41 protein-coding genes (1 of these 41 cut by a window edge) are annotated in these 44,055 nt (G+C 44.4%); 23 read left to right on the top strand and 18 right to left on the bottom strand.

From position 1 onward, the window contains the following. A protein-coding gene (locus DFP77_RS04920) for a PIN domain-containing protein (protein ID WP_181858494.1) crosses the window boundary here: on the bottom strand, positions 1-256 show its start. The gene continues 851 nt to the left of window position 1, outside the view; 256 of the gene's 1,107 nt are visible here — the first part of the coding sequence; it begins with the start codon at positions 254-256; its stop codon lies beyond the left edge, outside the window. Between the two features lie 64 nt (positions 257-320). Next, positions 321-773 (bottom strand): GNAT family N-acetyltransferase, encoded by a 453-nt coding sequence (locus DFP77_RS04925; RefSeq protein ID WP_114411162.1) that lies wholly within the window; start codon positions 771-773, stop codon positions 321-323. A gap of 339 nt (positions 774-1,112) precedes the next feature. On the opposite strand from DFP77_RS04925, the gene DFP77_RS19525 reads away from it, so the two are divergent. Further along, positions 1,113-1,277 carry a hypothetical protein gene (locus tag DFP77_RS19525; protein ID WP_181858495.1) on the top strand — a complete coding sequence of 55 codons (165 nt, stop codon included), beginning with the start codon at positions 1,113-1,115 and terminating at the stop codon, positions 1,275-1,277. A 304-nt stretch (positions 1,278-1,581) separates the two neighbouring features. On the opposite strand, the gene xdhC is transcribed toward DFP77_RS19525, so the two are convergent. Genes xdhC through xdhA form a run of 3 tightly spaced genes read right to left on the bottom strand, consistent with a single transcriptional unit; the run spans position 1,582 to position 6,282 of the window. Next, the gene (xdhC, locus tag DFP77_RS04935) at positions 1,582-2,448 is read right to left on the bottom strand and encodes a xanthine dehydrogenase accessory protein XdhC (protein ID WP_114411164.1); all 867 of its coding nucleotides are present in this window, start codon (positions 2,446-2,448) and stop codon (positions 1,582-1,584) included. Beyond that, a complete protein-coding gene (gene xdhB / locus DFP77_RS04940; protein ID WP_114411165.1) occupies positions 2,445-4,790 on the bottom strand; it encodes a xanthine dehydrogenase molybdopterin binding subunit in 2,346 nt (781 codons plus the stop codon). The genes xdhC and xdhB overlap by 4 nt, the downstream gene beginning before the upstream one ends. After that, a complete protein-coding gene (gene xdhA / locus DFP77_RS04945; RefSeq protein WP_114411166.1) occupies positions 4,783-6,282 on the bottom strand; it encodes a xanthine dehydrogenase small subunit in 1,500 nt (499 codons plus the stop codon). The genes xdhB and xdhA overlap by 8 nt, the downstream gene beginning before the upstream one ends. 240 nt (positions 6,283-6,522) lie before the next feature. Here xdhA and DFP77_RS04950 point away from each other — a divergent pair, with 240 nt between their 5' ends. The 6 genes from DFP77_RS04950 to DFP77_RS04975 all read left to right on the top strand — a co-directional run bounded on the left by DFP77_RS04950 (position 6,523) and on the right by DFP77_RS04975 (position 11,373). Then, positions 6,523-6,831: a cupin domain-containing protein gene (locus tag DFP77_RS04950; protein WP_258861069.1), complete on the top strand. Its 309-nt coding sequence runs from the start codon at positions 6,523-6,525 to the stop codon at positions 6,829-6,831. A gap of 349 nt (positions 6,832-7,180) precedes the next feature. Beyond that, positions 7,181-8,176, top strand: coding sequence for an ABC transporter substrate-binding protein (locus DFP77_RS04955; protein WP_114411167.1), 996 nt, complete (start codon positions 7,181-7,183; stop codon positions 8,174-8,176). A 4-nt stretch (positions 8,177-8,180) separates the two neighbouring features. After that, entirely contained in the window at positions 8,181-8,984 is an 804-nt protein-coding gene (locus DFP77_RS04960) for an ABC transporter ATP-binding protein (protein ID WP_114411168.1), read from the top strand. Beyond that, a complete protein-coding gene (locus DFP77_RS04965) occupies positions 8,962-9,753 on the top strand; it encodes an ABC transporter permease (RefSeq protein WP_114411169.1) in 792 nt (263 codons plus the stop codon). Before DFP77_RS04960 ends, DFP77_RS04965 begins: the two co-directional genes overlap by 23 nt. Before the next feature lie 53 nt (positions 9,754-9,806). Beyond that, positions 9,807-10,283, top strand: a complete 477-nt coding sequence (locus DFP77_RS04970; protein ID WP_114411170.1) for a nucleoside deaminase — start codon at positions 9,807-9,809, stop codon at positions 10,281-10,283. Positions 10,284-10,386: 103 nt separating this feature from the next. Then, positions 10,387-11,373 (top strand): isopenicillin N synthase family dioxygenase, encoded by a 987-nt coding sequence (locus DFP77_RS04975; protein ID WP_114411171.1) that lies wholly within the window; start codon positions 10,387-10,389, stop codon positions 11,371-11,373. Positions 11,374-11,462: 89 nt separating this feature from the next. On the opposite strand, the gene uraD is transcribed toward DFP77_RS04975, so the two are convergent. Beyond that, positions 11,463-11,984 carry a 2-oxo-4-hydroxy-4-carboxy-5-ureidoimidazoline decarboxylase gene (gene uraD, locus DFP77_RS04980; protein ID WP_114411172.1) on the bottom strand — a complete coding sequence of 174 codons (522 nt, stop codon included), beginning with the start codon at positions 11,982-11,984 and terminating at the stop codon, positions 11,463-11,465. Between the two features lie 197 nt (positions 11,985-12,181). Here uraD and uraH point away from each other — a divergent pair, with 197 nt between their 5' ends. Further along, positions 12,182-12,547, top strand: coding sequence for a hydroxyisourate hydrolase (uraH, locus tag DFP77_RS04985; protein WP_114411173.1), 366 nt, complete (start codon positions 12,182-12,184; stop codon positions 12,545-12,547). Between the two features lie 294 nt (positions 12,548-12,841). After that, positions 12,842-14,020 (top strand): FAD-dependent urate hydroxylase HpxO, encoded by a 1,179-nt coding sequence (gene hpxO / locus DFP77_RS04990; RefSeq protein WP_114411174.1) that lies wholly within the window; start codon positions 12,842-12,844, stop codon positions 14,018-14,020. A gap of 42 nt (positions 14,021-14,062) precedes the next feature. Here hpxO and DFP77_RS04995 read toward each other — a convergent pair whose 3' ends face one another. Further along, positions 14,063-14,779: a FadR/GntR family transcriptional regulator gene (locus tag DFP77_RS04995; RefSeq protein WP_258861070.1), complete on the bottom strand. Its 717-nt coding sequence runs from the start codon at positions 14,777-14,779 to the stop codon at positions 14,063-14,065. 251 nt (positions 14,780-15,030) lie between these two features. Here DFP77_RS04995 and DFP77_RS05000 point away from each other — a divergent pair, with 251 nt between their 5' ends. The 11 genes from DFP77_RS05000 (at position 15,031) to DFP77_RS05050 (ending at position 27,269) form a co-directional block, all read left to right on the top strand. Then, complete coding sequence (locus tag DFP77_RS05000) at positions 15,031-16,164, top strand: mandelate racemase/muconate lactonizing enzyme family protein (protein WP_114411175.1); 1,134 nt, start codon at positions 15,031-15,033, stop codon at positions 16,162-16,164. 60 nt (positions 16,165-16,224) lie between these two features. Continuing rightward, complete coding sequence (locus tag DFP77_RS05005) at positions 16,225-17,220, top strand: TRAP transporter substrate-binding protein (RefSeq protein WP_114411176.1); 996 nt, start codon at positions 16,225-16,227, stop codon at positions 17,218-17,220. An 86-nt stretch (positions 17,221-17,306) separates the two neighbouring features. Continuing rightward, entirely contained in the window at positions 17,307-17,822 is a 516-nt protein-coding gene (locus DFP77_RS05010) for a TRAP transporter small permease (RefSeq protein ID WP_114411177.1), read from the top strand. After that, positions 17,822-19,102, top strand: a complete 1,281-nt coding sequence (locus tag DFP77_RS05015; protein ID WP_114411178.1) for a TRAP transporter large permease subunit — start codon at positions 17,822-17,824, stop codon at positions 19,100-19,102. The genes DFP77_RS05010 and DFP77_RS05015 overlap by 1 nt, the downstream gene beginning before the upstream one ends. Positions 19,103-19,229: 127 nt before the next feature. Further along, positions 19,230-20,150 carry an ArsR/SmtB family transcription factor gene (locus DFP77_RS05020; RefSeq protein ID WP_114411179.1) on the top strand — a complete coding sequence of 307 codons (921 nt, stop codon included), beginning with the start codon at positions 19,230-19,232 and terminating at the stop codon, positions 20,148-20,150. A gap of 301 nt (positions 20,151-20,451) precedes the next feature. Continuing rightward, positions 20,452-21,960 carry an arabinosylfuranosidase ArfA gene (arfA, locus tag DFP77_RS05025; protein ID WP_114411180.1) on the top strand — a complete coding sequence of 503 codons (1,509 nt, stop codon included), beginning with the start codon at positions 20,452-20,454 and terminating at the stop codon, positions 21,958-21,960. Positions 21,961-22,003: 43 nt separating this feature from the next. Next, a complete protein-coding gene (locus DFP77_RS05030; protein WP_114411181.1) occupies positions 22,004-23,104 on the top strand; it encodes an ABC transporter ATP-binding protein in 1,101 nt (366 codons plus the stop codon). A 1-nt stretch (position 23,105) separates the two neighbouring features. After that, on the top strand, positions 23,106-23,987 hold the full coding sequence (locus tag DFP77_RS05035) for a carbohydrate ABC transporter permease (RefSeq protein WP_114411182.1): 882 nt from the start codon (positions 23,106-23,108) through the stop codon (positions 23,985-23,987). Further along, positions 23,984-24,829: a carbohydrate ABC transporter permease gene (locus DFP77_RS05040; RefSeq protein WP_114411183.1), complete on the top strand. Its 846-nt coding sequence runs from the start codon at positions 23,984-23,986 to the stop codon at positions 24,827-24,829. Before DFP77_RS05035 ends, DFP77_RS05040 begins: the two co-directional genes overlap by 4 nt. A 77-nt stretch (positions 24,830-24,906) precedes the next feature. Then, a complete protein-coding gene (locus DFP77_RS05045) occupies positions 24,907-26,217 on the top strand; it encodes an extracellular solute-binding protein (protein WP_114411184.1) in 1,311 nt (436 codons plus the stop codon). Between the two features lie 68 nt (positions 26,218-26,285). Next, complete coding sequence (locus DFP77_RS05050) at positions 26,286-27,269, top strand: aldose epimerase family protein (RefSeq protein WP_114411185.1); 984 nt, start codon at positions 26,286-26,288, stop codon at positions 27,267-27,269. 99 nt (positions 27,270-27,368) lie between these two features. Here the strand turns inward: DFP77_RS05050 and DFP77_RS05055 are convergent, their stop codons facing one another. From DFP77_RS05055 to DFP77_RS05100, 10 genes are all read right to left on the bottom strand, one after another. After that, positions 27,369-28,451, bottom strand: coding sequence for an ABC transporter substrate-binding protein (locus DFP77_RS05055; protein ID WP_114411186.1), 1,083 nt, complete (start codon positions 28,449-28,451; stop codon positions 27,369-27,371). A gap of 141 nt (positions 28,452-28,592) precedes the next feature. Next, positions 28,593-30,560 (bottom strand): methyl-accepting chemotaxis protein, encoded by a 1,968-nt coding sequence (locus tag DFP77_RS05060; protein WP_114411187.1) that lies wholly within the window; start codon positions 30,558-30,560, stop codon positions 28,593-28,595. Between the two features lie 416 nt (positions 30,561-30,976). Beyond that, positions 30,977-31,207 carry a hypothetical protein gene (locus DFP77_RS05065; protein WP_114411188.1) on the bottom strand — a complete coding sequence of 77 codons (231 nt, stop codon included), beginning with the start codon at positions 31,205-31,207 and terminating at the stop codon, positions 30,977-30,979. A 73-nt stretch (positions 31,208-31,280) separates the two neighbouring features. Continuing rightward, positions 31,281-32,057, bottom strand: coding sequence for an electron transfer flavoprotein subunit beta (gene etfB, locus DFP77_RS05070; protein ID WP_114411189.1), 777 nt, complete (start codon positions 32,055-32,057; stop codon positions 31,281-31,283). Then, positions 32,047-33,345, bottom strand: a complete 1,299-nt coding sequence (etfA, locus tag DFP77_RS05075) for an electron transfer flavoprotein subunit alpha (RefSeq protein WP_114411190.1) — start codon at positions 33,343-33,345, stop codon at positions 32,047-32,049. Before etfA ends, etfB begins: the two co-directional genes overlap by 11 nt. Further along, on the bottom strand, positions 33,342-35,255 hold the full coding sequence (locus DFP77_RS05080; protein ID WP_114411191.1) for a (Fe-S)-binding protein: 1,914 nt from the start codon (positions 35,253-35,255) through the stop codon (positions 33,342-33,344). The genes etfA and DFP77_RS05080 overlap by 4 nt, the downstream gene beginning before the upstream one ends. A gap of 214 nt (positions 35,256-35,469) precedes the next feature. Continuing rightward, positions 35,470-37,536, bottom strand: coding sequence for an NADH:flavin oxidoreductase (locus tag DFP77_RS05085; RefSeq protein WP_114411192.1), 2,067 nt, complete (start codon positions 37,534-37,536; stop codon positions 35,470-35,472). A 98-nt stretch (positions 37,537-37,634) separates the two neighbouring features. Further along, positions 37,635-38,180 (bottom strand): DUF5943 domain-containing protein, encoded by a 546-nt coding sequence (locus DFP77_RS05090; protein ID WP_114411193.1) that lies wholly within the window; start codon positions 38,178-38,180, stop codon positions 37,635-37,637. Between the two features lie 78 nt (positions 38,181-38,258). After that, positions 38,259-39,236, bottom strand: coding sequence for a dipeptidase (locus DFP77_RS05095; RefSeq protein ID WP_114411194.1), 978 nt, complete (start codon positions 39,234-39,236; stop codon positions 38,259-38,261). Positions 39,237-39,518: 282 nt separating this feature from the next. Continuing rightward, entirely contained in the window at positions 39,519-40,214 is a 696-nt protein-coding gene (locus DFP77_RS05100; protein WP_114411195.1) for a VC0807 family protein, read from the bottom strand. 243 nt (positions 40,215-40,457) lie between these two features. Between DFP77_RS05100 and DFP77_RS05105 the strand changes: the two genes are divergently transcribed. Next, positions 40,458-41,264: a M48 family metallopeptidase gene (locus tag DFP77_RS05105; protein WP_374058253.1), complete on the top strand. Its 807-nt coding sequence runs from the start codon at positions 40,458-40,460 to the stop codon at positions 41,262-41,264. Positions 41,265-41,389: 125 nt separating this feature from the next. On the opposite strand, the gene DFP77_RS05110 is transcribed toward DFP77_RS05105, so the two are convergent. Next, on the bottom strand, positions 41,390-42,598 hold the full coding sequence (locus DFP77_RS05110) for an MFS transporter (RefSeq protein WP_114411196.1): 1,209 nt from the start codon (positions 42,596-42,598) through the stop codon (positions 41,390-41,392). Between the two features lie 127 nt (positions 42,599-42,725). Between DFP77_RS05110 and DFP77_RS05115 the strand changes: the two genes are divergently transcribed. Further along, positions 42,726-43,712 carry an AraC family transcriptional regulator gene (locus DFP77_RS05115; RefSeq protein ID WP_114411197.1) on the top strand — a complete coding sequence of 329 codons (987 nt, stop codon included), beginning with the start codon at positions 42,726-42,728 and terminating at the stop codon, positions 43,710-43,712. Positions 43,713-43,827: 115 nt separating this feature from the next. Then, complete coding sequence (locus DFP77_RS05120; RefSeq protein ID WP_181858496.1) at positions 43,828-43,992, top strand: hypothetical protein; 165 nt, start codon at positions 43,828-43,830, stop codon at positions 43,990-43,992. The last annotated feature ends 63 nt before the right edge of the window (positions 43,993-44,055 follow it).

A 44,055-nucleotide genomic window follows, 5' to 3' on the forward strand; every position in this document is an offset into this window, starting at 1 on the left:
AAGCTAGTTCGGGTGTATTCCTTAAGAACATAGCTTCTTTTTGTATTTTCTTTATAGCTCTTGCCGATTCTTCTGCTTTTGATAATAAATGAGCTTTTATTTCATTGATCGTAATTTGTGTAATAAGGAGGTGAAGTCTTTCAGATTCAAGAAAGTCACAAAGCTTACCTAGAGCATGCTCATTGAATTGGTAGTTTTTACTCTCATATGCTGAAGTATCAACAAATACCAATCTACTTTCTAATTCAGTGCTCATGAGTTTCCTTAGTGATATAACGCTTAAAGCTGCGGCGGTGAAACCGTCCGACAGACTTGCCTTGTTAGCCTTTTACATACTTTTTCATATAAACGCGGCTATATCCACTTTCATGTATGCGATCAAAAATATCGTAACCTATACGTTGATAGAGGCTTATATTCTCATTCATCTTTTCGTGAGTATATAGTTCGACATAGTCAAACTTTAATTCTCTAGCAGTTTTTTCGGCTAATTGAAGGAGAGCTTTACCATATCCCTTGCCTTGAGCCGAAGTATGAATTGCTATATTTTCGAGCAAAAACTTCCCCTTTGAAATAACTAAAACTAAGACACCGACTACACCCAACTCAGAATCTTCTAAGACATAAGTTTTATGGCTCTCGATTGCTTTATTGTAATCAGCAAGCATTGGGGCAGGCTTAATACCTATGCGATCTATATAGTGCATATAAGCTGATTTAACACTTTCTTCAATGCTTTTCTGGTCACCTTTGCATGCAATTCTTATTTTCATAAATCACTTCTAGTCTTTTAGGCTAACATTTTAATAGTGCGCATGCTCGTTTAGACAATTTCAAAACTGTCCAAAAAACCTTATAAACAATTGAATAATAAAAATTTTATAAAGCTATTCACAAAAGTGAAAACTGGAAAAACGAGCGTGCGCGTTATTCTTTTTATCCACAGCGCGTTATTTCTGTTGCGGATATTCTTATTCATTGATACTAAAAGACTTTCTAACCAGCCACCAGTAAAAACACGCACTTTTTTGATTATTTTTCAGACAAAACGAGCCAGAAATCCGAATAATGAAAAATAAACTGTATATTCACGCAGTTTACAACGGTTGGAAATGGTGATTGATGCGGTGCAAGACAAACGCCAAAGCGAGGTCAAACGGCAATCTAAAACAGTAACGTCGAGTGATGGTGTTTGGTTTGCTCGCATATCCAGTGGAGGTCAGAGACAATGGATCCCCGCCTTCGCGGGGATGACGGCGGATCGTATGACTTTATAGTAGCGCGACAAACGCCAAGAGCTAGGTCAAACGGTAATCTATAACAGTAACGTCGAGCGGTGGTGTTTGGTTTGCTCGCGTCTACAACGGAGGTCAGGGTCAAAACTCCGAAGAGCCAAAGTAATAACCCCTCCCTCGCCCTCCCCTTGGAAGACATAAGGGGAGGGAATAATTACGTTGATGCGGAGCAAGGCGAACGCCAAGAGCGAGGTCAAGCGACTTTAACCGCCGCTAAACAAGCTAGAATTGAAAAATGACATTCCTACGAGGTAGGCGATAGTTTCGAGGAAGGAATGTCATTTCTTCAAGTCTCTGCGACTGAGTCACTTAAGGCGTTGTTGATTTCTTTCCAAGTAAGTCCGCTGCCCTTTTTGGCTTCGTCTTTGGTTTGGGTGATTTGGATAATTTGCCCTGCGATGGAGATGGCGATTTCGAAGGGTTTCTTGCCTGCGATTTCGTTTAGTCCCACTGGGCAATGTACTGAGTCGATTTCCGCTTGGCTAAAGGAAGCGCTGACGAGGCGTTTTTTGAAGCGTAGGGCTTTGGTTTTCGAGCCGATTAAGCCGATGAATCGGCAGTCTTTTCGATCTAACAAGGCTTCCACTAGCTGATAATCCAACGCGTGGTCGTGAGTCATAACTAAGGCGATTTCGTTATAGCTCATGTGGTCGATGTGTTCCAACATGGATTCATACAAAAAGGGTGTGACGTTACTCGGTAAGCCTTGGATGTTGTGGTCTTGTGAAAGGTTCTCACGGCTGTCGACCCACGAGATTTTCGCCTTCATGTTGCCCAATACATTGACCAAGGTGGTTGCGACGTGTCCCATTCCAAAGATAGTGATCTTTGTAGCGGGTTCTGGGAAGTACTCTAGCAACACGCTAACCGTGCCGCCGCAACATTGATTGGTTTTGGCGGCGAGAGGAAAGTTTTCCAGCACATGAGAAGGCGAAGACGCATCTTGCAACATGGCACGGGCTTTTTGGCAGACAGCGTATTCCAGCTGTCCACCGCCGATGGTGTCGAAGCTGTGTTCCTCGGTGATAATCATCTTGCTGGATGATTCCCGCGGCGCAGAACCTTGGGTGCCAATCACGGTGGCGATCACCCAAGCCTGCCCTGCTTTTTCCACTTCCTGTAATGCCTGTACCCAGCTCATAGAAGACATCATAGGCTGACTTCCCCACCTGTTTTGTGATTTTGCGCCGCTTGCATGGCGTAAAACACCGCTTCTGGCGTGGCTGGCACGGACAATGGAGGCGAGATTTTATGGTCTGCCATAGCTGCACAAGCGTCTTTTAATGCACACCAAACGGAAATCCCCAGCATGAGTGGCGGTTCGCCCACAGCTTTAGAACGATAAACAGATTCTTCACTGTTAGGACGGTCGAACAATTTAACATTGAATTTTTCTGGAATATCCGCCGAGGTTGGAATTTTGTAATTAGCAGGGCTGTTGGTGGTGATGCGACCTTTATCATCCCAGCTTAATTCTTCTGAGGTGAGCCAGCCCATGCCTTGTACAAACGCGCCTTCGATTTGTCCTATATCCAAATCTGCGTTTATCGAATCCCCTACGTCGTGCAAGATATCCACTTGGGTAACTTTGTATTCGCCGGTAAAAGTATCGACTATCACTTCAGACACGGCCGCGCCATTGGCAAAGTATAGGAAAGGTCGGCCTTTGGCGGCTTTGCGGTCGTAGCCAATCTTCGGGGTTTTATAAAACCCGGTAGACGATAAAGACACGCGGTTCATGTACGCCAATTTAATGAATTCAGGGAAGCTCATTGTCTCGCTGCCTAGAATCACTTGATCGTCTTCAATAGCAAAGGCATCGGCGGCGATGCCGAAGTGTTCCATAGCGAATTCTTGCAAGCGGCTTTTGATCGTCAGTGCGGCGTCTAGCGCTGCCATGCCGTTCAAATCCGTTCCTGCTGATGCGGCGGTTGGTGATGCGTTTGGCACTTTGTCAGTACGAGTAGAGCCCACGTTGACGCGTTGGTAATCGATACCAAACGCTTTGGCGACAATTTGCGCTACCTTGGTATAAAGCCCCTGCCCCATTTCCGTTCCGCCGTGGCTCACATGCACACTGCCATCTGTGTAGATATGCAGCAAGGCGCCACCTTGGTTTAAGTGTTTCGAGGTAAAGGAAATACCGAACTTAACAGGCGTGAGCGCGAGCCCTTTTTTGAGGAAAGGATTCTGCTTATTGAAGGCCTTAATCGATTCACGGCGAGCTCGATAATCTGAGCTGGTTTCCAGTTCTTCAATCAATGTCAGCAACACATCGTCATCGACTTTTTGCCCATATGGCGTGGTGTCTTTATTCGCTTGATAACAATTCAGCTTGCGAATGTCTAAGGAATCTTTGCCCACGGCGCAGGCGATTTCCTCAATGACGTTTTCCGCTAAGATCACGCCTTTTGGCCCACCAAAACCACGAAATGCGGTATTGGAAACTGTGTGGGTTTTACCACGATAACCACTGATACGTGCGTTTGGTAGAAAGTAAGCATTGTCCGCATGGAACATAGCACGGTCGACGACGCCGTCTGACAAATCAGCGGTACAGCCACATTTGCCGACCATGTCGTATTCTGCCGCGATAATTTCACCCTCATTGGAAAAGCCAACTTCGTAGCTGTTCCAGAAGTCATGGCGTTTACCGGTTTGTACCATGTCATCTTGGCGCGGCATGCGATATTTCACCGGACGACGATTGCGCACAGCGAGTACCGCCGCCATACAGCCCAGCACCGCTGCTTGCGATTCTTTGCCGCCAAAGCCGCCGCCCATACGTCGTACTTCAACAAGTACTTGTGCCACAGGCAAACCCAACACACGCGCCACCAGCTTTTGCACTTCGGCAGGATGCTGAGAGGATGCAAATACTTGCACGCCGCCATCTTCATTAGGCGTTGCCACACTGATTTGCCCTTCCAAATAGAAGTGCTCTTGGCCCTTGATGTATAAATCGGATTTAAGCTTGTTCGGCGCGCTTTCCAGTGCGCCTTTGGCATCACCACAACTGATAGTGTGAGTCGGTAAAACGAACTCTTGGCGCTCTAACGATTGGCGAGGATGCAAGGTCGCTTCTCGCGTTTTGTACTCTATCTCAGCCAAAGCAACGGCTTGTTTCGCCGCACGTAAGCTGGTGGCTGCAACGGCAAAAATTGATTGCCCAATAAAATGCACAAAATCGCCAGCGAGTAGTAAATCGCCACTTAACACAGGCGACACATCCACTTCCCCGGGAATATCGGCCTGTACAATCACATCGACCACGCCTGGATAAGCACGTACTTTGTCTAAATTGATCGACACAATATCCGCATGGGCTTCGGTCGATAATCCCGTCGCTACATGCAGTTCATTTGGCCATTCTGGCATGTCGTCGATGTAAACAGCTTGACCTGTTACGTGCTTGATCGACGATTCATGAACGGGCAAAAGCCCCTTTTTAAAAGCTTTTGTGTCGAGAGTGAAATCTTGTGGAAGTTTACGCATGAGTGCTGCCCTCCGAACCGGTCGATAAAATGGAATCGCTGACAGCGTGACCGGAGAAAGTCACCACCTCGGTGCCATTTAGTTCCAACCAGGCTTTGCGAATCAGGTTACAGGCCATATCCAAACGGTATTTCGCGCTGGCACGCATGTCGCTCATGGGTGTTAACTCGTTGCGTAATGCGTCGATGGCTTGGTTTAAGGCTTGTTCGTCGTTAATGGCTCTGTCAGTCAGCGCTGCTTCTGCTTTTAGTCCACGAATCGGCGTAGCCGCCATGCCACCAAATGCCAAGCGCACATCGCTTAACTTGCCGTTATCGACTTCAAAGCGAACCGCCAACATCACGCTGGAAATATCGTCTTCCATGCGTTTAGACACTTTATAGAAACGATGAAACTGCGCGAGCTTATCGAGCGACAAATCAAAGGATGCGATCATTTCATCCTTCGCTAATTGGGTTTGTTTGTAGCCTTGGTAGAAATCATTGATATTTACCGTTCTGGTACTGCCGTCTGTTTTCAGCAATTGAATATCGGCATCAAACGCCAATAATAAAGGCGGTAAATCGGCAATAGGTGAGGCGTTCGCGACGTTGCCGCCAATCGTGCCGCGGTTACGAATTTGTCGAGAGGCAATTCTGCTCAGCAAGCCATGGATCTGTGGATAGAGTATCTTACTAAAATCTTCCAACTCACTGTAAGTCACCGATGCGCCTATGGTTAAAGTGATGGCACCAATGTCCAGCGTTTTGAGTTCAACCACGCTAGATACGTCAATTAAGGTATCAAAATCACGATAGCGCTGAGTGTTTTCTAGCATCAAATCCGTACCACCGGCGATCAAGGTAGCGCCTGGATTCGAGGTTAATGCCTGAGCAAGTTGTTCTAAATTGGTAGGTTGCAGATAATTGCTTTTGGCATTCGCCTCGGCTTGTAGGTTTTCAAGCAGACTTTTAATGCCTTCGTTTTTACTCATCAGCTCAATAAAAGGTGTCTCTTTTGCTTCTTGCACCTTAATCATAGATAAACCAGCTTCGATGATTGGACGATAGCCAGTGCAACGACACAGGTTACCAGAGATGGCATCGCAAACTGCTTCACGATCAATCGGCTGGTCAGCGTTCTGTTTATTTTCGTATAACCCTGCCAAAGACAACACAAAACCCGGTGTACAAAAGCCACACTGTGAACCATGAGATTCCACCATGGCTTGTTGAGCAGGATGCAACTCATCCACCTTGGACAAATATTCAACAGAGACAACATGCTTGCCCGACAAGGATTGCACTGGCGTAATACATGAATTGAGCGTTGAATAAGTCAACTCGCCGTTTTCTAACGCACCAACAAGAAGCGTGCATGCACCACAATCTCCTGATGCGCAGCCCTCCTTCGTTCCGGTTAATCCACGCTTTTCTCTTAGATAGCGCAAAGCAGTAAAGTCGCTAGGGAGCGTGTTATCGTCGATGAGCTCATCGTTTAGTATAAATTGCAAAGCGCTCTCCTTATTTAAAATGATGTTAGCAATGATAGCTTAAATGCAAAAACCTGACCAACCGTACAAACTTTTAATTTGAAGACTATTATGATCTCTTGAACAATTGATATTACAAGGCACAGAATAAATGTGTTTGACCTAAAGAGGAATTAGATACAAAAAACAAAAATTGCTCTAGAAAAACATACAAATGAGTTTTATTATCATTTATAGATTCATCGTAAGGATATGAAAGTAATGAGTATGGATAAAATTAGTATCAATGAGCAATTCTCTCTTCTTAAAGAAGAATGGGCACCAAAAATCATTGCCGAGTCCAATGGGCAATCGGTACGCATCCTAAAAGGGACAGGAGAGTTAGGCTGGCACAAACATGAAAACGAAGAGAAAATAATCATGGTATTCAAAGGCCAACTGACATTAAAGCTCAAAGAATCCAACGACATCACCCTTGAGACAGGCGAAATGTATGTCATGCCAAAAGGCGTCGATCACTGCCCAGTCGCACAAGCTGACACGCACTTCATGATGATAGAACCATCTTAGTACGCACTCCGAAGTAAACATCAAACATAAGTCCAGAACGACAAAGATACAGTACCTCCAAAAATTTAGGTCTGAAATATGACCTAAATTTTGTCTAAAAAATAAAACAAAGAGCCTCAGGCTATCGCCTATCAAGTCTGTTGATATCGCACCATTTTGTTTCATTTTTTCTTTTCGAATCCTTCCCTGTCTTATCACCAAAAGTCTTCCACTTTACTTTTTAATATTAAATTCAATCACTTAAAAAATTAAATACGTCCTCTCCACAAACATGGAACAAATGTTGCTACATACATTTAATATGAAACAAGCGGGTCTTTATCCCCTATTAATTGTATGGAGTATGCTTATGAAAACGGCAAAGAAAACAGCAATTCGATTGACTCTTTTAGCCAGTCTCATCTCAACCACCTCTGCCATGGCAGCAGATCAGGTAACGTTTCAATTAGACTGGTTACCAGGTGGTGATAAAGCGCCCGTTTATGTAGGCATCCAACAAGGTTTCTTTGCTGACGAAGATTTGGAAGTTAAGATCGCCAGTGGTCGTGGTTCCACGGATGCATTAACTAAGATGGCCACTGGCCAATCGGATATTGGCAGTTCTGATATTGGCGCTCTGATGGCAGCTAAGGCGCAGGATAATGTGCCCGTTGTAGCGGTTTATCCTTACTTCACGCAAGCACCACACGCATTTTTCGTATTGAAAAGCAGCGGCATTAAATCGATCAAAGATTTAAAAGGCAAAAAAGTCGCTACCTCTCCTTTCACTTCATCCAATGCTTTCTTGCCATTGGTATTAGAACAAAATGGTTTGAGTGAAGACGACATTAAATTAGTGAAATCCGATCCGGGTGCCCTAGCGCCAATGATGATCACTGGCAGTACAGATGCCATTATCGCTTGGGTCACCAACACCGCCCTGTATGAGTCGCAAGCAAAAGGCGCAGGCAAAGAGCTGATCGAAATGCCTTGGTCAAATTCTGGTTTGTCACTTTATAGTTCCTCTGTCTTAGCCTCTGAAAAATTCTTAGAAGAACGCCCAGATGTCGCTAAACGCTTCATCAAAGCTTTCGCGAAATCCATTGAGTTTACTTATGCCAACCCAGATCAAGCGGGTGCTGACTTACACAAAATGGTACCAGAAGTAGACGCCAAGATTGTCTCTGCACAAATTAAGAGCATTTATAACTTGGTGTACAACGACGTCACAACACAAGACGGCTTCGGTAACTTCACCGACGCGCGTATTCAAAAAACATGGGAATACGTAGCGCAAGCCAATGGTGTATCTGTGGATGCAATAGACCCAAAAACCGCAGTGAACAACAGCTTTAAGCCGGAGTAAGGGTATGGAAGATAAAAATACGACGGATGGCAACAAATCCGCCTACGTTAGCATGAAAAAAGTGGGTCATAAATTTGACCCACGCCCAGACGCGCCCATGGTTGTGCAAGACATTGACCTCGACATCCACCGCCACGAATTCGTTGCAGTGGTTGGGCCTTCTGGTTGTGGTAAATCCACCCTATTGCGCATGGTGGCTGGCTTACTGATTCCTTCTCATGGTGAAGTGTCGGTCTTTAACCGCCCCGTCACCGAACCGCGTGATGATGTGGGCATCGTGTTTCAAAAAGCCAATTTATTGCCATGGCTAACGGTACGTAAAAATGTGCTGTTTCCACTGAAACACAAATACGGCCGCTATTCCCCTAGTGATGAAAAGCGCGCAAACGAGTTACTGGAAATGGCAGGCTTGACCCAGTTTGCTGACAAGATGCCAGACGAATTATCTGGCGGCATGCAACAGCGTGTTGGCATTGTGCGAGCGCTTTTGCTCAACCCAGACATTCTTTTGATGGATGAACCCTTCTCGGCATTGGATGCGTTAACTCGTGAACAAATCGGTTTCGACCTGCTCGATATCTGGAAGAAGAACCCAAAGACCGTGCTGTTTATTACTCATTCTATTAGTGAAGCTGTGTTGTTATCGGATCGTATCCTCGTCATGAGCAAACGCCCTGGGTCGGTGCTGGATTTGATCGAGGTGGACTTACCTCGCCCCCGTTCTTCACAAACCATTAACTCCCCTCGTTTTGCAGAGCTAACCGATATAATCAGAGGCTATATTTATGAACCAAACGTACCAGCCTAAAACCTGGCTCGGCCAACAAGCCAACCGCTTCGCACCGGGCTTATTCTTTATCGGCCTAGTGCTGTTATGGGAATTAATTTGTCGATTTGGCAATGTGCCAAATTACATTCTGCCCTCTCCAGCCGCGATATTCATGGCGTTTTTTGATGTGGAGTTTTCCCGCTGGCTTACGCACCTTTGGGCCACGTTACGAGTTGCACTAATGGGCTTTGGTCTGTCTATTCTCATTGCGATTCCATTGTCGATTGGCATGATGCGTTCCGAGTTGATGAACCGCGTGCTGTATCCAGCTTTGATCGTGATTCAATCTACGCCTGTAGTCGCTGTTGCGCCTTTGATCATCGTCTTGCTGGGTACAGACGATCCATCTCGCGTGCTGATCACTTGCTTAATCACCTTCTTCCCTCTGGTGGTATCCACCACAACGGGCATGTTGGAAACGCCACCAGAAATGATCGAACTCAGCCAATCTTTGCGTGCTCCACGATATCGTGAAACTTGGCAGATCCGAATTCCTTATGCGATTCCACACATTTTTAGTGGCCTTCGTGTCTCTATCACCTTGGCGATTATCGGCGCTGTGGTAGCAGAGTTCGTCGCGGCAGAAGAAGGCTTGGGCTATTTCATTCAGTTTTCCACCTCGTTCTTTAAAATTCCACAAGCTTTTGCTGGGCTAATCTTCTTGTCGGTTATCAGCTTGTTGCTGTTTAAATCGATCCAGTGGATTCAGGCGTGGTTTTTCCCGTGGAGCCTTCCTAAGAAGAAATAACTTACGATTATTGTGCTCATGACATCGTAAAAATCTTAATAACAGAGACAGATATGACATTAAATACAAAAGACACAGACTTTCTACGTCAAAGCTTCGCACTTGCGGATGAAGCCAAACAACAAGGCATCCACCCGTTTGCGGCGATCTTAGTCGACGATGAAGACAATGTACTAATGACGCAAGTAAACGGCTACTTGCCTGATTTCGATATGACGGGACACGCCGAGCGCAAATTAATGACTCGTGCGAGCAAGGCGTATCGCCCTGACTTTTTAGCGAAATGCACCATGTACGTTTCCGCCGAGCCTTGCGCCATGTGTGCAGGTTCTGCCTATTGGGCAGGTTTAGGACGCCTTGTGTATGGATTAAGCGAAGACAGCTTGAAACAGATCACCGGGAATCATCCAGAAAACCCAACTTTGGCTTTGCCTTGTCGCACCGTATTTGAATCGGGGCAACGAAAAGTAGAAGTGATTGGGCCTTGCCTTGAAGAAGAGGCAGCAAAATTGCATGAAGGTGTTTGGTAATACTAATTAAGCAATAGAAAACAATCGGAGTAGAAGCAGTCAGATGTATTTCTTTTGAAGTGCATCAGGTCATTGCTCCATTTTCCACTAGGAGGAGACCATAATGACTGATTCATATTCATTGGAAGAGCTACAACGTGAAACCACGTTTGGTGGTGCAGGCGAAGACACCAACGACCGAGAAATTCGCATTATCGATATGAGCGATTTTGAAAATCGCCGAGAAGAAATCACCGAGCAGCTTTGGCTAGCTGCCACCGAGATTGGCTTTTTCCAATTAAGTAACCACGGTATTGATCCTGAAGAAATAAAAGCGGCCTTTAAAGAGTCCGAGCGTTTCTTTAGCCTTCCAGAAAGTATTAAAAGCAAATACCCAAGGCCCAAAAGCGTCAATGCGGGCTGGGAAAGTCGCAGCCAAATCCGCCCTTCTACTGGCACCAAGGATCAAAAAGAATCCTATCAAATCACCCAATATCACATGGATAATTTATGGCCAACTGAAGAAGAGTTACCAAACTTTCAAGCCAATACGCTGCGTTTTGAAAAACAATGTTGGGAAGTCGGCATGAAAGTGTTGTCTTGCTTTGCGGACAAGCTCGGCTTTGATCGAGACTTCTTTAGCAAAGCCCATGACCCACGTCAGCCAGACTACCAAAGCACTTTGCGCTTGTTGCATTATTACGCCACCGAAGGCGTCACCGAACAAGGCAATATGTGGCGGGCGGGCGCTCATACGGATTTCGATTGTTTGACTTTATTGTTCCAACACGAAGGCCACGGCGGCTTACAAGTTTGCCCCGGTGCCGAAGCAGATACTCAGCGCTGGACCAGCATTCCACCCCTTGGTGGCGTAATCACCTGCAACATCGGCGATATGCTCATGCGCTGGAGCGATGACCAGTTGAAATCCAACTTACACAGAGTTCGCCAGCCAAGAATCGACGAATACTGCGGCAGTCGCCACTCCATCGCCTTCTTTTGCCAAGCCAATAAAACGCAGATCATCCAAGGTCCGGCTAAGCGTTATCAACCTATCAGCGCTGCAGATTTTTTGACGCAACGTATTCAAGCTAACTTTGTAGATAAATAAGCCTACAACTTTCACTTCCCTACTTATAAAAACCGCCATCGACATTTATACATCGATGGCGGTTTTTATATGAATCGGTAGGCGCAATTTCACAAATCCGCCAATCTTAACCCTGCAATTTTATGCACTTCGCTCATGGCGCGGTCAAACTCTGTTTGCCAGTCATTGGGCGTTCTGGCTTCAAAGCCTGCCAGTATCTGATCCTTGGTCGCGCCCTTCACGGCCATGATGAAGGGAAAGCCAAACTTCTCTCGATAGGTATCGTTCAGCTGTAGAAAATGCGCTAACTCTTCTTCTGAACATTGATCAAGCCCTGCTCCTGACTGTTCAGACGTTGAAGCATGAGTAAGCTCACCAGCTAAAGCTGCTTTGCCAGCTAAATCTGGGTGAGCACGTAGGAGTATGAGTTTTTGTTCGTCTGTACTTTGTTCTACGATGTCTGCCATAGTGGCTTTTATTTTATCGATACTGTCAAAATGCTCACTTGGATGCGCCATTTTTTGGCGCCATAGTTCTTCTGCTACCCAGGTGGAATGTTCATAAATACTACTAAATAAAGCGATAAAATCCGCCTCTTCCATTTCACTGATTACAGCTAACGGGTCGTGCATAATAGGACTCCAATCTCTGACGGCTTATACAAAAAAGATCTCTAAACGAATCTCGATAAATAATAAAAACGCTTACTACAGGAACACATGGCACAAATATTGATCTCTATGAAACAATATTTTCAGTACCATTTCACTTATAAAGACACTTACTTGCAAAAAGCAGGCTAGTTTTCAAATTAGATTGAGGTAAAACAATGGGATACTTAACCACTCACATTTTAGACACAACAAAAGGCATCGCAGCCGCTGGCGTTAAAATTGACCTTTACCAGCATACTAATAACGGTCAACGACAGCTGATCAATAGCACGATATCCAACAATGATGGTCGCTGTGATCAGCCCTTATTACAAGCGGATAGCTTCTCTGCAGGCATATATGAGCTGGAGTTCGCCATTGATGAGTACTTTGCTGACTGCTCTAATGAAGACACTCTAAAAGAGGGTCCAAGCTTCTTAAATACAGTAATTATTCGTTTCGGCATCAGTGATGAAAACGCTCATTATCATGTTCCACTACTTGTCTCGCCTTATTCTTACAGTACTTACCGTGGCAGCTAGTCTTAGTTCATTAGGCTTCCAGTTAAGGCTAAACGAGCCAAAATAGAGCAAATGCATATAAAACCGCACCAAGATAAGTCACTTCCTGCCCTATCGGTCAAAGAAGAAAACCAGCCTATTTCTTCTTTGACCTAACACCACAGATTACGCACCCCTCTAAAACAAAGGTTTCACATAAATAAATATAGGCTCATTTGTTTCATGGCATATTTATTGCCATTTACTCCTTTAACAAGACATTAAAAATTCGCTACGACAACACGACAACGAAGCGAAAGATTAAAGGGGAATGGTATGAAAGCACTTATTATTGGCGGTGGTATTGGCGGCATGTCTGCAGCGGCCGCGTTAAAGCAACAAGGCATCGAGTGTGAAATTTTTGAAGCTGTGAAAGAAATCAAGCCTGTTGGAGCAGCGCTTTCTATTTGGTCTAACGGCGTGAAATGCATGAACCATCTAGGTATGGGCAGCATTATGGACGAACTGGGCGGACCAATGCACAACATGGCTTACCACGATGGCTTAACTGGAAGTGTAATGACCCAATTTAGTCTTTCACCATTGGTTGATGCTGTTGGAGAACGCCCTTGCCCAGTATCACGTGCAGACTTACAAAGCCAAATGATCGATTGGTGGGGCCGTGATAAGGTTCAATTTGGCAAGCGTATTGAAAAAGTCGAACAGAGTGACATTGGCGTCACCGCATATTTTACCGATGGAACGAGTGTTGTGGGTGACTTTATGATTGCTGCTGACGGCACGCATTCTGTCGTTCGCGCTGATGTCATTGGTTATCAAACCGAACGCCGCTATGCCGATTACGTGAATTGGAATGGTTTGGTTGAAATCGATGAAAGTATTGCCCCTGCCGATCAGTGGACGACCTTTGTTGGGGAAGGTAAACGCGTTTCTATCATGCCGATTGCCGATGATCGTTTTTACTTCTTCTTTGATGTGCCACTACCAAAAGGTTTAGCAGAAGACAGGAGCACTGTCATTGCTGATCTAACGGGTTACTTTGCTGGCTGGGCTGAACCCGTTCAAAAATTGATTGCAGCCATTAATCCAGAAACCACCAATCGTATCGAAATTCATGACATCGAACCTTTCGACACCTTGGTAAAAGGCAATATCGCCCTACTCGGCGATGCGGCTCACAGCACAACGCCAGACATTGGCCAAGGCGGTTGCTCGGCGCTGGAAGACGCGGTCGTGCTTGGTCAGTGTTTCGCGGATCAATTCAAAGAGAAAGGCAAAACGGTTTCTGGTGTGCTAGCGGCTTTGAAGCAATACGAAGAAGAACGCCGTTTTCGCGTGAAGGATCTTGTACTAAAAGCTCGCAAACGTTGCGATGTTACGCATGGTAAAGACATGCAAGAAACCCAAGCGTGGTACGACGAACTAAGACACGAAACGGGCGAAAATATTATCGCAGGTTTGCGTACGACTATTATTGGCGGGCCATTGGCGTAATGCTAATAAGGCACTAGTAAAGTGATTCCCCCTACTGGGGAATCACTTTCTTGCCAGTTTCAAAAAGCGCTCTCGACTGTTTGTTAGGTGCAAACGCATTGCAGCCCGCGCAGCATAGGAATCCCCTCGCTCTATCGCGGTATATACTTCTTCGTGTTCATGATTCACATGAGACACATCAATACGCTTACGTGGTACTAAACTGTTTTCCATGTGCTGCATGATATCAACAAAGTAATGATTGCCTGCTGATTTGGCGATTAATAAATGGAAGTTAAAATCCGCTGACCCGGCATCTGATACATGCCCATTTCTATCTATGGCTCGCAAGGCATCCAACGCTTTGCGAATTTCCACCAGCTGTTCATCGGTGCGTCGTAACGCAGCCAAACCGGCTATTTCCACTTCCAATCCAATGCGTAACTCCAAAATCTCTACAGCATCGTTGACATAATCAAACGACAGATCCATTGGCCCTTGCCCTTTATTATTTAAAACAAAGGTACCTATACCGTGTTTGGTTTCAACATTTCCTGATGCTTGAAGGCGCTGCAGTGCTTCTCGAACAACCGTTCGGCTAACACCATGCTCTTGCATGATATCAGCCTCTTTAGGCAACTTATCACCAGGAACTAAAACCTTACTTTCAATTTTCTGCAGTATTTCTTGAACCAGTTTTTGCGCCAAATTACGTTGTGGCTTTTGTTCGCGATGGGGCTCATCAACAGAAATTGTGGTCAATAATGAATTATCTTTCACTTTCAGTTATTCCTAACAACCAAAAAGTCATCATACAACATATAAAAGAAATACGGAAAACTAAAAAATAACAAGACGTTAACTATCAAGTAACCACAAAAACATACGATTATAACGTGATAATAACCCGAAAAAGTGATGTCAAACCCCATAAAAAAAATAGTCATCGTACCTCTTGACCAATAACAAACAAGTTGTATGATGTACTACATCAAAATAATTACATCAGATCTAAAGAGATTTTCTTAGTCATGAAAATTACAAAAATAACAATTAGGCGCATTGCTATTCCATTTACGGCCGGCATACGAGACATCGCTCCCGTAAAAGAGGAAGACAAATTCAACGGCGCCTCTCCTAACATTAACAAGATGGAATCACTTCTTATTGAAGTAGAAACCGATACGGGTCTAACTGGCTGGGGCGAAGCGTTCGGACACGCCTCAAACGTCGTTACCTATGCGGCTTTAGAACACCTTGTTGCGCCCATGTTTATTGGCAAAAGCATCGCAGATTACGAACAACACCTCTACGCAGCTAAGCGCGCTCTGCACAGTTTCGGCAGTTCTGGCCCAATGCTTTACGCCCTATCCGCTATCGACATTGCAGTTTGGGACCTTAAAGCACAACAAGCCAAGCAACCTTTGTATCAATTTCTCGGTGGCAAGAGCGGCAAAATCAGCCTTTACGCTAGCCTGGTAAGTTATGGCAACAAACCAGATAAAGTCCGTGAAAACGTCTTACGAACTGCCAATGCTGGCTTCAAAAAAATCAAACTCCACGAAACAACTTATGAAGCCATTGCCACTGCTCGCGGGGCTTTGCCTAATGACGTGGAACTTATGGTTGACGTTAATTGCCCGTGGAGCCTCACTGAAGCTACCGTCAAGGTTACCGAGTTGAAATCGCTTAACTTAAGCTGGGTAGAAGAACCTGTTTGGCCACCAGAAGATGCTGCACAACTTGCCACTATTAGAAACATTGGCGTGCCGATCTCTGCGGGTGAAAACGCCTCTGGCCCAGAAGGGTTTGAGCAACTTTTTAAAGCAGGTGCCATTGATATCGCTCAACCTAGCGTCAGCAAAATAGGTGGTATTACAGGCATGTACGATGTCTGCAAACGTGCCAAACATCACAATATCAAAGTTGTCCCTCACTGTTTCTACTATGGTGCCGGTATGATAGCGACTGCCCATTTCATCGCTGCAACCATGCCTGAAACATCATTAGAAATTCCCTTTATTGAGTTGGCTGATTCCCTTCATCCACTTAATGAATGCCCTGCAACATTCGATCTTGGAAACACTTTTGGATTAGGTTTCTCACCAAAGCCAGAAACCATTGAAAAGTACACTATAGCAAGCTGCTTAATTAGCGATAAATAGCACAATATTTCTTAGCACAATAAAAATAATCTACGCTTAAAGCGTATTTAGGAGAAGACTATGTTCACAAGAAAAACCCTTGCGGCCCTCACTATCACATCTGCTCTTGCTGTCACGCCAGCAGCTTTTGCAGCAAAAATGATTACGGTTGCTAACTTTTTTCCTGATACTCACCCAAACAGTATCGCCCTAAAAGACACCTTCAAAAAAGATGTCGAAAGCCTTAGTAATGGCGAACTAAAAGTTAAAGTATTTAGCAATGGAGTATTGGGCGCAGAAGAAAAGCTTTATAACTCTGTTCGAGGCGGCACTATTAGTATGGCTATCCTCGGTACTATTATGGATAAAGAAGTAGAAAACGTTGGTATTATCCAACTGCCCTTCTTATTCAAAAATTACGAACATGCTCAAACTGTATTAAACAGCGATATCGGTCAGAAATTAGTAAATGATATGGACACCAATACAGGCATGCATTTCCTTGCCTATGGTGTACAAGGTTTCCGAGTGGTTGCCAGTAATCGTGAGATCTCCTCCATGGAGGACTTCAAAGGACTTCGTCTGCGCTTTCCTGGCATCACCAGCATGCTTGAAATCGGCAACAACCTAGGGGCAAATATCACACCTTTGCCTATTTCCGAAGTATTTAGTGCATTAGAGCAAGGTGTTGTGGATGGCGTAGAAAATCCCTACCCAAATATTGTCGCGTCTAAGTGGTATGAAATTGTGAAATACATCACAGAAACGAATCACGTTTTCACGCCAAACTTGTACTTAATGAACAACAAAACCTGGAACGGCTTATCCAAGGAACAACAAAAAGCCGTCTCTACTGCGGCACAAAATGCAGCGAAGCAAGAGTGGAGTTTGTTGATCAAGCAAGAAGCACAAAACAAAGCGAAGCTTGAGCAAGATGGCGTGAAGATCACAGTTCCAAACCAAGACTTCCATACGGCATTAATACAAGCAGAACAGTCTGCTTATGAAAGCTTCTATAAATCACACCCAGAAGCCCGCGATATTGTTCAAGAAATCATTGCACTAGGCGAAAAGTAAGTTTGATAAAGGCGTCTGTATATTCCATATAGACGCCCTTTTTAATATTAAACTTTAATACTGTTTGACCAATTAAGAGCTTCACCATGATGAAAAAGCTATCTCGCTCTGTAGACTTACTTCTGGGAATCGGCATGGCAGGTTGTCTAGCCGCAATGTCTTGCCTTGTTTTCTCGAATGTCGTTCTTCGCTATTTATTCGATTCTGGTATCACATGGTCGGAAGAAATGTCGCGCTACCTGTTTGTTTTTATGATTTTTCTCGGCACCACTCGAGCTATGAAGCTCAATCAACATTTGAACGTCGACATTTTCATAAAGCTTATACCGTTCAAATGGTTAAGAGTCGCACTGCAACTTATCTCTGCTGCCTTAATGATATACGCCCTCTGGTTACTCATCGATGGTAGCTGGCAGCTAGCTAAAATCAATATTAATACCCTCGGACCCGCCACAAATATGCCTTTGTGGTTGCTCTATGCAGGCGCCATGATTATGGGTGCTTGCATGTGCTTGTTTATTCTATTTGGCATTAGACGCTTATTCGAAAACGAACAGCAACAAGACGCTCTCAATAAAAACCATCAAGAAGGAGAAGCATAATGGAGCTGGTCATTTTTGCTGGCGCGTTATTTGGCGCCATTATTATCGGTATGCCTATCGCCTTCGCGCTCATTATGACAGGCATGGCGCTGATGTTTTACATGGACATGTTTAACAGCCAGTTGATTGCAGAAAACCTAGTCAGCGGTAGCAATAATTTCTCTTTGATGGCCATTCCCTTCTTTATATTGGCAGGGGAATTAATGAATGCAGGCGGAATTACCCGTCGAATCATTGATTTAGGCATGACCATGCTTGGTCACAAAAAAGGCGGCATGGGCTATGTAACCATTGTGGCGGCCATACTTTTTGCGTCGTTATCAGGTTCCGCCGTTGCTGATACCGTAGCACTTGGTGCCATATTGATTCCACTCATGGTAAAAGCGGGTTATGACCATAACCGCTCTTGTGGCCTTATTGCTTCTAGCGGCATTATTGCCCCAATTTTACCGCCGAGTATTCCGTTAATTCTATTCGGTGTCACCAGTGGCGTTTCTATCTCACAGCTTTTTATTGCGGGTTTAGCGCCAGGCCTGATGATGGGCGTTTTGCTTATTTTTGTGTGGTGGTACGTAACCCGCAAAGAAGATATCGAATTACTAGAAAAGGCCAGCCTTAACGAGCGACTACATGCTCTAAAAAATGCATTATGGGCACTCATTTTACCCGTCATTATTGTTGTCGGTTTGCGTTTTGGCGTATTTACCCCAACAGAAGCAGGTGCTGTGGCAGCGTTTTATGCGCTTTTTATCGGAATATTCGTGTATCGCGAGCTCACGCCTAAGCGTCTTTATAGTGTATTGGTGAATTGTGCCACATTAACAAGCATTATTATGTTCTTGGTGGCGGCCTCTTCCATCGCGGCCTGGATGATCACCATGGCCGATATTCCTGGTGCCGTGTCCGAATTATTACAACGCTGGAAAGACGATCCAACCACTCTAATGATCATTATCAACATCTTGGTATTAATCATCGGTATGGCGATGGATCTTGCGCCAGTTATCTTAATTTTAACTCCGGTTCTCATGCCGGTTGTTACAGCGGCGGGTATTGATCCTGTCTATTTTGGCATCGTCTTTGTGCTGAACCTGAGTATTGGCTTACTGACACCACCAGTGGGGACGGTATTAGCGGCCATATCAAGCGTCGGCAACACCAGCATGGGAGCGGTTACTAAAGGTATTGCACCTTTCTTATTAGCTCAACTAGCCTTACTTATTGCGTTAATTCTGTTCCCTTCACTGGTCTTGGTACCTTTCCATGCCCTGTATAATTAGCCAATAACGTCTGCTTTTTCAGAAAAAGATGTGGCTTTCTCACAAAATGAACTAAGTGAGGAAGCCATTTAAAACTTGATAAGAATCACAATACTCGATATAAAGGCATCTTGAAGTGGAGATGATGATGAGTAAAAAGTTCTTATTGCTAACACCTGAAGACGGGGCTGATGTCCTAAAAAGCCTAGCGGCTCCAGCGCGTTTGGCAATTTTGTCCTTGTTACATGAAAAAGGGCCAATGAATGTTAATGATATTGCCGATCTACTCGAACTACCGCAATCATCTACTTCTAGTCATATCAACTCTCTCGAAACAGTGGGCTTAATCACTACAGAAAGCCAAAAAGGCCGTAAAGGCAGCCAAAAAATCTGCCGTGCGACACACGAAGAAATCGTCCTATCTTTCAGCAACACCAAGCAAAATCAAAATAATGTCATTGAAGTATCCATGCCTGTTGGCCTGTATTCTGAATTTGATGTGATGGCGCCTTGTGGCTTGTGCTCTGAGTCTGGCATCGTTGGATTTTTAGATAGCCCTGATACTTACCTTTCCCCAGACCGTATGCGAGCCAGCCTGTTATGGTTCACCAAAGGCTACGTTGAATATCAATTTCCCAACAATGCCCGCATTGCAGGCCAGACAGTCAAAGAGCTAGAGCTGGTAATGGAGCTTTCTTCTGAAGTCCCTGGCACCTCTGAAAACTGGCCTTCGGACATCCATATTTCCATCAATGGCAAAACCGCTGCTATCTGGACTGCGCCTGGCGATTATGGCGATCACCAAGGCAAATACACGCCCGACTGGTGGAAACTCGCGGGCAGTCAATATGGGCATTTAAAAAGCTTCCGTGTCACCAATAACGGTACTTTTGTGGATGGCATGCGCGTCTCAGACGTCTCTTTGAAAGACCTAGCACTTGAAGAGCACCGATCCATTCGGGTACGAATTTCAGTACCAGACAATGCTGAACACCCTGGCGGCATCAATATTTTTGGCAAACAATTTGGCAATTACAACCAAGACATTATATTACGCCTTCAATCTTAACCTCATATACAGCATCTTATTTTCTGACCTGGGGATTTAACAAGCCCTCCCCTAACCAGCAAAACTAAAAAAATATAAGTTTCAACACGTTAGAAAATAACTAAATACTTACCTCTTTCTTTTTTCGCTATAAATCTCACTTCGCCATACCAATTTTGGTATTTAACTGCACGAAAAATAAACGTCTTATTGATTGACCTCAGATCAAATATGCCTTTAATATCGATTTATCGGATAATAAACAAAAAATCAGATACTTAAAAATACCTTAAATAAGTACAAAAATAAGAAAGGAGTAAGCATGCGCGCTAACGTGACTGCACACAAAGATTATGTGATTGCTAAAATAGACCCACGCCTTTACGGCTCTTTTATAGAACATTTAGGTCGCGCTGTTTACAGCGGCATTTACGAGCCAGGACATGCAACCGCAGATGAGCATGGTTTTCGCCAAGATGTTATCGAACTGATTAAAGACATCGATGTTCCTGTTACCCGCTATCCTGGTGGCAACTTTGTTTCTGCCTACAACTGGGAAGACGGCATTGGGCCAAAAGAAGACCGCCCGACTCGCCTAGACCTTGCCTGGCATACCTCAGAAAGCAACGAAATAGGCATTCACGAGTTTGCCGAATGGGCAGAACAAGCTGGCACAGAAATGATGTTAGCAGTGAACCTTGGCTCACGAGGACTTGATGAAGCCCGCGCTTTTCTAGAATACGTTAATCATCCTGGTGGCTCTTACTGGTCTGACCTACGTAAGAAAAACGGTCGCGAAGAACCTTGGGACGTGAAACTTTGGTGTCTTGGCAATGAAATGGATGGCCCTTGGCAGATCGGTCAAAAAACCGCTGCAGAATATGGTCGAGTCGCCTTTGAAACCGCTAAAGCCATGCGTGCCTTTGACAAGAATATCGAATTGGTTGTTTGTGGCTCTTCTTCTCCTAAAATGGCCACTTACCCAGAATGGGAAAGCACCGTTCTAGATTACACCTATGAAACCGTCGACTATATTTCATTGCATATGTATTTCGATGACCATGAGAAAAACACAGCCAACTATTTAGCCAAAGCCAGTCTACTGGATAACTACATAGACACTATTGCGGCAGTCATTAAAACCACCAAAGCGAAAAAACGCTCTAACCACGACGTATATATTTCTTTTGATGAATGGAACGTCTGGTATCACTCCAACGAACAAGACAAAAAAATCCTCGGCGGCAACGACGGCTGGCCGCATGCTCCTGCTTTGCTAGAAGACATTTACGACTTTGCTGATACACTGCAAGTTGGCTGTATTCTGAACAGTTTTATTCGTCACAGCGACGTGGTAAAAATTGGTTGTTTGGCGCAGCTAGTAAACGTCATCGCTCCTATCATGACAGTGAAGGACGGCCCAGCTTGGCGTCAGTCTACTTACTATCCATATTTGTATGCTTCTCAATATGGCCGCGGTACAGCACTCAATCTTGCAGTGCAATGCGAAAGCTACAGTACAGACTTTGCTAAAGATGTACCTTATTTAGATGTGTCTGCCGTGGAATCTGATAAAGATGGCGGATTGACCTTCTTCATCGTTAACCGTCACCCAGATGAAAGCATTGAATTAGATCTATCTCTACAAGGCTTCACACACCAGAAAGTGATTATGGATAAAGTCATGTCAGGTCATGCACTTGACGCTAAGAATGGCCCAGATGCAGAACAAGTGGCACCAAAAGATGGCCAAGGCGCATCTGTTACGCAGCAGAAACTAACGGCAAGCATTGCTCCTATGAGCTATCGCATGATTCGACTTGGGGTATAACACCCCAAGTTTTTCCGTTTAAAATTTGCTGAGAGAGGAAACCATGTCTGCATCTATCTCTATAAAAAATATAACAAAGCGATATGACAGCGTTACCGTATTAGACGACATTAACCTACACATCGAAGACGGCGAGTTTGTTGTATTCCTTGGCCCTTCTGGCTGCGGTAAATCTACCCTATTACGTATGATTGCGGGGCTAGAATCCATCACCGATGGTGCGATTGAAATTGGCGAAAAACGCATCGACACGCTACCACCAGGTCAACGCGGTGTTGCTATGGTGTTTCAGTCCTATGCACTCTACCCACACATGACGACGCGTCAAAACATGGCGTTTGGTCTAGAAAATGTAAAAGTAGCCCAAGACGAAATTGATCGTCGCGTTAATGACGCAGCAAAAATTCTCGAAATCGATCACTTGCTAGACCGTAAACCCGGACGACTATCTGGTGGCCAGCGCCAACGTGTTGCAATCGGTCGCGCCATCGTCAAAGAGCCGAAAGCCTTCTTGTTTGATGAGCCCTTGTCTAATTTAGATGCTGCTCTTCGTGGTAGAACACGATTAGAGCTGGCGCAACTCCACCAGCGCCTTGGTTCAACCATGATCTTTGTAACCCACGATCAGGTAGAAGCCATGACGTTAGCCGACCGCATCGTCATCATGCACAACCAAAAAATAGAACAAATCGGCACACCTATGGAGATTTATCAATATCCTGTGAGCCGTTTTGTTGCTGAATTTGTTGGCTCTCCGCCAATGTCCATGTTGCCTATTAATCACATAGAAAAAACAACCAATGGCGTCACTGTTGAGGTCAGTGGAGCTGGAACCGTCACCACAGCGATTACCCTGCCACCAGAGTTCAACGCCAAAGATGCGGTGATAGGTATTAGAGCTGAAGACACTGAAGTGGTTTCTGAACAAGAAGATGGCCTAGATTTGACGATAAAAGTCGTCGAACGTCTTGGTGATCGCACACTTCTGTATGGCACATTAATTGATGGCACAGAGCTGATCGCGGAAGACTCAGGACGTTCAAAAGTAAAAGCCGGCGATATGGTGCGGGTGGCAATCTCACCTCATGCTGCGCATATTTTTGACGGTACTGGACTTGCTCACCACAGTCAGCTGGAGGTGTAAGATGGCAGAAAGTTATCGTCGTTCCCGTTGGTCGAATGGCTTATTTGTCGTTCCCTATCTCAGTGTCTTTTTGACCTTGCTGGTTTTCCCCCTTGGCTGGGGAATTTGGCTATCGCTGAATAAAGTCGATCTGTTTGGTGGTGAACGCTTCATTGGTTTAAAAAACTACGCACGGGTATTAAGCGATCCGATTTTTGGTCAAGCCGTCAAAAACACAGTCATTTTTGTTGGGGTGTCTGTTCCTACCTTAGTGATTTTAGGTTTGTTTCTCGCATTGGCCTTAAACAAAACCACCAAAGGCTCGTCTTTCTTACGCGGCGTATTTTTTGCGTCTTCCATCCTATCTGTCACCATTGTAACGCTCATTTGGCGAATCGTTTTCATTCCTAATGACGGCTTAATGGCACTGATTTTTGAATATTTCGGTTGGCAGCCAATAGGTTTCCTATCAACCACTGGTTGGTCGTTATTTTCGGTTGGTGTCGCAACGGTTTGGTGGTGTATTGGTTTGCCGATGATGCTGTTCTTAGCAGCATTACAGCAGATACCGAAAGACCTTTATGAAGCCGCGGCTCTCGACAATGCTTCGCGCTGGCGAGTCCTCACGCGTATCACGCTGCCGTCAATTAAATCAACGATCATGTTGGTCGCTATTATCCAGGTAGTCATGCAATTCCAGTTATTTGGTCAGGCTCAACTGATGACCAACGGCGGCCCTGCGGGCTCGTCACGACCCATTGTCATGTACATATACGAAGTTGGCTTCTTACGCTGGGATATTGGTATGGGCGCGGCTGCGTCGCAAGTTCTGTTTTTAATCATTCTCTGTGCCGCCATGTTGCAGTATTGGGTCAGCACTCGTAAAGAGGAGACAGACGCATGAAAGCATTAAACTATTCACCAGAACATTTAACGTCGAACCGAAGATTGTTCTGGATAGCCGCTTTACTGGGCTTAATTATGATGGCGCCAGTGGCATGGATTATTGGTCTTTCTTTAAAGGATAACGCCGAATTACTGAAAGGCACTGAAGCCGTCTTTTCCTTTCCTTACACCATGGAAAACTATGCGAACATCTTAAAGTCATCCAGTGTTTTTGGTTGGTTTATGAATTCGATGATAGTAGCAGTCGGACAAACGTTTGGCGTCTTACTACTCTCTTCTCTCGCAGGTTATGCCTTTGCAAGACTGGAATTTCCATTTCGTAAAACAATATTCATTATTGTGTTGTTTGGCTTAGCCGTACCAGAGCAAGCCGTTATCATCGCTCGTCATCAGATGTTTAACTGGTTTGATCTACACAACACGCATATCGGTTTGATATTACCTAACTTGTCTTCGGCGTTTGGCGTTTTTCTAATGACGCAATTCTTTCGGGCTATTCCAAAAGAAATTGATGAAGCCGCCATGCTAGATAACACATCGACTTTCCGTATCTTCTGGAAAGTACTGCTACCGCTGACGTTACCTGCGCAAGCAACCTTGGGAATATTCACTTTCTTGCAAGCTTGGAACGATTATTGGTGGCCACTAATCTCAGCGACAAAGTCCGATATGTACACACTAACTATTGGTATTGCATCGTCACAAACAAACTTTGCGCAATCTGAAGGGCTGGGCTTTTTAGGTGCTCAGGCTATCTTTGCGTCATTACCTGTAGTGCTTGTCTATATCTTCTTTCAACGCCACATAGTCACTGCGGTATCAGGAGGAGCCGTAAAATAACGCGAATAAAATACTTGAGTAATAGAAATTGACACTGGGCTATACAACAACAATAAAAATGAACTAGGAGAAAAATAATGAAAAAGTTACTTCTCGGAACAACAGCAGTCGGCTTATTAGCTCTCGCGCCGTTGGCCAACGCCAACACCAAGATTGAACTGCAACGCTTCTTTGGTGCTTGTGAAGCCGAATACGGTAAGGTCACTGATGTGTCTTCCGCTGTGGGTGAATGTGGCATCATCACTGCGTTAGTTAATAAATTTGAAGCCGATAATCCAGATATCGACGTTAATGTCACAACGGTAGAGTGGCCTGGGTACGATCAGCTGAATGCTCAGCTAGCATCACGGTCGGCTCCTGATGTTGTTTCTATGCATTATTCTGCTATGTCCGACTACCAGTCTCGCGGCCTTTTAGTACCACTAGATAAGCTACTAAAAGACCAGAATATCAAGCCATCTGATTTTACGAACGCGGCCATCTCCAGTGTGACGAAGGAAGGCAAAGTCTACGCCTTGCCATTTGATAACTGGACCATGTTATTTCATGTAAATAACAATATGATGAAAAAAGCAGACTTGATGAAATCTGACGGCAAGCCTGTTCTACCAAACAGCACAGATGAATTATTTGCCCAAGGCAAACAATTTAAGGATGCAACAGGAAAGCCTTACCTAGTTCAAGTTACAGCAAATGAAACTGCTGTTTACGCCCGTATTTTCTACACCTTATTAATGCAGCAAGACAGCAAATTTTTCGCGGATCCAAGCCGCATTGATTTAAGTGGCAAAGAAGCAAAAGCAGCGCTTACCTTAATGAAAGACATCATGGATAAAGGCTTAAGTACGACTAATATGGATTATCCTGCTGCGGTTGCTGGCTTTTCAAATGGTGCAGGCGGCATTGCCGTGAACGGTACTTGGTTGATTGGCACTTACGATGCGCAATCAAAACAAGCCAACAACCCATTATCAGATGGTTATAGCGTTTTCCCTATTCCACAGTTTTTTAAACAAAAAGATGTTACTTATGCTGACGGCCATGGTTGGGTTGTACCTCGCGGTAATCGTGATGACGAAAAAATGGCGGCCATCGGGAAACTGTTTAAATTCCTATACGATAACGACTATGAATGGGCTCGCACAGGTCATTTACCAACGGTAAAAGCCGTGATTGACAGCGATAAGTTTAAATCCCTGCCTCATCGTAGTGATATCGCGAAAGTCGCAAAAACAGGGCAAGCTCTACCCGCTCAAGTTTTACGTCAATTCGCCATACAAGACATCCTTGGTGAAGAGTTAGGGTCTGCGATTAGTGGTAACAAATCAATGGACGATGCGCTGAAAACAGCGCAATATCGTATTAACGACTTGTTAGAAAATATCTAATTTATCTAATAGCGATCTATCTACACTTTCGGGAGCTTCGGCTCCCGTTTATTTGAAAGGATACTTCCGTGAACATAGCGCCAGATTTAAACCAAATTCAATCTATCACGCTAAAAAATGCTCAGCTTAAAGTGTCTATTCTGACATTAGGTGCGAGCATTCAATCTGTTTATCTTAAAGGCTACGAGCATTCGTTAGTTTTAGGCTCTCCCAAACTGGCTGATTACCTTCAAGGGGCAAAATACTTTGGCGCAGTTGTTGGCCGTGTAGCAAACAGAACCAATAAAGGGCATGCCGTGATAGGTGGAAAAACCTATCAACTCCCGCCCACGCTACCTGAAGCCCACCATCTACATGGTGGCCCAGATGGAACAGGCAGTAAAAACTGGTCTATCATCGAGCAAAGCGATGACATGGTGCACTTGCAAACAAAGCTCGCTGACGGTGAAATGGGTTATCCAGGCAATATGATTGTAAATGTGTTTTATCGTCTGATCGATAGCGCATTGGAAATGGAAATTACAGCAACCACAGATCAACTAACAATTTGTAATTTTGCTGGCCACAGTTACGTTAATCTTGATGGCAAGGGCTCCATCTTGGATCATCAATTGAGCATTCAAGCAGACCACTATTTACCAGTTGATGCTGAGTTAATTCCAACGGGCGAAGTCACGCCAACCGCTGGCAGTGCGTTTGATTTTCTACAAATGCGCGCTATTGGCCGTGAGGACTACCCAGAGCTGGATACCAATTTCTGCCTATCTCTTGCTAGCAATCGCCCGTTACAAACGGTTGCCACTCTTAAAGGCCCTATCACCGGACTGACATTACACTACCAGACAACTGAACCGGGATTGCAGGTTTATGACGGCCGTCATATTCAACTAGGTGCTGAATCAAATATTAACCAAGGCACTTTATCGGCATACGCAGGCCTTGCCCTTGAAGCCCAACACTGGCCTGATGCGATCAACCAGTCACACTTCCCACCAATATTACTTACGCCTGACGACACTTATCGGCAAGTTACACGTTATGCCTTTGAATGATTTTTGAGCTAATCAAAGAATAGAAAACAAAAAAGGGCTTTCTACTATCCATGTAGAAAACCCCCTTTACTCTTAATCAGAACAAGTACCAGATCTATTTTACAACGCCAAAGTAAAGGTTCCTTTTGGCGTTACCGGTAGGTATTTTTTATAAAAGTCTAAATACGCTTCTTCTGGATTCAAATCAGCAAACAAATCTGGATACATCGCCTTAGCATAGAATTCAATCATGGCCGCATCAAAAATGGTACGGCATGCGCCATGATAAGCTGCATATAAACGATTATTTTTAACTGCATTGATAGACGACCAACCTAAGCGATTTTTATAACCTTCTAAACGCTTGCGTGCTTTCGCTCTATCAACACCTTGACCCATGATCATTGAATCAGAGCCTTTGCCTGTTTCATAACCTGTGATGACGATGACATCTGGGTTTGAAGCAATCACTTGCTCAGGGTTCAATTTCCCCCACCATTCAACAAACGGTGCAGAAATATTGTCGCCACCGGCCATAGTAGAAATCGCACCCCACATGTTTTTACCAAAGGTAAAACCAAGCTCTTGTACACCAGAAGCACCGAACTCTGTATACACTTTTGGAGTTGGTAGATTAGCATCAGCAAGTCGCTTACTTATACTTTCAACCGTTTTTTTGTAGTCAGCAGCAATAGCCGCCGCGCGTTTTTCTTGCCCTGTAATCACACCAATTAACTCAGTGCTCTTAATATGGCGCTCTAAGGTTTGCGCGTTGTAATCAACAACAATCACTTTTACACCGGCACTTTCAAGACGCTCAATATCCGTCCCTAATCCTTTGTATTGCCAGTCAGCTAACATCAAAACATCTGGCTTCAAACTAATGACTTTTTCAATAGAGAAAGTCTGTGTATCTACACGACCAATACCTGGAATATCCTCTAATGACGGACGGTGCTTAACGTACATTTCCCAGTTCGCAGAACGCGCCTGCCAAATGTATTTTGACATACCAACCACTTTGTCATAAGCGGCTTCCGTACCGATTGCCATATAGTCTTCTGGATAAAACCCGACGATAACTCTTTGTGCAGGCGCATCAAATGTTACATCACGACCCAAGATATCTTTTACGGTTACTTGAGCAGCCCAGACTGAGCTTATAGAAAACGTTAAAAGAAGCATTATGAACGATTTAATCATGCTAATACCTAATCAGTAAATTTATGCGCATATGATAATCGTTATCACCTTTTTTTCAAATGATATTTGAAAAAATACCCAAATAAAAAGGGCCACATTTCTGCGGCCCTTCTGTTTGTATTTTTGAAAAATGAACTGCATTTATTCCGTACGGAAACGAACTACCATCACATGCAATTGTTTACTTAGCTCATCTTGCTTCTGGCATAGTTCAGCCACATCACCCGATATAGCCGACACTCTATGTGCAGACTCGCTGATTGAGTTAATATTTTCATTTACCCCCTCAGTTACAGCTCGCTGCTCTTCTGCGGAAGCCGCTGTTTGCATCGTCATATCTCGCATCTGCTTAACCACTTCTTCAATCTGTTCGAATGAAACTAATGCTTGATCAGATAAATTAATCGCGTTTTCTGATTCCGTTACACTTATCACCATAGAATCTGATGCTTGTTTCGTTCTGTTCGCAAGAAGCCCCAAAATATTGCTAATCTGCTCAGTCGATTCTTGGGTACGTCCAGCGAGTGTACGTACTTCATCAGCCACTACAGCAAAACCTCGACCTTGCTCACCAGCACGTGCAGCTTCTATCGCAGCGTTTAATGCCAACAAATTAGTTTGCTCTGCGATACCTTGAATTGTCGACAAAATCTGATTGATATTGGTCGTTTCTTTTTGCAGCTCAGTAATGATCTGATTAGACTCTTTCAAGCGAGTTCCTAAACGATTCACCCCTTCAGCACTGCTTTTCAATAATTTCTTACCTGCAATCGTTGTCTCCAAACCTTTCTCTGAGAATTGAGCAGAATTGGCACAACTTTCGGCCGCTTCATTCGATGCGATTAACATCTGCTGACCCGCTTCGGCAATGAGCTCAATAGACTGTAATTGTGTTGTCGCTGACTGAGCCACTTCACTGGCTTTCGCTGAGGTTTCAGCAGCGATTTTATCAATCTGAATACTGGACTTCTTAATACCAACAATGAGCTTTCTGGTCGTCTCGATAAATTGATTAAACCAATTAGATAAAGTCCCTGTTTCGTCTTTTGTATTGATCGCAATTTGAGAAGTTAAATCCCCCTCGCCTTCTGCAAGAGTTTGCAAGTGCTTAGATACAGACTCAATCGGCGTAATTAAACCTTTTGCCATTAAGAACGCAACCACACCAAACGCAATCAAAAGCAACACACAGACAACCGCTGTGGTTTTAATCATTTCAACCGTACTTAAATAAATTTCTGCGGCAGGCATTAAGCCTACAAACTTCCAACCTAAATTAGGAGAGGTATACACATTGGCATAATAGTTCTGTCCATCTAAAGTGAAATGAACAACACCTGAAGATGTTTCTGCAATGGTTTGATATGCTTCACCATCCAACTCAGTAATTTTTTTGAAATTATTGTCGGCATGAAGAGCATCAACTAAAATAGTGCCGGTATTTTCTACCACCATAACGCTACCGGAATTCCCCAGTTTCGTTTTATTCGCCATTTCAGTTAGTGTCTTGATTGATACATCGACAGCGACAACCCCACCGACACTATTGCCTTTGTTATAAGTACGTACAGCAGAAACATAAACAGCATCATCAGGCTCCCAATAATAGGCATCTCGTAATGCCACTTCATTCGGCGTCTCTAGAGCTCTTGTGTACCAAGCGCGTTGTTTTGGATGCCACTCCGCGTATTCATATGTCCCTGGCCATTCCATATAACCGTCACTATCATCACCAGTGTAGACGTAAACATAATTAGGGTTATTTTGACCTATCGCCTCAAACAAATTAAAAACATCCGCCTCTCGACCGCCATTCTGTGCAGCAATTTTACTTGGGGCCTTACCTTGTTTTTCGTGGTAGGTAGTTAAAGATTCTGCATTCGGGTCTGATATCGCGTCACTCTCAGCAATAAAGGCAACAACATATTTAATGTCGGTGAGGAACTGATCAAAAGTAGCTTCAACTGCCCCTAAAGTTTGACCGCTATTTTTAGAAAAACCTTTTAGCGCTTGTTCGGAAGCAAGAAAACCAGTAATAGTACTTACGACTAAAACAGGCAAAACAGTAGCGACAGAAAAAGCAATCAATAACTTAGTTTTGATTTTCATAAACGACATCCAAATATTCTAGTAGCTATATTGATTCTCAGAAGGAACTTGCGATAAGCCCACTAACCGAGAACACATTAAATACGAGAAATATCATTTAAAAATGGGTCTTTTGTTTATGATATTTCATGCTATCTAAGCAGCTTTTAAGTTAAAAATAGTACTTCCTTACCTTTTCCTTTATTCCATCAATGTATTAAAAGTACTTTATCGACAGCATATTGACTAGCGTATATATGCTACGTTATGTATCTAAATAGTAGGGTTTAGAGCGTCTGAAAAATACAGAACAGTGAATGCAGAAAAATACTTATCGTAGGGGGAAAATATAAATAAGTAGCGCCTATAAAGCGCTCTTAACAGCACCCTCAATAAATTATTTGGGTGCTGTTAGAGGGGTCGTATATTGGTAAGGATTAACTGAATGCAGCCATTACTTGATACACTTCTGGAAGGACAGTCGTGTTTTCTTTTTGCATTGATAAACAAAGATCCTTAATAAAAGGAGTCTGTTCTGGATACTGCTGCAACCAAGACAAAACAGCTTCCTGTACTTCAGGCAAACTTTGCTCTGAAGTAACAGGTGCCCCAAGGGCTATCAGCCTTTCTTTGAAGTCGACTTCATCAACTAAGTCTACAATCATCATAACGCATACCTATATACAAAATTCTTGTTCAGTTAAGCAACAATGGACTGACAGCTTATACCTAAACAGTAGTCTAGCGCACCACTTTTTCTTCTAATAACAAGTCAAAAATAGCTTGTGCCTTTTCAGCAGCCGTTTCATTTTTCATAACTTTACCACCGCCACCGACAGGTTTCGCCGTTGCAGCCTTCATTCGATCAGCTGCTGTTTTGGCTTTCACCACTTTCAAACGCTTAGGACGAGGCTTGGCAGCACTAATTTGCCATGTCGCCATAGCATCATCCGTCACACTTTCGACGTTTAATACCTTTAGGTCTGCCCTTAACCCAGGTCCAAATGCTGTTTGACGCGCTTCAGCCGCGGCGTTATCAACAGTGGCAATAAATGGCAAGCTGACGATTACCGAACGTCGCTGGCCACGGGGTAAGGCCAAAAGCACTTCTGCTGCTCCCTCTTTTATTGTCAGGATTTCCGCAACACGAGGTACTAATGGCCAACCTAGTTGCTCTGCCAACAAATATGGCAACATACCAGAAGACTCACCACTTTCTGCACGGACTCCCGTCAATACCACTTGAGCTTTACTATTTTTTAAAAATTCAACCAAGACTGGCAAGGCATCACCATCCGCCGCTTGTGGCAAAACAGTCAATGAATCTAATCCCATACCAGCATATTGACGAAGTACAGGCTCTTGAGAATCACCAGCGTGAACCACTGTTAACGATTTTTTAGACAGTTTCAAACCTAACTCGACGGCTCTGCCATCTTGTTCTGCACGACGTGACCGCCCAGACTGAGGGTGACGACCGACAGATACCAAAGAAACCACATTGACTTTAGGCGGCATCACTCTTCTCCTGTTCCTTCGACAAATAATGTTCTTGAGCTAGCTTCAGCAGAGCATCCAAAATAGCTTCACTGTCTTCAATCACAGCTAAATCAGCACGCTTCACCATGTCGCAACCCGCATCTGTATTAATCGCAACAACCTTGTCGCACTGACCGATACCTTGCATATGCTGAATCGCACCAGAAATACCCACAGCCAAGTAAACACGAGCAGTAACCCAAGTACCCGATGCCCCAACCTGACGAGAGCGAGGCATAAAGCCATCATCCACTGCCACTCGACTTGCCCCTTCTGTGGCTCGTAACGCCGCTGCTACAGCATGGAATTGATCCCAGTTATGGATACCATTACCCGCCGATAAGATAAACTCAGCTTCAGCCAAAGGCACAGCGTTAGAGTCCACTTCTATTTGCCCCTGATCGATCAAGCGATAATCATCACCGGTTTCCACTGCATCTGCATCAAACGCTAGATCCAATACTTGATGTCGAGTGTCTTCAATAGCATTAGCACATTCTTCCATCAACATCAGAATACGTGGAGTTTCTCGGCTAATATCTCGACTTCCAGACGCTCCACGACTTACTGTGTTGCTTGCCGTAACTTGCCAAGCCTGCGTCGCTGGACGCTCACCCAAACGTGATGCTAAACGGCACGCCAGATCTGTGCCGCCATGGATGCTATCTGGGAATAGCCAATTCACTGGTTTATACTGAGCTTCAACTTGCATCAGCGCTGACAACCTTGCTTCTGGCGCAAAACCTTCGAACTCTTGGCCTGTGATATGAAGTAAACGATCCACACCGGCCAAATCAAATTGCGTTTCTTTGCTTTCACCAAAACACACTAACACAACAGCGATACTGCCTTTACCTGCTGCTTTATTTTCACCCACAAGCTGATGCGCCAATCCTAAAATATCTTTGTCATGACCGGTTAAACGACCGCCAATCATATCGGCGACTACCATAATGTAACCATCTGGATTATCGACAATATGTAATGGCAACTGTGTTTCTTTCGCTTCACCAGCACGTTTTTTGCCATTAAGACCAGCAGCAGACAAGTTGGCTCTATCGATACGCTTGATGCCATTAGGCCCAATAAAGCCAATAACGTGAGGGTTTTTACGTAATAACCCTGATGGCCCACGCACCTCACCTTGCCCTGCCGACACCACACTGCTGTGCAGAGGATGCAAGCGATTACGGGCAATCCATTCGGCTCTTGGATCACGTCTTAGAAGATCGCTTAAAGTCGACTCAGTTGGGGTAAATTCACTCATGAGTTCACCTCCTCTGCAAGTTGGCTAACTAGAATTTCTGCAATATCTTTTACGACAGGCCTCGGCTCTACAACACCTTCCAACATAGCAGTACATTGCTGACAACCTACTGCTACCATTTCAGCGCCAGTGCTAACGACATCTTCCATACGCATATCTGCAATACGACGTTCGCCAGGAATATCAGTAATCGGAGCGCCACCGCCTCCGCCACAACAACGAGAGCGGTAACCAGAACGTTCCATTTCAGCAACATCAATACCTAAGCTAGCCAATAATTCACGAGGCGCTTCATATTCGCCATTGTAACGACCCAAATAACACGGATCATGATAAGTAACCTTACCACCCTTAAAGGTATCTAGCTGCAAACGCTCTTCTTTCACCAAACGATTCAAGAAGGTCGTGTGGTGCAATACTTCCACACCTTTCAGCGCGTCAGAGCCAAAGTCACCGTATTCATTTTTTAAACAATGGAACGCATGTGGATCTGTCGTCACGATTGTCTTAAAGCTATATTTCGACAAAGTCGCTAAGTTACGTTTAGCCAAACTTTGGAAAGCGGCATCGTCACCTAATCGACGTGCAACATCACCACTGTCTAATTCTTCATCACCTAATATAGCAACATCGATATTAGCGGCTTTCATTAACTTAACAAACGCGCGAAGAATCCGTTGACTACGCATATCAAACGCACCATCAGATACCCAAAACAACACATCTGCCTGCTTCACGTCTTTCATCAAGTTTAAGTTTTGATCTGCCGCCCAGTGCGTTCGGCTTGCTGGCGAGTAACCATTAGGGTTATCCGTAGCGATAATATTTTCCAGAACTTGTGCACCTTTGTTTGGTGTCTCTCCTTTTTCAAGAGTCAAGAAACGACGCATATCAACAATAGCGTCCACATGCTCTATCATCATTGGACATTCTTCTACACAAGCACGACATGTCGTACATGACCAAAGCGTATCTGAACTGATCAAGCCATTGGTAATAATCTGGTCAGGTGCACCTTTAGCGTTACCAACCTCAACACCGGGGTATGCACTACCAGCGTATTTTTTATCCGTACCACCAGCAAAACCCACTACCATATCTTGAATAAGTTTCTTTGGATTAAGTGGTTGACCCGCTGCGAACGCAGGACAAACTGCTTCACAACGACCACACTGCACACAGGCATCAAACCCTAATAATTGATTCCATTTGAAATCTGTTGGTTTCGCAACACCATGAGATGCCTCACCTAAAGCCGCAGGTTTCAACCCCGTAGATCGACCGCCACCAAAGCGCTCAGGACGACGGTGAAAAGCTAGATGCAAAGCCCCCGCAAAAGCGTGCTTCATCGGCCCACCCCACGTCATACCAAACAGCATTTCACTTAAGCTCATTAAAATAAGAACAGACAATACAAGCGTGAGTATCCAGCCACCCGTCCCTTCAGGAAGGATTCCTGCAGCTGGTAAAGTCAGTACGAAAAAGGTAATAGAGAAGGTAAGCAAACTTTTCGGCAAACGCATCCACGGCCCTTTAGAAAGGCGTGATGGCGGATTCATTCGGCGCTTATAAACAAACAAAGCACCACAAAACATAAGCACTAAAGCTGCTAATAACGCCCAAGCAAGAATTTCGTTCTTCACTCCAAATAGATGAACAAAGACCACTAATACCATTGCCAAGACGAAACCACCGCCTGTCGCAACGTGTGTACGAGACATATATTTATCACGTTCTACTACATGATGAAGATCATGCAAATAGCGCTTTGGCATCGCGAACAAACCAGCCAGAAAATCAACTTTTTCAGCTTGACCTGCACGCCATAGATTCATACGACGAATCGCACCAATCCCCGCTAGCACAAGAAGAACACCAATTAAAGTTGGAGGTAACCAATCAAGAATCATCTTAAACCCTCAGTCATCGGGCATATTGAAAATAGAAAAACCATTAAGAGAGAAAGTGAGCGATGAAAACAAAGTAACAACAAATCAGAAAAGAAATAACCTTAAAAGGTTTTGGATCTGAGGAATCAGTAGGCTAAATCGCACCTTTAATTCCTAGACCCACCTCTAAAATTTGTTTTTTTAACTCTGTCTTCACCTGCTCAACTAGCGTTTCTTATAAGTCTTTGCAAAGGCGAAGAGCATCATACATAGCAGCATGAACGTTGCGCTGAGACACACAGTCTCCTAGACGCCACAGGATCATACCCTCATCTGAACCACCATCCAGCACGGGCTGAGGTTTGATATCAAACAAGGCTTCGTTATCAATTTGGCCTTTATTACATGAGCTTGCTTTCAACGCGTAGTACAGTTCCTCGTTTGGACGAATACCGTTCTCAATCACAACTTGATCAACAACACGCTCTTCTTTCTGAGCTGTATATTCATTCTCAAGCACTGCAACTAAACTATTACCTTCGCGATACACTTTGTCTAACAGCATATCCGACGTCATAATAACTTCGCGTTCGTACAAAGAACGGTAGTAAGTTGGGAACGTCGTACCACCAACACCAACACCAGGTTTAATATCGTCTGTGACCAATTCAACCAGAGAGCCTTTAGAAGCCAAGTAATCAGCCGCAGACATACCAGAGAATTCACAAATAGTGTCGTATACCAAGACATTTTTGCCTGGCTCAACAGCGCCACTCAAAATATCCCAAGAAGAAACAACCAAACCTTCAGCTGCACCCCACTCTTCATTCTGGTCGATAAAAGGACGACCGCCGGTAGCTAGGATACACACATCTGGGTTCAGCTCTTTAACCATATTTTCATCAGCTGACGTGTTTAAACGTACTTCCACACCCAAGCGTTCCAACTCCATCACCAACCAACGAGTAATACCCGCAATCTGATCACGCTGAGGCGCTTTACCTGCATATACCAGCTGACCACCCAGCTCTTCTGCTTTCTCAAGCAAAGTCACTTTATGTCCACGTTCCGCAGCAACACGAGCAGCTTCAAGCCCACCAGGGCCACCACCGACTACTAGAACATTACGAATAACACCAGAGGTTTTCTCAATGACATGTGGCAAGCCCATGTATTCACGAGACGTCGCAGCATTCTGAATACACAACACATCCAAACCTTGGTATTGACGATCGATACAATAGTTTGCACCAACACACTGACGAATCTGATCAACCTGATCCATCTTGATTTTGGCAATAAAGTGCGGATCAGCGATATGAGCACGAGTCATACCAACAAAATCTACGTAGCCTGCTTCAAGAATACGTTTAGCTTGATTCGGATCTTTAATATTTTGCGCGTGGATAACAGGAACATTAACCACTTCTTTAATGCCTGCCGCCAAGTACAAGAAAGGCTCAGGCGGATAGCTCATGTTTGGAATAACGTTAGCTAAAGTATTGTGTGTATCACAGCCAGAACCAACCACACCAAAGTAATCCACCATGCCGGTCGCATCGTAGTATTGAGCAATTTTCTTCATTTCTTCGTGGCCCAAGCCATCAGGATGGAACTCATCACCCGTGATACGCATACCCACAACAAAATCTGGCCCTACTTCGGCACGAACCGCTTTAAGCACTTCCATACCAAACTTCATACGCCCTTCAAACGTTCCACCCCATTCATCGGTACGTTTGTTTACGCGTGGGGACCAGAACTGATCTATCATATGTTGGTGAACGGCAGACAATTCAACACCGTCTAAGCCGCCGTCTTTTGCACGACGTGCTGCTTGAGCAAAGTCACCAATGATGCGCCACATTTCTTCTACTTCAATCGTTTTACAAGTCGCACGGTGAACCGGCTCACGAATACCAGAAGGAGACATTAGGTTAGGCCAGTTTTCACCATCCCAACGAGAACGACGACCCATGTGAGAAATCTGGATCATGATCTTGCCGCCATGCTTATGAACCGCATCCGCAAGATTTTGGAAATGAGGAATGATGCGATCTGTCGAAAGGTTGACCGAACTCCACCAGCTTTGTGGGCTGTCGATAGACACCACACTGGAGCCACCACAAATACACAGACCACAACCGCCTTTGGCTTTTTCTTCGTAATACTTTACGTAACGGTCTGTTGTCATGCCGCCATCAGTGGCATATACCTCAGCATGAGCCGTACTGACAATACGATTGCGGATGGTTAATTTATTTATATTTAGAGGTTCGAACAACGCATCATACTGGGACATAACATCCTGCCTTCTTGAAAACGACGTGTAACTTTTACTGATTGTGATCACCACCTGCCCGTGGTGATCCCATATTCGTGGTTTAGGTTAAAAAGATTCTAAAGTGGTGACACTTGGAAATACCCAACATCACAGCCTTCTTCGGCTGCACTTTGGGTCTGAATCGCCTTGGTACGAACCGCCAATCCATTGCTTTCTGCAATTTGATCCAACGCCCCAGCAAACCAACCTGTGAACATATAATCCACTTTACGATTCACTTTTTTACCGTGAATTTTTTCGTAGTGATAAACAAAAGCAGAATTCTCTAAACGCACTTTTGCTGTGCCTTTTTCAATATCCAACTCTTCTGTTATAAAGAAGCCCCAACCACGTTGAGACAAACGTCTCAAATAGTGGTGCCAAATTTCTTCACCATAAATACCGTGACAAGCTGACTCTTGCTCACACCAGTAGTAAGCTGACTTATAGCCCGCTTTATAAAGAATCTCAGCGTAACGCTCGTCGCCGATTTCATCCTCAATACCCATGTGATTATTCACAAAAAAGTGGCGCGGCACATACAGCATAGGAAGAGCATCTGTACTCCAAACGCCAGTTTCGCTGTCAACTTCTATTGGCATTTCTGGTGCATGAACAGTCATATCTAGTTCCTTAAATTTTTTTCGTTAAAATCAAGTAGCAGAGCAAATTAATAAAGCGATACAAGCATTCCCGCCTTACTATTCACCCCACACTTCTTTTAATAAATTCACCCAATTCTCACCCATAATCTTTTGCACCTGACGCTCGCTAAAACCATGTTTCAACAGAGCTTCAGTCAAATTTGGGAAGTCACCTACAGTACGCATACCCAATGGATTAATAATCTCACCAAAGCGCGTCAAACGACGGGCATAGCCTTTATCATGAGTTAGGTATTCAAAGAAGTCATAACCATGACCTTGAGTAAAGTCAGTACCAATACCGATCGCATCTTCACCAACAATGTTATAGATGTATTGAATCGCTTCTACATAATCATCCACTGTCGCGTTGATGCCAGCTTTTAGGAAAGGAGCGAACATAGTGACACCAACAAAACCGCCATTGTCAGCAATAAATTTAAGCTCTTCGTCTGTTCTGTTACGTGGATGCTCTTTCAAACCAGCAGGTAAACAGTGTGAATAAGCAACAGGTTGCTTAGATTCAATGATGACTTCTTTCGCAGTGTTTGGACCAACGTGAGATAAATCACACAACATACCAACACGATTCATCTCAGCGACAATCTCACGACCGTAACCAGACAAACCACCGTCGCGTTCGTAACAACCAGTGCCCACCAAGTTTTGCGTGTTGTAGCACATCTGCACTATACCTACACCAAGGTCTTTAAAAATTTGCACGTACCCGATTTGATCTTCAAAAGCATGAGCATTTTGGAATCCCATCATCACGCCCGTTTTGCCTTCGGCTTTCGCGCGATGAATGTCTTTTGTCGTGTAGACTTTAGTTAGCAAATCACTGTTGGCTTCGATTAACTGATTCATCTCGACAACATTGCGAACTGTGCCTTCAAAATTTTCCCAGAACGACACAGTACAATTCGCTGCCGTCAGCTTACCTTTGGCCATATCTTCAAATAGCTCACGGTTCCACTTTGAGCAAATCAAACCGTCAATAATAATAGACTTATCGTGTAACTCTGCTGCGTTCATCGTTCTGTCCTTTAGGGGTATTAAGCAATGAACTCAGTGTAATTTTTCGGCTAGTAGGAGAACTAGCTGGAAACGACTAGAGGAACACTAAAACCGACTAGGTCATAGCGTCGCTTTTAAACTTGTTTTGTTGGAAAGGGCATTAGGTGCTGAATAACAGGGTTTAAGAGAGGTTTCAGGGGGTGAACCCCTTTTTAATTCAAAGTATTATTTGATCTAAATAACGCTTAATAAAAAAGGGTTAACCCGCCGAGTTTGTACTGGAGGGTATATTTGAATGGGCTATTTTTTAACAAGTAAGTCTTCGAGTTTCAATCCTGTAGCTTTTTGGATGCTACGCCATAGGTAGTAAAAAATCGCCATTAACATGATCATCGAAGGAATCGCAATCATCGGGTAGCTGTATAAGGTCATCTGCCCTAGTTCTTCATTAAACGCTTCCGTACCCGCTGGGCTAGTAACGATCCATTTTGCCAGCACGTAATTCATCGTCGCTGAAAAGGCAAAAGAGGCAGCAATAAAATACGTAGCTTTCATTAATCGCTTTTCAAAGATTGCGGTGCTGTTGTTCTCCTCTAGCTTCTGCTTGATAGTATCAACGTCCATAATCGCCGCATTAAAAAACATCGCACGCACCAAGGGGTAAGGCGTAAATGTCGAGATAAGAACAGCAACACCAATAACCGCAGGGATCGCCGCTTCTTTGATCGCCAGCCATTTATTATCTAATTCGAACAAACCGATACTACCAGTCAGCAAAACACTGAACAAACCTAACAAAGCGATAAAATTAAACTTCCTATATTTAACTAACTCATAGACCCCCCAACCAAGAGGAAATGCCAGTGCCGCCACCAAGCCGCCAGTCGTACCTAACTTATCTTCACCACTTAACTTCATTAAAATGAAAGACGGCAAAATGACACTGACAATAAGATCCACCATCGGACGTGGTTTGTGTTCGGGAGTGTTGCTCATAATTTCTAATTCCAAGTTTAATTCAAATTCTAATAGCGACTATCATAAAGGAAAAATGCGCATTTTGGTGAATAGACAATGTTTTTTGATAGAAGTGCCAGAGGTTTGTGGGTTTCATCCACACCGCATCTAAATCTGGGAAATAATAGTACTCTCTTCCATCCCAGTTGCTTCCTATGAAAGCCCTTTCCTATAATGGCTGCTTACTCAACAGTTCATACACTTAATCAAGGCGGGTTTATAATGGTGTTTATGAAGGTTTCTTTAAAGGCGGCACTGGCAGCGGCATTGGTTGTGATGGTGGGTTGTAGCTCTTCACCAACCGGTCGTAAGCAGTTTGCTGTTTTGCCTGATAGCCAGATGAATGAGATGGGCATTCAGTCTTTTACGGAAATGAAGAAGGAAATACCTGCTTCGTCTGACGCGAAGCTACGCGAGTACGTTCAGTGTGTAGCAGATTCATTGATTGCGGTATTACCAGATAAATATCGTAAGCAAGATTGGGAAGTTGTGTTATTTAACGATGAACAGGTGAATGCGTTTGCCTTGCCAGGATATAAAGTTGGTATTTATACGGGACTTTTGACTGTGGCAGAAAACCAATCGCAATTAGCCGCTGTGGTCGGTCATGAATTGGCTCATGTGATTGCGCGACACGGTAACGAACGCGTGTCGACTCAGCTAGCGACAAGCCAGGCTTTGGCACTGGGTTATCAATTAAGCGGTGAAGAGTCGCCAGAAAAAATAGCGATCTTCCAAGCGTTAGGTATAGGCGCGCAAGTGGGGATTATTTTACCCTTTAGCCGATCCCATGAATCTGAGGCGGATGTGCTAGGCCTAAGTTACATGGCAAAAGCCGGATTTGATCCACGAGAAAGCGTTCAGTTATGGCGTAATATGAGTGCAGGAGGTGAAAGTAAAGCACAAGAGTTACTATCAACTCACCCTTCTAACTCTACTCGTATTAAAGATTTGCAAGCAAATTTAAGTAAAAATCTACCGATTTATGAAGCTTTAGTGGCACAAAACAAAACCGCTAAGTGTTACTAGCGTTAGCCTATAAGTTCTTTCGCGAACAAGTAGCATGACCTTGCTTATATTTCATCCAGTATTGAATAAATAAAAATCCCCCCTGATTCTTACATATGAATAAGGGGGATTTAGAAAAGCAATACTTAAGTACTTTCCAACGTGTTTACAGGTTCCTCTGTTCTCAAGCCCGATGTAACGACGAGAGCAACAGTTAAAAGAATTAAAGCCGCGATAGTAAAAACACCAAGTGCACCAGTAGTATCAAACACTAACCCACCTGCTGCGGCACCGGTAGCAATCCCTACTTGAATAGCAGCAACTAAAAGTCCACCACCACTTTCGGCTTCGTCCGGTACACTACGTGTAATCCAAGTTGACCAACCAACAGGCACCCCACCAAACGCCATCCCCCAAATCGCCACCAATACAGCGGTTGGAGCAATAGCACCCTGCACACTAACCATCCCGATTCCAGCTAAGCCAATGATCAATGGTGCAAGGGTTAAAGTAAGACGCAGAGATCGCGCAATTAACACACCGGCTAGGTGAGTCCCAATGAAGTTCGCCACGCCGAAGCCCAACAAAATGCCAGAAATACCCGCCGTAGCCACACCTGTTACGTTTTCAAGAAAGGGCCGGACATAAGTGAATAAAGCGAAATGTCCCGTAAAAATCAGCACTAACATTATTAGGCCAAACTTCATTCGAGGTCGATTCATTACTGCTATTAATGTACCCAATGTCGCTCGCCCACGTGGCGGCATTTTCGGCAAGGTCGCAAATTGGACGAAAAGAACCAGAACACCTAATAAAGCAACAAGCCAAAAGACATTACGCCAGCCAATAGTACCACCGAGGTAACTTCCAAGCGGCGCCGCAAAAATCGTCGCAGCTGACACACCACTAAACATAATAGCCAGCGCACGAGGAATGTCTTTATCGGGAACCAAGCGCATAACGACAGCGGCCGCCATGGTCCAGAAACCACCAAGCGCGATACCAAGTAATACCCGACCAGCCAGCAGTAAAAAGAAGTTCGGAGCAAGTGCAACCAAGGCGCTTGATATAACTAATAGTATAGAGAAGCCTAACAAAACGTATCGACGGTCTATTCTGCGGGTCACGGTGGCTGTTAAAAGACTGGCAATTACTGCCAAAATGGCAGTAGCCGAAACCGCTTGGCCAGCCATGCCTTCGGTAATGGAAAGATCTGATGCCATTGGAGTAAGGAGACTAGCAGGCAAAAACTCTGCCGTAACTAACCCAAAAACGCCTAACGTCATGGCTATCACAGCCCACCAAGCAGGCGTTTCTTTTGTCTGCATGGATGGCTCATTTACAGTATTCGTCATTGAAAATCCTCTGGATATAAATGTTTGTACATTGCCTATCGAACAACATGCAGAGAAGAATAATATGGACAGTCCAGACGATATATACCAATATATCTTAAATTTATACCATTTCGTCCGGAGTATTATGCAACCTTCTTTACCAACTAACCAATTCAATGAAAGCCGACACGACATGGTAAACGAGCTTCTGTCGGGTGTTCGCCTTAAAGGCCTTGAATACCGGCGTGTCGAAATTTCTGCACCATTTGGCCTGCAATATGGAGAAGGAGCTGATACAAAATTGGCGTACTTTCATTTTATTGGCCAAGGTTCAGTATTACTTCGAACCAAGAGCGGAGCTGTACACAAACTTGCCTGTGGCGATGCTGTATTGTTGCCTTGCGCTGGAGCGCACGATATTTATAGCGAAGACGGCGTGCCATTAGTCAGTATCGATGCCTTTGAAAAAGTATCACTGTGTGATGCCTCCTCTGAAATCCGAGCTTGTGATACCGAAATTTGTAGATCAAAAGACAACTATATTTTCAGTTGTGCAATGGAATTCAACTTAGGCTGGCTTCATCCATTAGCGCATTTGAAGCCCGAAGTGATGCATATTGAAACCGTGCCCGATTATGACCCTCAAATCCCGGCCATTCTTGATGTCATGACCAAAGAACTAAAGGCCAAACGACCTGGATACAGCGTTATTTTAACTAGGCTTGCCGATGTCGTGGCCGCAGCGATTTTACGTCGTTGGGTAGAAGTTGGATGCGATGTCTGCGGCTGGGTTGAAGCCATGCGCGACCCCAAATTGGCACAGGTATTATCCGCCCTGCACCATGACCCAGGTCGACAATGGTCGGTAGCAGATATGGCTTGTGAAATGGGCGTTTCACGGTCTGTCTTTGCTGAGCGCTTTACCGAATTAACCCACTCCACACCACAGCAATACCTAGGCAATCTGCGCATGCGACTAGCAAGCCAATGGATCAGCCAAGACAACCTGAATCTTGATGAAATCGCAGATCGCCTTGGCTATAGCTCAACAGCGTCTTTTAGTCGAGCCTTCAAACGAATGACAGGTATCTCACCCGGCGCAGTTAGAAATGGCCTTCTTCCAGAACTTTGAAAACAAAAGTAGAACAACAAAATGCACATAAGTGTGGATGATAAGCTGATTGATAGAGTTGATCATAATCCACTGGTAAACTTACTGAATTTACTTTTCATAAGGCCTAAATCACATGTCTACTTCGATAAAATCTGGTTTTAATGTAACCAAGGTTGCGGGCTTTAGTACTATTCTGATGACAACGTTTTTAGTGGGTTGCAGTGAGCCACCAAAACTGGAAACGGTTGAAGGTTATGCCCAAGGCACGACCTTGTATCTCTTCTTGATGGGTGTTTAGCTAGCACTTATCGCATCGGGAAATCGGTGAGCTCGTGCGCGACCTGAGCACAAAGATGCTGTT

Origin of the sequence: Marinomonas foliarum (assembly GCF_003337275.1) — a bacterium.
Classification (GTDB): domain Bacteria; phylum Pseudomonadota; class Gammaproteobacteria; order Pseudomonadales; family Marinomonadaceae; genus Marinomonas; species Marinomonas foliarum.

Bases quoted from the DNA above. Each gene is read 5' to 3' on its own strand.
- arfA (WP_114411180.1), top strand. From the start codon at position 20,452: ATGCGCGCTAACGTGACTGCACACAAAGATTATGTGATTGCTAAAATA.
- DFP77_RS05015 (WP_114411178.1), top strand. From the start codon at position 17,822: ATGGAGCTGGTCATTTTTGCTGGCGCGTTATTTGGCGCCATTATTATC.
- DFP77_RS05035 (WP_114411182.1), top strand. From the start codon at position 23,106: ATGGCAGAAAGTTATCGTCGTTCCCGTTGGTCGAATGGCTTATTTGTC.
- DFP77_RS05020 (WP_114411179.1), top strand. From the start codon at position 19,230: ATGAGTAAAAAGTTCTTATTGCTAACACCTGAAGACGGGGCTGATGTC.
- etfA (WP_114411190.1), bottom strand. From the start codon at position 33,345: ATGAGTGAATTTACCCCAACTGAGTCGACTTTAAGCGATCTTCTAAGA.
- DFP77_RS05085 (WP_114411192.1), bottom strand. From the start codon at position 37,536: ATGTCCCAGTATGATGCGTTGTTCGAACCTCTAAATATAAATAAATTA.
- DFP77_RS04975 (WP_114411171.1), top strand. From the start codon at position 10,387: ATGACTGATTCATATTCATTGGAAGAGCTACAACGTGAAACCACGTTT.
- DFP77_RS05060 (WP_114411187.1), bottom strand. From the start codon at position 30,560: ATGAAAATCAAAACTAAGTTATTGATTGCTTTTTCTGTCGCTACTGTT.
- DFP77_RS04960 (WP_114411168.1), top strand. From the start codon at position 8,181: ATGGAAGATAAAAATACGACGGATGGCAACAAATCCGCCTACGTTAGC.
- hpxO (WP_114411174.1), top strand. From the start codon at position 12,842: ATGAAAGCACTTATTATTGGCGGTGGTATTGGCGGCATGTCTGCAGCG.
- DFP77_RS19525 (WP_181858495.1), top strand. From the start codon at position 1,113: ATGGTGATTGATGCGGTGCAAGACAAACGCCAAAGCGAGGTCAAACGG.
- DFP77_RS05110 (WP_114411196.1), bottom strand. From the start codon at position 42,598: ATGACGAATACTGTAAATGAGCCATCCATGCAGACAAAAGAAACGCCT.
- DFP77_RS05030 (WP_114411181.1), top strand. From the start codon at position 22,004: ATGTCTGCATCTATCTCTATAAAAAATATAACAAAGCGATATGACAGC.
- DFP77_RS05120 (WP_181858496.1), top strand. From the start codon at position 43,828: ATGTCTACTTCGATAAAATCTGGTTTTAATGTAACCAAGGTTGCGGGC.
- DFP77_RS05000 (WP_114411175.1), top strand. From the start codon at position 15,031: ATGAAAATTACAAAAATAACAATTAGGCGCATTGCTATTCCATTTACG.
- DFP77_RS05100 (WP_114411195.1), bottom strand. From the start codon at position 40,214: ATGAGCAACACTCCCGAACACAAACCACGTCCGATGGTGGATCTTATT.
- DFP77_RS05010 (WP_114411177.1), top strand. From the start codon at position 17,307: ATGATGAAAAAGCTATCTCGCTCTGTAGACTTACTTCTGGGAATCGGC.
- DFP77_RS04955 (WP_114411167.1), top strand. From the start codon at position 7,181: ATGAAAACGGCAAAGAAAACAGCAATTCGATTGACTCTTTTAGCCAGT.
- DFP77_RS04950 (WP_258861069.1), top strand. From the start codon at position 6,523: ATGAGTATGGATAAAATTAGTATCAATGAGCAATTCTCTCTTCTTAAA.
- DFP77_RS05095 (WP_114411194.1), bottom strand. From the start codon at position 39,236: ATGAACGCAGCAGAGTTACACGATAAGTCTATTATTATTGACGGTTTG.
- DFP77_RS04965 (WP_114411169.1), top strand. From the start codon at position 8,962: ATGAACCAAACGTACCAGCCTAAAACCTGGCTCGGCCAACAAGCCAAC.
- etfB (WP_114411189.1), bottom strand. From the start codon at position 32,057: ATGCCGCCTAAAGTCAATGTGGTTTCTTTGGTATCTGTCGGTCGTCAC.
- DFP77_RS05080 (WP_114411191.1), bottom strand. From the start codon at position 35,255: ATGATTCTTGATTGGTTACCTCCAACTTTAATTGGTGTTCTTCTTGTG.
- xdhB (WP_114411165.1), bottom strand. From the start codon at position 4,790: ATGCGTAAACTTCCACAAGATTTCACTCTCGACACAAAAGCTTTTAAA.
- DFP77_RS05105 (WP_374058253.1), top strand. From the start codon at position 40,458: ATGGTGTTTATGAAGGTTTCTTTAAAGGCGGCACTGGCAGCGGCATTG.
- uraD (WP_114411172.1), bottom strand. From the start codon at position 11,984: ATGCACGACCCGTTAGCTGTAATCAGTGAAATGGAAGAGGCGGATTTT.
- DFP77_RS05115 (WP_114411197.1), top strand. From the start codon at position 42,726: ATGCAACCTTCTTTACCAACTAACCAATTCAATGAAAGCCGACACGAC.
- DFP77_RS05045 (WP_114411184.1), top strand. From the start codon at position 24,907: ATGAAAAAGTTACTTCTCGGAACAACAGCAGTCGGCTTATTAGCTCTC.
- DFP77_RS05090 (WP_114411193.1), bottom strand. From the start codon at position 38,180: ATGACTGTTCATGCACCAGAAATGCCAATAGAAGTTGACAGCGAAACT.
- xdhC (WP_114411164.1), bottom strand. From the start codon at position 2,448: ATGATGTCTTCTATGAGCTGGGTACAGGCATTACAGGAAGTGGAAAAA.
- DFP77_RS05055 (WP_114411186.1), bottom strand. From the start codon at position 28,451: ATGATTAAATCGTTCATAATGCTTCTTTTAACGTTTTCTATAAGCTCA.
- DFP77_RS04925 (WP_114411162.1), bottom strand. From the start codon at position 773: ATGAAAATAAGAATTGCATGCAAAGGTGACCAGAAAAGCATTGAAGAA.
- DFP77_RS04970 (WP_114411170.1), top strand. From the start codon at position 9,807: ATGACATTAAATACAAAAGACACAGACTTTCTACGTCAAAGCTTCGCA.
- DFP77_RS05005 (WP_114411176.1), top strand. From the start codon at position 16,225: ATGTTCACAAGAAAAACCCTTGCGGCCCTCACTATCACATCTGCTCTT.
- DFP77_RS05040 (WP_114411183.1), top strand. From the start codon at position 23,984: ATGAAAGCATTAAACTATTCACCAGAACATTTAACGTCGAACCGAAGA.
- DFP77_RS05065 (WP_114411188.1), bottom strand. From the start codon at position 31,207: ATGATGATTGTAGACTTAGTTGATGAAGTCGACTTCAAAGAAAGGCTG.
- uraH (WP_114411173.1), top strand. From the start codon at position 12,182: ATGGGATACTTAACCACTCACATTTTAGACACAACAAAAGGCATCGCA.